The following is a 48,284-nucleotide window of genomic DNA, read 5'->3' as shown; positions in this document are numbered from 1 at the left end:
CCCCCCCCCCCCCCCCCCCCCCCCCCCGGAAAGGGGCGGGAGCCCCTTTCATCCCGATACATATAGTATTGCGCGATGTCTGCGTTGGGGGGGGGGCCGGCCTGTCTGGTTTCGAACGGGATAAACCAGAAAGCAGACATTTACCTCCATGGCGGCTTAAGCGGCTCGCGATCCTTCCGCAAGATTCATGAACAACGGAGCATCCCGCCAAGCGCCGACAAGAACGGGTGGAAAGCGGTTATTCGCTGCAGCCCTGAGAGCGAGCCTAATTGCTTAAACAAAGAGACCTTCAATCCCGGGGCGGACTGACCACGAAGATCTATGCCATCTGCGATACTATCGGGAAACCGGTGGAGATCGATATCCTACCGGAACAGGATACGGATATCCGTCAGGCGGAACCGATGCTCGAGAACATCGATCCAGACGTTTTCCTCCCCAACAGGGCGTATGACGCAGACAGGCTGATTGATCGGCTGAAAGAGCGCGGGATTGCTGTGATCATCCCCCCAAATGCAACAGAACAACCCAGTGGGAAACAGACTTCGCTCTTTACGGGGGAACGGAACCTTGGCGAGCGGTTCTTTGATAGATCCAGACGTTTCCGCGCCATCGCAACCCGCTACGACAAGCTAAAATCAACCGTCCTCGCAGCCGCGCAGCTCGCTCCAGTCATTATCCTGCCTAACTGACGACCCGCCGCAGGTCAAAATCTTTGAATTAAAGCCCAACCTCCCTCTTCAGTTCATACGAAAACGGCTACTCAAAAATCGATCATAGCCTTCTGATCCATAGAGAAAATTTTGTTACCGTGCCGGTCGACTTCGCCCAGATCCGAAATTCCCCAAAAGCCAGACGGGCCACCACGTTCGGATTTGGAGTTCCATTTGTCTTGTAGCAACTTGATCCACCGCTCACGTGGTGAGCTTCCCGTGTCACTGCCTTCTTTACCACGCGATCTAGAGTTCAGATGGCTAAAAACACTATTGGTCGGAACCCAGAAATTGTCTGGCAGATGAAAAGTGATTTTCTCTGCATTCAGCTGCCTTTTTATAATACCCAGAATATTCGATGAAAAGAAATTTGCATTTTCCAAAAATTGATCGGCGGCATTGCAGCACGACTGAAACGTATTTAAATGCAGAAATTCATTCTCTGCAAATCCAAACAACATTTCATTCCTAATCGTTTCTGCTCTCAATTGATACAGGCCTTCTGCTTTGGCAGATGATGAAAGAACGAGTTCACGCCCGACCTGCCGAGCGTGGTTCTGCCGATAAGTATCAGCCATATTGGGGAACGAACGCGCCAAATATGACGCTTGACGAGAGCTCTTTTCGATCGGCAATTTGAGATACTCAGCCGATATATGCCGAACGCCCGAGGAGCCAGCTGAGCGGATCATACTAATGACATGTTCGTTTTCATCGTAGACAATTGGCTGAAACCTAAAGGAGACTGGAACGCCCTTCGACGATAGTTTCTCGGCCGCCTTAAGGCGGGCTTCCCAAAGTGGAACCCCCTTTTCAAGTTTTACTCTCGTGTCGGAAGAGCCCGCTGTGGCTGATATCCTAACCAAGAAATTTCCATCCTGTAATATCTCCAAGTAAGGTTCTTCAGCCAGCATAGTATTTTTAGTGCTGATCAAAGTCGGGTAATGAAAATCTCTCAGGACCTTGAGTGTTTCTAGCGTTCTCCTTTTTTCCCGCTCCCACGGACTAAAGGGGTCATTCATCCCTCCTAGTTGGACCGGAATTCTCCTTGAGAGAAATTCGTCTACCGCTCCGGAAATTCGACCACGTGACACTCGATGCAGACGCTTCTCGAGTTGACTTGGGGAAATCTCTTGATTTGACTTCGCAAGTGAGGATCCGCCCCTAGCCTTTGAGAAGCAGTATGAACACGAGAACTGGCAACTGCTGTAAGTGTCGATACGGAGTGGAACACTACAGAACGGCAACTGGCTCGTAAGGGCCAGATAGTATTTATATTCCATTATCCAACATATACTATAGAACAAAATATATATTTTCAACGACCACAAATAGGACCAGAACTGCAGAGATCGTCAGAAGAAGCCACACGAAGTATCGAATCAGAAACCAACTCGCTCCATATCTCCCTAAAATTTCCCAAAAAAGATCTCTCTGCCTATTACTGTCAAATCCCTCATTTATTCTTAGCACATACATCTTATTTTTGCGCTCGAATGCCCACTCCGTACCACTCTGCGACACTGAGGGCTCGGCAAAAGGTGACAGATCAGTGTGCTCCGCCACCGCATATTGTTTATCGACCAGTCGATCAAAGAGCTTTTGACGGGCACGTTCAGAAATTGCCTTCCACGCGCGAAAAACTTCCCAAACCAACCATCTTGGAGAGTGGCCACGATCAGTATACGAATTGTAACTTTGGTATCTTTTAATGAATCCAGGGCAAAAAATCAGGTGTAAGACAAATGCAATGGCATAGCTTAGGGAAGCCAACCAAAGTATCTCCCATCGAAACGGTAGCTCTAATGAAATTTTATAAGTTATGTTTCCCACGGTGACCATAAGAGGATTGGGTAGGTTCTGGAAAGCTTTCACAACTGCAGGAGCTAACGCAAACCACGTAATGAAGAGCCTCGTTACTGCAGGTTTAAAGAAAACGTTAAGAAACTGCCAATGGCTGGTCTGATTTCGGAAACCTTAAAATGGGAATTTGGATTTCTGGCGCAAACTAATTCCCCATTCTAATTCGAATTATTACAGTGTTGTTGATCATAGCCATAATCTGGTTTGCATTCAATCCAATAAGACTTCAGGTGGGCCACGCCCCTCGACTGGATCGAGCTGTCAATCAGGAAAATTGATAGGAAACAAAAATTGAGATGATGCTGAAAGTCATGCCCACACCAATCTTTGGCATTAAAGTTCTCTTTTGGGGAAGTTGCACACCCGGGCGGACAAAGTCAAAGAGGTCCATTATTAGGTCGGCAGCACTAGGCAGCCAAGATACCTAGAACCCCAGCCAAGTCCGCTTCCTACGTTAGTCGACCGATAGGCTTTAAAGCAGCTAAATCCGTTATCGGGATGTGAAGCGGGCACCCCATCTGTCTGACATGCAAGCGAAAGCCGCTACTCGGGGACCAAACTTTGAGACGGGTTTCCAAAGGGCGACGGCCCTTTGCCGGGTTTCAGGGCATCGCCCTGAGCCCCCACATTGCACCCCCTTCCGAGATTGTTATACTGTTCCAAACTCGAAAGGACTTTGCATGTCGCGCAAGACTCTTGTTGCGGCGTTGCTGGCTTCGGCCTGCTTCGCCCTGCCCCTTCTCCCCGCCGCTCATGCGGCTGAGCCCGCAAAGAGCGAGGCGCCGAAGGAGGGATTGGCGGCGCTGCTGCCTGCGGACTCCATCACCAAACATCATCTGACCGCAGGCGGGCAGAGCATTGCCTATACCGCCCATGCGGGCACGGTCACGCTGCGTGACAAGGAGGGCAAGCCCTCCGCAAAGGTCTTCTACGTGGCCTATACGAAGGACGGGGCGAATGCCCAGACGCGCCCGGTGTCGTTCTTCTTCAATGGCGGCCCCGGTGCGGGCACGGCCTATCTGAATCTCGGTGCGGCTGGCCCGCGCGTGCTGCAATTCCCGGCGGATCATCCGGAAGATGGCGCGCGCGCCCATCTGGCCGACAACCCGGATAGCTGGCTGCCCGCCACCGACATGGTGTTCATCGATGCTGTGGGTACGGGTTATTCCCAGCCGACCGACCCGAAAAAGGCCGCCGAGCAGTTCTATAGCGTGACCAAGGATGGCGAGGCTTTCGCCAAGGCCATTGCGCTTTGGGTTGGTGAAAACGGGCGTCAGGGCTCGCCGCATTATCTGGTGGGCGAGAGCTATGGCGGCATTCGTTCGGCACAGGTGGCTGATGCGTTGCAGCAGCAGCAGAACCTCATCGTCAATGGCATCGTGATGATCTCACCCGCCATCCAGATGCAGTTTCTGGACAACACAAACAACCCGATGGCCTCGGCCATGGCGCTGCCCACCTTCATCGCCTCGCATCTATCACAAACCGGCAAGCTGACGCCGCAGGCGGTGGATGAGGCCTATCACTATGCGCTCGGGCCGTATCTGACCACCATCGCCAATGCCCCGCCCAAGGGCGATGACGCGAAGAAATTCTATACCGATCTCGCCGCCCGCACGGGCCTGCCGGTCGATGTCATCACCAAGGAAATGGGCGAGCCCAACCCGTTTGCGCATGACGTGCGCAGCCGCGATGGCCGCCTGTACGGCATTTACGATTTCACCCAGTCGATCCCAGACCCCTATGCCGATGGCATCGAGAACGGCCAGAGCCCGGAAATGACGCTGTCCGGTTTCGGTCGTGCCTATGGCAATGCCTATAGCGGTTATCTGGCCAATGAGCTCGGCTACAAGACCGACCTCACCTATGATCTGCTGAGCATGGAAGTGAACGGCGCCTGGAAATTCACTAGCTCCGGCTCACAGCTGACCGATCAGGTTGGTATCCTGCGCAAGATGCTGGCACTCGACCCCAGTCTGCATATCTTCATTGCCAATGGTTATTTCGACATGGCCTGCCCGTTCGGCACCACGCGCTGGACCAAGGACCATATCCCGGTCGGCGCCGATCGCATCGCGCTGCATCTCTATGAAGGCGGCCATATGCTCTATACCCGCCCTGCCAGCCGCGCCGCGCTCACGCGTGACGTTTCGGCATTTTATAACGACACGTCGAAGTAAGACGGTCGGGCGCGGGGTTTATATGCCCCGTGCCCTGGCAGGGCATTGCTCCGCCCCCCGGAAAAGGGCGGAAGCCCTTCCCTCCCGTTTCAGAAGAAACCGAGTTTCGTTTCGCTGTAGCTGACAAGCAGGTTTTTTGTCTGCTGGTAGTGGTCGAGCAGCATCTTGTGCGTCTCGCGCCCAATGCCTGATTTCTTGTAGCCGCCGAAGGCCGCATGGGCGGGATAGGCGTGATAGCAGTTGATCCAGACACGACCGGCCTGCAGGCCGCGCCCCATACGATAACAGATATTCGCATCCCGGCTCCACACGCCCGCACCGAGCCCGAACTCGGTGTCATTGGCAATAGCGAGCGCTTCTTCTTCCGTCTTGAACGTGGTCACAGCCAGAACGGGGCCGAAGATTTCCTCCTGGAAAATCCTCATGCTGTTATGGCCCCTGAAGACCGTCGGCTCGATGTAAAAGCCCTTCTCAAGACCATTACCCAGTTTCGCCGCATTGCCACCCGTCAGCACCTCGGCACCTTCTTCCTTGCCGATCTGGATGTAAGACAGGATCTTATCCTGCTGCATCTGCGAATTCTGCGCACCCATCATGGTTGAGGGGTCAAGCGGGTCACCCTGTTTGATGGCCCGGACGCGGGGCAGAACTTTTTCCATGAAGCGGTCAAAAATGGATTCATGCACCAGTGCGCGGCTCGGGCAGGAGCAGATCTGCCCCTGATTGAGCGCAAACATGGCAAAACCTTCTATCGCCTTGTCGAGATAGGAATCATCTCGATCCATGATATCGGCGAAGAAGATATTCGGCGATTTGCCCCCGAGTTCGAGCGTCGCCGGAATAAGGCTCTCTGCCGCCGCATGGGCGATGGTCTTGCCCACACCCGTCGAACCCGTAAACGCCACCTTGGCAATGCGCGGACTCCTGGCGAGATAATCGCCCACCTCACGTCCGGTGCCATTGACGATATTCAGCACACCGGGCGGGAAAAGATCGCCAATAATATCCATCACCACCAGAATACTGGCTGGCGTGGTCTGGGCGGGCTTCATGACCACGCAATTACCTGCCGCCAGCGCCGGGGCGAGCTTCCACGCGGCCATCAGGATGGGAAAATTCCACGGAATAATCTGTGCGACAACACCGAGCGGCTCATGAAAATGATAGGCAACCGTCGTGTCGTTGATCTCACCCAGACTGCCTTCCTGAGCGCGGATACAACCAGCGAAATAACGGAAATGATCGATGGCGAGCGGAATATCGGCGTTGAGCGTCTCACGTATCGGCTTGCCGTTATCCCAGGTTTCAGCGCGGGCAATCAGGTCGAGACTGGCCTCCATCCGATCAGCGGCCTTCAGCAGAAGCAGAGCGCGATCAGCGACTGAAGTCCTGCCCCAGGCCGCGCGCGCCTGCTCGGCGGCATCCAGCGCCTGGTCGATATCCGCCGGGGTCGATTGCGGCACCTGACAAAGCACACGGCCATCAACAGGAGAGTGATTATCGATATACTGGCCGGCAACAGGCTCGCGCCACTGCCCTCCAATGAAATTGCCATAGCGTTCGCGGAAAGGGGGGGCAGCCTTCAAGCCGGACATGACCATAATCCTCTTGCTGATGGCGATACCGCTTCAGGGGGATTGTACCGCATGAGCGCCAGGAAAGGCCCCGCAAGCACCGCCTCGAAACAAACTGACGTTACAGTTAACATCGGCTGTGAGAGAACCACGAATACCGGAACAAGGTTACTCACCCTCGCGCGAGGTCACTGCTTCGTGAAAAACAGGTCGCGCCTGAGGAGGGGGACGTTAGCGCGCAAAGCGCCAATGCCGAAAAACAAGTGGGGCGGAAGTTATCTAAGCTACCTGCATGAAGCAGAGCAGGGATTGAACCTGCGCCTCCCGTCAGACGGGGCTCTACCTGTAATTCCACGAGCATTTTCTCGACACTGGCGCTTTAACGGGAGGACAAGAATAACGCCGGAAGCCATTGAAACTGTATTCCGGCACGCATTCCTCCAGACAACCCACGCAACGTCACCCTCAGGCGACGCGTCAATCCCAGCAAGAGCGCCTCACCGCGGCCATGACACATCAGAAAGATGACAAACAGTCGGGTACACCCCTTCTGTCACAGCCATTCACTGCATCTGATACGCATGACCGCAGATCGGCACCGGGAGACAAGGTATTTTGACGGAAACTCAGTTAACAGCTGTATTCCGCCAGGCATTCTCCCGGCATGACTTCAAACCCTGACGACCAGATCGTAACGAAATAGAATAACCTTCGCGACAAAGTGCAATCCACTCGACCTGACCCTCTCTGTCATAAGCCAGGGTTATTCAAAGAACCTCTCGTTCAATCTCCTTCACCCAATAGGCAGCCCCAGCTTCACCCGAACCAAAAGCCGCCATCTGGTCGAATACGGAGTCTGAAAACCCTCCGATATTCAGAATATCCTCTCGCTCACTTGCCTGGCTCGTGCCGTAAGGCTGTATGTCGATGCAGACCAGACGGGCGCGCGGGCAACGCTGCTTCATATTTTCCCATTCGCGCATCAGAGCCGTGCCACGAGCATTGCGATCGACGCTCATCCAGGATTCGTTGTCCGAGATGAAAATAACCAGATCGGCGCGCTCCTTCCTCTCGTTCAACCAGGCCAGCGGTGCGGCACAATTCGTTCCGCCACCACCAATGGCTGCAAGGCGTGTGGCGTTGGTCATGATCGTATCGCGTGGCTCGAGCGCCACATCGCAGACACCCCGCTCGAATGGCAGGACAAGCGCATCACGATTGATCCGCTTGATGGCAGCCGCCACCAGTGCCGCCACATCGATACAGCGTATTGTCGTCGTGGCCCCCGGCCGATAACCGGTGACGGGCGAGGACATCGAGCCCGAAACATCAGGACAGATCACAACACGCCCTGCGATGCGCGGTACATTCGACACCGACAGTTCCATGGCATCGTGCAGCGCATCAGCCAGAGCCGGATCGACATCCGGTGACAGCGCACGCAGCGTGGCCATCAACTGATACGGCATGGCCTTTGCCGCCCCTATCCGCTCGGGATCGCGCAACGTGGCGGCCGCACAGGCAACTGCCTCGGCATTGCCGAAAGCACCATTGCGGGTGAACATATTCAGCCCCTGCCGCAGCGTCTGCCAGGTTGCCCTACGCGCCACCATCTCCCAATGGGCGCCGGTCAGATCCAGACTACCCAGAAGCTGAAACGGTACGTCTGGCAAGACGTCACTCTGGCCGCTACGAAAAGCAAGCAGAGCCTGCACATTCTCTGGCAGCAATGCGGTGTCAACAGGCCGACCGATCAGCCAGGCATAGAACGCCTCACGACCCGGGTCCCGCGGATGCGGATGCACCATGCGAATCACGTTGGCCAGAGAAGGAGACTGCCCGACCGAACCCGACAGAAGCTGCGCGTCCGTTGCCCGGTTCAACCAGTCCTGCACAAGCGCTTTGGGCCGAGACCCCAGGGATTTGCGACCAACCTGACCTGAGCGCATGATCTGAACAAAGTTGCGCAGCATCTTGCCACTGGTCACAATCCGGAGGAACGCCTTTGTAAAAAGAGCTGGATCACGCAGCGACAGCACAGCAAGAAGCACACATGGCGTGTCCTTCATATGACCCCGTTCGCGCACATGGACCGCAGCCCGGGCCAGAAAACCAGGGCTGACCTTCTGGGCCAAGGCAATCAGTTCGCGCATCTGCGATGCCGCATCCCTGTAATACCCGCCCCCAAAAGCCCCGGTCATGGCAAGCTGTGCCAGCTTATGCGGCGCAGCCAGATCGTAAGCCGGAGCGCCTGAGTGGTTGACACCAGTGCTCTGCGCCACAAGCCGCCCGTTCGAAGATGCAAACAACGATCTGTTTGCCATGACCCTGTTTCCTTTCCTGTTCACCCCCTTGTTTTAAGGGGGCGACACCGAACCGGAAAGAAATATTCAAATTTCTCTTAATTATCTGTTTTAAAAGATAATTTTTCTGAATCCACCTATTTGCGATCAATATTACTGATATGTTAGTATCGCTCTTTATCCAGGAGGATCGTTTTGGACAATGTGGTGATTGGTTTTCTGGGCACGTCTCTCGATCAGACACGCCGAAGCTGGCGCCCGAGTCTTCAGCTCTGTTCGCAGCCTGATTTTCCACTTGCTCGCTTTGAACTGCTCTACGACCCGCAATACAGGAAACTCGCCATGAGCCTCGCACAGGATATCGAGGCAGAGTCACCGGATACCGAAATGCGTCTCATCGAATTTCCTCTGGATAACCCGTGGGATTTTCAGGAGGTCTATGGAAAGCTCTATGACTTGGCCGAGAAATACGGCTTCGACGAAAATCGTGAGCGCTATCATGTCCATCTGACAACTGGCACACATGTGGCACAGATCTGCTGGTTTCTACTCACGGAAAGCCGCCATATCCCGGCGGCACTTCTGCAGAGCATCCCGCCTTACAAGACCGATACCGCCCGTGGCGGGATCGATATCATTGATCTCGACCTCTCGCGCTACGATGCCCTCCAGCATCGCTTCGAGGCGACGGCAAGGGCTTATTCCAGTCGACTGCGCGGTCATATTGATACTAAAAACCGCCCTTTCCTCAAGCTCATCGAGAGGCTGGAGCAGGTTGCCTCGCTGTCAAACGATCCGATCATGCTCGTCGGCGAGACGGGCACCGGCAAGACCACACTCGCAGTGCGTCTCCACGAGCTGAAATTACAGCGCCGACGTCTCCGGGGACGACTTGTCACCGTCAACTGCGCTGGCCTGCAAGGCCCTCAGGCCATGGCGACCCTGTTCGGACAGAGGCGCAATGTGACAGGCCTCGCAGGAACCGAGCGCGCTGGCTTCATCAGCGAGGCAAATGGCGGCATGCTCTTTCTGGATAATATCGACTGCCTGCCTCATGCCGAGCAGGGCCTGCTTCTTGACGTCATCGAAAGCGGTACTTTCCATCCGCTCGGCGCCGATACCCCGCTCACCAGCCGCTTTCACCTCGTCGTGGCGACGAGGCACTCCCTCGCCGAACTGGCACATAACAAGCTGATCCGCCCCGATCTTCTGGCGCGCCTCATGCTCTGGGTCTTCCCACTACCAGCACTGCGTGCCCGTCCGGACGATATGGAAGCCGAAATTGCCCATGAGCTCGAAAAAGCCGAAAAGCGCCTCTCCCTCAAGATCGGATTGAACAAGGAAGCCCATGCCCGCTATCTGCGGTTTGCCCGCGATGCAGGCACCCTCTGGCCCGGCAATTATCGCGATCTAGGGGCCTCGATAACCCGGCTCTGCACCTTGGCCGAACGCGGACGCATCACGCTGCCGATGGTGGATGCCGAAATCGCTCTACTACGAGAACAGTGGCGCGCCTTGGCTCTCGATCCCGATCAGGCATTGCTTGATAGCTGCTGCGACGCACCTGATGCCGTCGATCCGTTTGACCGGGCACAACTCGCTGCGGTAGTCAGGGCGTGCCGCGCATCCGCTTCTCTTTCTGCCGCAGGACGGCAGTTATTCGCCGTATCGCGACAGGGGAAGACCAGCCAGAACGACTCAGACAGGTTGCGAAAATATCTTGCCCGTTTCGGTCTGGACTGGGAGCAGGTCACGAAGAGCGGCTGAACGCCCCGCTATCATATCTCGCCAGGGGATGGGCTCAGCACAGGGGCAGCGAAACGCCGGTTTTGCAGAACTGGCAAAGCCTGACGCGCCTTATGCAAGCTGGCAGGGTCAAGCGTCTCGAACACCAGACCCGGCGTGGCGCCGCGCGCCGCGATGACCACTCCCAGTGGGTCGATGATCATGCTGTTGCCGATATTCTGCGGGCCACATTCCCCTGCCCCCAGCACGAAACACGTATTTTCAAGCGCCCGCGCCGCAAGCATGAGCTCCCAATGGCGCTCCTTGGATGGCCCGCGCAACCAGGCTGCCGGAACCACGATAATGTCAGCCCCCGCCAGCGCCAGATAGCGCGCCATTTCGGGGAAGCGCACATCGTAACAGGTCATGAACCCGATCTTCATGCCATCTAGCGTCAGGACAGGAGGCAACTCATGACCCGGTGCGATCAGCCGCGATTCCTGCATGGCAAAGGCGTCATAGAGATGCAGCTTCTGATAAAGCGCAACGCAGAGGCCATCTTGCATCACGACCAGCGTATTATGAAACCGCCCTGACCCATCGGGCACGTTGACGCAAAAGACGAGCATGATGCCTTCGCTCGCAGGGAGGAGCCCCGAAACAAAAGGGCCATCCAATGGCTGCGCGGTGCGCAGCACGTGGTCAGGGTCTGACGGATCGCGCGCCAGTATTCCTTCCGGCAGCACGACGAGCCGCGCCCCACCGGCTTTCGCCTCGGCAATCTGCGCAAGACAGAGCGCCAGATTGTCTTCCCATGAAGGCAATACCGCAAATTGCCCGAGCGCCACGCGCATGAGTGTCCTCCCCTCTTCATCCTGCTGCCCGCAAGACTAACCCCTGCCTCATCACGGTCAAATCATTTTCTATTCGCAACAAGTATCTGCCAGACCTGCTGGCAAAGCCGAAACAACCATCCAGAACTTACGCGCCATCCCGTTCTTCGAGACAGAAGAGACAAAACTAACCGTGATCACGGCAACCTTACCTTACAGCGGGTCGATAGAAATATCTGGTTGACCACCAGTTCTCTTCTTCACCTTTTCCACGTCACGCGAGGGGATCTGGTTTGACAGGATGAGAGAGATTTTATCTCTCCGTGCCTGAGGAGAAAAAGATCATGTCCTCCCGTCTGAAAACTGGCCTGCTCGCAACAGCGCTCTGTGCGCTTCCGCTTCTGAGTTCTGCCGAAGCCAGATCTGCGCTCGATGAGCGTGTTGATGCCACACTCGCCAAACTAGACCGCGCACAGCTCGAAGCGCTGATCGTCACCCATATTCCCGAAATGATGCAAAACCCTGCCGCTGCCGGTGATGCGCAACATGCAGCCGCGTGGTCACCCGCCATGCCCGAGCACGGCATTGCCGCCATTACCGAGACAGACGGCACGATTGGCGTAGGGGCCCGCATTCAGGATTCACGCTATGAGAGCACGGCCTATCCGGCGGCCCTCGCCAGCGCCGCCTCATGGAACCCCGCCCTGCTCGAGGCCCTTGGCCGTTCGGTCGGGCGTGATGCGCGTGATCGCGGTTTCAATATCCTGCTCTCGGGAGGAACCAATCTCACACGCGACCCGCGTGGCGGGCGCAATTTCGAATATCTGGGTGAAGATCCGCTTCTGGTTGGACGTCTTGCCGGGTTTTATGCCAGAGGCGCTCAGTCAAACCATATCCTTGCCACCATCAAGCACTTCGCCCTGAACGATTACGAGACAGGCCGCACGCAATATGACGTGTCGATCCCGCGTGAGGCGGCGATGGAATCCGATCTGCTTGCCTTCAACATCGCCTTGCGCATCGGCAAGCCCGGCGCCGTCATGTGCGCCTATAACATGGTCTGGGGTGACTATAGCTGCGAGAGCAAACCGCTCCTGACCGACATCCTGCGTCGTCAGTGGCATTATCCCGGCTATGTCATGTCCGATTGGGGCGCCGTTCACAGCACGAAGAAGTCGGCAGAAGCCGGTCTCAACCAGGAATCCGGCGCTGAGATCGACACGGCAATCGGGCTTGGCGGCACGGGAATGCTGCAGGACACGCCCCTCTCGGCAGAGACTACCAGCCGCATCGCCGCCGCCATAAAGAATGGCACCTTGTTCGCTCAGGCGTTCTACGCCCCCGGGCAGCTCGCTTCGGTCGTATCTGACCAATCCCTGCGCGCCATGGCGCGTCCCATCCTCTACGGTCTCTTCGCCACTGGTGCCGAACAACCCCTTGAGAAAAAGCCAGTCGATCGGGCTGAGGGCTACAAGACGGCCCTTGAGGCCGCCCAGCAAGGGATCGTTCTGCTCAGGAACGAGAAATCTGCCCTTCCTCTGTCAAAATCGATCAGATCGATTGCCGTGATTGGTGGCCACGCTGACAAGGGGGTGATCTCAGGAGGCGGCTCTCCCACGGTTCTGCCCTTTGGCGGCAATGCGATCCCGCAAAAAGGCGAGCAAATCATGTCGCAGCAGGTCTGGGACCCCTCTGCGCCCCTCACCTATATGCGCCGCCTGGCACCGCAGGCTGCCATCTCCTTTACTGAGGAAACCGACCTGACGAAGGCCGAGCAGGCGGCGAAGAGCGCCGATGCCGTGGTGCTTTTCATCGCCCAATGGTCAACAGAAGGGCGTGACCGCGCCACGCTGTCGCTTACCGCCGCCCAGAACAAGCTGATCGCAGCCATTGCGCGTGCCAATCCGAATGTGACCGTCGTGCTTGAAACCGAAGGGCCGGTGCTGATGCCGTGGCTGGATCAGGTGCGCGCCGTTATTCAGGCCTGGTATCCCGGCAGTGCCGGGGGCGAGGCCATCGCGCAGATCCTGTTTGGTGACGTCAATCCGTCGGGCCATCTGCCGCTCAGTTTCCCGTTTTCGGAAAATGACCTGCCGCGTCCGGCTCTCCCGGTTGCACCGCCTCTCACGGAGGGGCGCCCGGCCAGTTTCAGGATCGCCTATAATGAAGGCGCGGATGTCGGTTATCGCTGGTTCGCCCGCACCGACAGGAAAGTGCTGTTTCCGTTCGGCCACGGGCTATCCTACACCCGCTTCACTTACGACCACCTCATCGTCAAGGCAGAACGCACGCCTTCCGCAGCGGTGACGATACGCAATGACGGAGACCGCGATGGCAGCGACGTTGTGCAGCTTTATGCCGAAGGTCAGGGCATCGGGCGCCGTCTCGTTGGCTGGCAGCGCATCTCCGTGCCTGCCCATCAAAGCCGGGACGTGACAATTCCGGTCGATCTCCAGACCATTGCCCGCGTCTCCCAGAGCGATAATCGCTGGCATGTCACACCGGGCAGCTATCAGCTGCGTGTTGCCCATTCCGCCGCAGAGGAAGGCCTGACCAGCGCGATCCTGCTCAAGGGCACCACGATTTCTGGCACCGAACCGCGTTCTGAATGATGTCTGCGGCCTATTCTTTGCCGGTGAATTTTACCGGCAAAGAGTGCCAACAAACTCTGCCCTTTCATGCCCGCCTCCATAAGGCGGCGGGCACCCAAAAACCGTCAGCACCTTTCAGGAAAGCCCCTCGGCCTCGAGCGAAACGGCAAGCTGCGCGATAAAACGCTCATCGGCTTGCCAGCCCGCAAGCGAGGCGGCAACCAGAACAGCGCCCCCGATAGGCGGCAGACCGGGAGCCAGAGGCGCGCCACATTCCTGCGTCAACGCCTCACGCAGGATCGCGCTCCGCATGGTGCCCCCCGCATAACTCCAGCGAAGGGTTTCACCACTCAGCCGGTGACGCAAACCGTGTACATGGCAGGCAAGCGACTCTGCTGCCTCGGCAAAAATCTCACGCGCGATCTCGCAGCCCTGTTCGGCAAATCTCCCGATCTCGACGGCGAGAGCCGCTACCGAGGGGCGTACCTCAACGAGATTGGCATACCATTCCTGAAGGGCGCTGCCACACAGCGCTGCATCCTCCGGCCATCCCTGCAGAGCGGCAAAGCGTGAGACAAAGCCGGATTCATCTGTCGCACGACCATCCAGACATTGCGAGAGACGCGCCAGCGCCAGACGACCAATCCAGTAGGCACTCCCTTCATCGCCGAAAAGACTGCCCCAGCCACCGACACGGGCGGTCTGCCCATCCTCACCCATGCCCCAGGCCATCGACCCGGTGCCAGACAGCAGCAAAATGCCTGGCCCGTTCAGAAAAGCGCCGCGACAGGCCATGTCGACATCGTTGTGGATACTGTGAGGCGCCGGGCAAAGGGTTGCGAGCGTCTCGGTCAGTTCACGGCTCAACCGGCCACTTTCGCCAAATCCAGCCATACCGAAAGCGGCTGCGGCAAGATTTTGCTGCTGCCCCATCATGAGACCCGTCAGGACTGCGCGCCATTCGGGCACGTCGAACGGGTTCGACCCACCTGCCTTGCGCCACGCCGCTATGGTCCCATCCTGACGCACGCGCAGGAGCAGGGTTTTCGTACCGCCGCCATCAATGGCGACTATCTCGGTTTTCTGCACGTTGGTTCCGTCTTTAAACCGTTGAAACGCGCCCGGAACTTCTCCGGGCGCGCGTATCGAGTCAAGCAGGGGATACCCGGACTCACACCAGTGTCAAAATCCCGTCGAGAGTGAGACCAGTGCCGCAAAATTGCCGCCTACGAGATAGATCGGCGATCCTGCCTTTGTTGTATTCCCGTAGATTCCCGTTCGCGACTGGGTGCTGGTGACAAAACTCGCCGGCGCAGAGCGATAGAGATTATTGCCGACATTCACGAGATTGAGCTGGATCTTCGGTCCATTCAGATGGGGCACATGCGGCAGTCTGTAGCCCAGAGTGATATCCGACAGCACATAACCAGGCATGCGCTGGTCATTCATGAAGCTTGAAAATTGCGAGCTGATATAACGCAGGCTGAAATTGCCGAAAAACCGCTTGTTATCGTCATAGGCGAGCCCGACCGACGCCGTCACATGAGGCGTGGCCACCATGGTTTTTCCTGCCGTAGGCAGATAATCGATAACCGACTGACCGGCCGCATTGGTAGCCGAGACCGGAAGGTTGTTATCGGTTGTCGCATGCAGATACTGCGCCGAGACATAAGGGCTCAAATGATGCCAGGGCTTGAGACCGAACTCGCCCTGAATGCCGCGTATGGTCTCGCCACCGACATTGATCGGCATGGAGACAAGCGTATTGGTGCCAGGAATATAAGAGGTCGAGCTGACCTGATGATTGGTCAGGTTCATATTGAAGGCCGAAACCTGAAAATGAATCAGTGTGCCGTTATGGCGATAGCCGATTTCCTCTCCAATGCCGTACTCTCCCTTCAAATTCCCCGGCTGGGACGTCGCACCCACCGAGTTGGGGTCAAAGATCTGGCTGTAGGCCTGCACCGAGGCAGGGGCGCGAAACGAGGTCGTGCCATTGATATAGATCTGATCTTTGGAGGTCAGTGAATAACTGATTGCCACCTGAGGCAGTGGCGCAAAATAATTGCGCACCGTCTTGTAAGGGTCTGCCCCCGGCACGTCATTCGTGCCCTGACGCGATACCATAACGGTGCGGAAACCCGCGCTGAGCGTCAGCCTGTCATTCAGCAGCTTGAGCGTATCGGCGATATAGAGCGCATTCGTCTGCTGCATGAAGTTCAGATTATAGCCACTCAGCAGCGCCCCTCCCGGCACCCTGATGCCATAGGCGCCATAGGAATTGGCTGCTTTCCCCGAGAAATCGACCGTCGCAAAGGTCGAATGCTCCTCATGCATGGCGTAGGAATACCAGTAGCCGCCCGACAACGTGTTATGCCCCGACGTCCAGTCGAGCGACGTATTGACCGCGCCCACTTTCTGGTTCCACGGGTCAACGGCCACCGTCGTGACCTTGCCATTGGTGACATAAGGCTGGTTCAGATCGCCATAGACCTGTGTGCCGAAGGTGCCGCCCGATGCAGGAATATTCTCACCGCCCACAGCCGGACCATATTGATGCACGAAATAGGGAGTGACACTGAGCTTGAGACCGCGCGCCAGCGTGAAATGCGTCGGCACCACCACGTCGAGCGAGTTCAGGTTGCTTAGCTGCAGCTTGTAATAATTGGCATCACCGGGCGTGTAGTGATCGCTATAGCTCAGCCCCTCACCCCATTGCTTCCATTGTGCAGCGGTCGGCGAGCGGAAAGGTGTCTGCTCCTGACGGTTATAGCCGAACACGGCCGTGACCGAATTGCCATCACCCCATTCCTTCAGGAATTTCGCATCGACATGGTAACGCTTGAGCCCGCCGGGGCCACGCCAGTTATTATTGGATTGATGCGAAAACGACATGAAGCCGCGAATGCCCGTTTTGCCGATATCGCCCGTGTCGAGACGCAGAAATTCCTTGTTGGCGCTTTTATTACCGCCCATCAGATTGATGAAGCCCCCATATTTATGAGACGGGTTCATGGCTGTTGCCGAGATCTGCCCGCCGACAGCATTGAATGTCGGCGCGTTCAGATCGGGTGATCCCTGAGACACCGTGACCGAACCGAGATTTTCGGTATCGACCAGCATAGCCGTATAAGGTTCATAATTGATGGGGTCGGCCAAAGGCGCGCCCTCGAACAGATAGCCGATCTGGCTCTGGTTCATACCGCGCATGGTGATGTTATCGCCCGCCGTCGCAAGAGGGCTCTGATTGGCATAAACGACGCCCGGCAGATTGGCGATCATTGAAGAGATGTTGCCCGTTGGCGCCTGCTTGGCGATGAAATCACGCGTCACACCGCTTTGCGAGCGCGGCGCGGTCTGTTTTGGCATAAGACCGCCACCCGGCGTGGTGTTGCTGGTGCCATCGACATGTCGGCCCGCAGCCTTGACGGAAATTTCCTCGGCCTGAGGGTTCGCCCCCAGGACCGACCCTTCAGTGGCACTGCCGGATTTGTGCCTGAATGAAACAGGCTTGTGCTCTTCGCCTGCCGCAGGTGCCGCAAATGCCGACAGATTTCCCATCGCATAATTTATTCCGATTACGGAACAAAAAAGAAGTAGATCGCGTCTCATATGCCGCATGGTCAACTCCCGCCGGTTGGGCTCTTGATTTTGAAGTGACGTGGAACTCGCAAAAGAATTCGTTTCTTTACCGCATTGTTCCACTGTATCGAAAAACGTTAGACGGCAAATTTCTACCCTGCAATTGTTTATTGTTGGAATTAAGTATTTTTCTCGAAAATCTAGAAAATTTCCTGATTTAAATCATGTTGAACAACGATTCTGCGTGATGAACACGCCCTATGGTTTAATTTTTCTCGATAAACTAAGTGGGCCTTTTTAAAGGGAGGGCAGAGCCCCATATTCCCTGACGGTTTCCTACCGCTCTTTTTGAAGGATCATGCTGTTTCATGCGCCTCCTCATCATGCCAGACCCGCATTCCGCCACACGATTCGCTGCGAATGAAATAGCCAGCCTGATGATAGAGCGCCCTAATCCCGTGCTCGGCCTTGCGACAGGGCGGACGATGGAAGGGGTTTATCGCGACCTATGCGGAATGCATCGCGAAGAAGGTCTCGATTTTTCGACCACGACCAGCTTCAATCTGGATGAGTATGTCGGACTGAGCGCAGCCGACCCGTGCTCCTATCATCATTACATGAATGCCCTGCTTTTCAGCCATGTAAACAGCAGGCCCGACGCCATCCATCTCCCCGCAGGAGACGCCCCCGATCTCGACGCCGAATGCATAGCCTATGAGGAGTCCATCAGGGCCAGTGGCGGCATCGATCTGCAACTGCTAGGTATTGGCGATACAGGGCATATCGGTTTCAACGAGCCCCCCTCGCCCTTTGACAGCCGCACACGCTGCGTCACACTCAACCAGAAGACACGCATCCAGAATGCAGCGATGTTCGGAGGCAATCCCGACGCTGTACCGACACGCGCCCTCACCATGGGTGTCGGCACCATTCTGGAAGCCCGCCAGTTACTGCTTCTGGCCCTCGGGCAATCGAAAGCCGCCATCATCGCCAAGGCGCTGGAAGGCCCGGTCGGGCCGCAGGTCAGCGCCTCGGCGATCCGCCTGCACACGCAATGCACGGTCATTCTCGATGAAGAGAGCGCTTCAGCACTCAGTGCCGAGACACGCAAACAGGCGCTTTTCCAAAAGAACTAACGCCGAAGACGGCCAAATTCTTATCTGACCTGCGGAGACAAGCCTCATCGGGGAGCAATTACTCCCCGATGAACGACCGTCATTTCGCTGCGGAGACCAGTGAACGGATGCCGGGCACAATCGCGATAAGCAGTCCGCTTGGTGGCTGGGGCTGAAGGCTCGATGCCTCATGATCGGCACTCGCCGCATAGGCCTTGTCCTGCTCTGCCAGAAGCGCATTGGCATGATCATGCCATGCACGGCTCTTTTCACCTGGCTGCAGGGCCTCGAGACCCAGCTTCGACAGAGCCGCGATCTGGCTCGACACGGGCTTGGCTTCATTCACGCAATCGGGGCCCGGCAGTGCCTGGAACGCGATATCATTGGCTTCATAACGCGCCAGTTTTTCCTGCAGTGACGCGACGACACTGCGATCACCCCCTGCATAGCGCGCCGCCAGCGCATTGAACGCATTGCCTTCGAAACTATCGGCAGACGCGATGGCGGCTGGCGAAAGGAGTATGGCCTCGCCCTTACGATCCGCCAGTCGATTGATGGCATAATTGCGCACAGGCACGGTCAGGGCGACAAGCTGGGTCAGAGGCACAATGTTCTGCGGCGTCAGACGCGCGATCATGCGCGCCTGATGGTCAGATGCCTCAAGACCGAAATGCTCGAGCGTGTTCAGCACCTCGGGCAGGCGTCGGTTGAGTGCATCCTTGTCAGTATCTGACTGAGGCGACCAGAACCGCTCTGCAATGGCAGCCGAACGCGGCCAGAGCCGCTCATCGACCATTTCATCCGAGACGATTTCGGTCCAGAGCGGCGCCTCGCCACCCAGCACGAGTTTTTTCTGCGCCTCGTCGAGAGGCGGCGCATTCGGATCGCGCATGAACGCTTCATGCAGCGGCTTTTCATTCTTCGCTGGCGCCCTGAACGCCAGACCATCAGCGCGCGTGTCATAAGGATCGACGGCATAATGCGTCGATGAAGGCGTCAACAGATCGAGATAATAGCCCGAGGACACCACAACCGGATGACCGAGCCTGGTTGCCGTTCCGACCCATTTCGAGCCACGCCAGGCCTCGACCACGACATTTTTCGGGATGGGCGCCTCACTGACCTCGTCCCATCCCATCATGATCTTGCCATCGGCACTCAGGATCTTCTCGATCTCCGCCGTGAAGGCCGCCTGAAGCGCGGGGGCATCGGCGAAACCATGGGCTTTCATATAGGCGGCAATCTGCGGATTATCGTTCCACTGCCCTGCCACAACTTCATCGCCGCCGGTGTGGAAATAGCGATCAGGGAAAAGCGCGGCCATTTCACCGAACAGCGTTCGGGCAAAACCCAGCACCTTGTCGCTGGTGGGGTCCATGGCCGCCATGTTGAGATCGGGATGTTTCGTGCAATGGGTCGTCACCTCGTCATTGCTCGAGGCGACCCTGCAATCCTGCTGCCAGTCCTGAACCGTTGGCACAGGATGCTGTGCCGCCAGATCGGGATAGGCCGTGAGAATAGCCAGGGTATGACCGGGCACATCAAATTCGGGCACGATGCGTATGCCGCGATCGGCTGCATAGGCAATGAGCTCTTTTACCTGTTCCTGCGTGTAATATCTGCTGTGCCCGCCAAGTTGCTGCAGAAGCGGCAAGCGCTTGCTCTCCACGCGAAAACCCGTGCCGTCGCTCAGATGCCAGTGCATCACATTGAGCTTGGTCAGTTCCATCGCATCGAGCTGGCGCTTGAGCGTATCGAGCGACTGGAAATGGCGCGAAACATCCATCATCAGCCCACGCCACTTGAAGCGCGGCGCATCGACAATATGCCCCTGCGACAGAACCGGCACAGCGCCATGTGTGTCGATCATCTGCAAGATCGTGGCGAAGCCATGTATTACCCCGGCAGGACCATCTGCGTTGAGTACGATCTCTTTCGACGACACATCGAGCGTATATCCCTCGCGAGCATCGAGTGAGAGATACGCAGGGTCTTTTCCCACCGTAATTTTGAGCAGAACGCCGGATTTGGCGCCCCCTTTCCCCGACGCGATGCCTAGCTGGCTCAACCTTGACTCGAAACGGGCCATCGCGCGTTTGAGCAGGGGCGAAGGCGCGTGCGTCCACACCACCTCTGGCAGCGCAGACAGGGCAATAGCCTGCCCGTTCAACGAAGCCTGCGCCGGTTCTGGCATGAAAACAGGCGTCAGGGGGGCGGCGTGCGCCCTGTCGGTCGCAGCGCAGGAGAGCAATAACGCACTCAATGCCAAACCGGAACAAACTGACAGGCGGGAAAGGACCATGGCGTTCGACCTTCTTTTCCTGAAACGGTTAGCCGTGCTGTGCCGCGCAGGCTGCCTGGTACAGCCGCACGATCTCCACCGGGCACGTCACGGCATGATCCGCCGCGAATCCGAATTGAAGCAGACGTTCATCCTGCACTGCTGTTTTCTGACGACAAGAGGCGTGGAAGGATTTCACCCCGGATATTTTAGAAAGTGTAGTAACTTTATCAGCACGAACAAAGCCACCCGCCATGATATCGATGCGACCGGCCGCTCGTTCGCGCAATTGCCGCAACATGTCAGCGCCATCGGGCGCCCTTGGCGTCAGGCCAGAGGTCAGGATACGCTCAAAACCCAGCGCGATCGCCTGTTCGAGTGCTTCGAAAGGATCGGGCACGAGATCGAAAACACGATGCAACTGACGGCGCAGAGGACCGCATGCCTCAGACAAGCGTGCCAGCATCGCCATATCGAGCCGTGAATCAGACAAGGCCGCCCCCAGCACGACACCGGCAAGACCCGCCTCGCGTATGGCCGCGATATCGCCGAGCATCTGCGCTTCCTCATCGGAGGAAAAGACAAAATGCCCGGAGCGAGGCCTGACCATAGCAAAAACAGGAACTTGCGATTGTCGGGCCAGGGCGATCAGCCCCGGTGTCGGCGTCAGACCGCCCAGATCCAGAGCCCCGCATAATTCTATACGCGACACACAATCGAGTTGGGCCGCAAAGAGCCCCTGCGCGTCATCGACGCAGATTTCCAGACTGATGTCATCGCGCGTATCGGCAGCACTCATGACGCGCCTCGTTTCAGAGACTGGTATTGCCGAACAGAAAATGCTGCGCCGCCAGACTTGCCGCACCTGTCGCGAAATCGTTCGGATAGAGCGGCCCGAGAACAAGTTCGGTCTGATAGCTTTCACGACGCAGCACATGCGCCTCAACAGCCTGCTTCAACGCCCTCGCAAACACGCTCTCGACAAGATGCGGGTCAAGCCTCACGACAATGCGCAACGGGTCTATGAACTGGATGACCTGGGAAAGAGAGACACCCAGCGCTGTGCCAGCGCGGTGCAGAATAGCCAGCGCCTCGGGTTGCCCCTCGGTTGCAAGCTCGACAATCTGCCCGATATCGCCCGGCAGCCCTGAGCGGCGCGCAGCCCCCAATATGGCAGGCAGGGCAGCAACGGTTTCAAGACAGCCACGATTGCCGCATCGACACGGGAGGGCCTCAAGATCAATCGCGATCGGAGAATGGGAGATTTCGCCCGCTCCGCCGTGATGACCCCGATGCAAATGCCGGTTGATGATATGGGCGCCCCCAATACCCTCGCTGACGAAGACGAGGCTGAAATCGTCCAGTTCTCCGGAATTGCCGAAAAGCTGCTCACCAATGATCAGAGCATTGGCATCATTCTCGACGAAAACCGGCAAGCCTGTCATCTCGGCAAGACGCGGGCCGATATCGACATCTGTCCATCCCAGCGTGGCTGAGGCCAGGCATATCTGACTGTTCCCCGAAACGATTCCGGCAATCACCACGCCGATTCCGGCCAATGCCCCAATAGTGTCGGGATAGGCATCTCTAATATCCTGCACGGCACCCGCCATGGCCGCGAGACAGGCCTCGACATCGGTGACGAGAGGCATGGTGAACTGCCTGTGAACCTTGCCATGCGGATCGGTCAGAACGATATGCGCCGGATCAGCCTGCAACGAAATACCGATGAAACTGGCGGCATCCTGCCGAAGGCCCAGCATGACGGCTGGCCGCCCAAAACCGAACACACGCTCGCGCTCATCGAGAATATTCTGCTCGATCAACTCCCTCACCAACGCCGTGACACTGGCCTTGCTGAGGTTGAGAATACGAGCAAGATCGGTACGGCTCTGCGGACCGGATCGGCTGAGCACGCTCAGTATACGGTGATGACCTGTAGAGAACATAAATTATTTCATTTGCTAAATTAAATAAACCCACCTTACGGTCTCATCCCGTGCTCCTGAAGAGCAGCACCAACACCAGCCCACCATTGTTTGGCTCAGGAGTCAGATTTCATAGTAGCGACACGCGCATTAATCTGTCCATAAGCGACAGTGAAAAATTATAATGCTGTATCGCCCAATACATCTGGCGACCATAATATGATCAGGTAAGATTATGAAATGATTAAGTCACCCCTAAAAACCCAGCTAAACGACCTAAAATAAAAAATAAAAACATACTGAAGGCACTAAATGGCAAAGCTGATGAACACGCGCGCCCCAACGCTCCTTTGCGCCGATATCGGCGGCTCTCACATGCGTATTGCCCGGGTCACCCCAGACCTGAATCTCGTTGAGCGCCGCCAGATTGCCACGCCCGGGCATGATTTGACGCTTTTTGTCGACGCCTTCTCACAGATGGTCCACCAATCCCCGGTCGGTATCGAGGCAATCCACCTCTCCCTCGCCGGCCTGCAGGACCCTGAAACTGCCGAGTGCAACGCAGCCAATATTCCCTGCATCAGCGGCATCGCTCTTGCCCCTCTTCTGAGTCAGAAACTCGGCATGACGGTACGGATCGCCAATGACGCCGATTGCTTTGCGTTGGCTGAAGCCAGAGCAGGCGCAGGAATGGGCCATGACAACGTGTTCGGGATCATTCTCGGAACAGGCGTCGGGGGCGGTCTTGTGCAGAACGGCAGACTTATCGTTGGAAGGCAGGGGCTTACCGGCGAATGGGGGCATGGCCCCCTGCTGCGAAGGGGCGACAGGGATTATCCCTATCTCGCCTGCGGATGCGGCCAGTCAGGCTGTCTCGATACGATCGGCGGCGCACGAGGACTGGAAAAATTCCATTTCTGGCGTTGCGAAGAGGTCCGCAGCAGTCGCGAGATCATGACAGGCTGGCTTTCGGGCGAACCATCCTGCCAACGAACGATGGAAGGCTATATCGACCTTCTTTCCGATGCTCTGGCGATCATGATCAATGTCACAGGTGCAAGCTGCGTTCCCGCCGGTGGCGGATTGAGCACAGTCGATGATCTCATCGAGGCACTGGATCGGGCAGTACGCAAGAAATGTCTCTGCAAAACGGCCACTCCGATTATTGTGAAAGCGAAACTTGGAAATGATGCTGGCCTGATCGGGGCGTCTTACCTATAATCCACATAGTTTATTTATTAAAATAAATCTCCCGTTTGCCTGAGGACGTGTTCACCATGCTTAAGGTCCCGTGTACCCAGAACAAATTGGTCGGTCCTTACGGCTATTCCGCACTGGCCGTCTCTGCATTGATCTTCTTTGCCATGGGCTTTGTCACCTGGCTGAACGGCCCGCTTATTTCCTTCGTGCGCGTCGCTTTCTCACTCAGCGAATTCAGCGCTTTTTTCATTCCGCTTGCGTTTTATTTTTCGTTTTTCCTTTTTTCCATTCCGACCTCTCTGATCGCGCAACGGCTGGGGCTGAAAACGGGTCTCACCCTGTCTGTTCTGGTTTCGGCATTGGGTGTTGCTGTCTTCGGACAATTCGTCGCCTGGCGTATCTATCCCGGAGCCCTCACAGGATTGCTGATTCTTGGCGCCGGTATTTCTCTCATGCAGGTCGTCATCAACCCGCTCGTCAGCCTGCTTGGCCCGCCGGAACGTGCCGCCCAACGCATCTCGATCATGGGCATCTGCAACAAGGCCGCAGGCATTCTCGCACCGATCGTGCTGGGGCTTCTGGTCATGCGCAATATCGGTGCCGTTGCCGAAAAGGCGCAATCGGCAACCGACCCGGCCGTACGCGAAGCGCTGCTCAATAATTTTGTTCAGGCGCTTTATGCCCCCTATCTCGGCATGGCTGGCATACTGGTCCTGATCGCCATCGTGGTAGCCTTCGCGCCTCTGCCCAATCTCGAAGCACCCGTCATTTCTTCCGGCGAGGGGTCACAGCATCGCTTTTTCAAGCCGCATCTCGTTTTCGGCTTTATCGCCATGTTCCTGTATGTCGGCATAGAAGTAATGGCAGGCGATGCCATCGGCACCTATGGCCAAGGCTTCGGCCTGCCGCTGGACGAAACAAAATTCTTCACCGCGCTCACCCTGACCGGCATGCTACTGGGTTACATCATGGGGTTCATTATCGTACCGCGCTTCATGAAACAGGAAGTCTATATGCAGCTTTCCTGCGCGGTGGGCTGCGTTCTGACGGTTCTGGCCGTTCTGACCCAGGGGTATCACTCGGTGTTCTGCGTGGCTCTGCTGGGCGTTACCAATGCCATGATCATGCCGACCATTTTCCCCATTGCCATTCGCGGCGCTGGCCACATGACAGCCATGGCCTCTGCCGTCATGGTCATGTCCTATAGTGGCGGCGCGGTCGTGCCGCAGTTCTATGTGTGGCTCAAACCCGTCTTCGGGTTTCAGGGCATGTTCGCTATGATCGTCATTCCCGCCTATCTGGTCATCCTGGCCTATTCACGCCGTTATGGCCGCGTCGGACTGACCGAACAGGACTGATTTCATGACACAGACACTGACAGGCCAGATCGTTCTGGCTGACCGCCTTCTTGCTGGCACAGTGCGCTTCGACACGCATATTCGGGAGATCGAAGCGGGAGGCGCCACGCCGCACGATTACATTCTGCCGGGCTTTATCGATGGCCATGTGCATGGAGGTGACGGCGCAGATACGATGGATGGCGCTGCAGCGATAAGGCGTCTGGCGCATTATCATATGCGCCATGGGACGACGACCATTCTGCCGACCACCATCACCCGCCCGTGGGAAGATGTCATCGCCGCCCTGAAGGCCGTTGCGGAGGTCATGCAGAGCCCAGATCCCGACGGGCCGCGCATTCACGGCGCGCATCTCGAAGGGCCGTTCGTCAGTCCTCACAAGCTTGGTGCCCAGCCCCCTTTTGCGATCGCCCCCTCGCCTGAGAAAGTTTCGGAAGTTCTCTCTCTTGGCTGCGTAAGGGTCGTCACCCTCGCCCCGGAACTCGAGCACGCCAGAACAGCCATCGCGAGTCTGGCAGAAGCCGGGGTGCGTATCAGCATCGGCCACACCACCGCCGATTACGAGACAGCCATGGACACGATTGCCACCATCTGCACCTGTGGGGGTATCGCCGGTGGTACGCATCTCTTCAACGCCATGTCTCCGATAGAAGGTCGCAAACCTGGCCCTGTCACGGCTCTGATGTGTCATGACGCGAGCTATGCCGAAATGATTTTCGACACGCATCATGTCCACCCCGCCAGTTTCCGTCTTGCTTCGCGTGTCATGCGCAACCGTCTGCTTTTCGTGACCGATGCCATGCGTGGTGCGGGTCAACCTGACGGCCCGAGCACGCTGGGCGGACAGGATGTCACGATCGAGGGGGGAGTCGTCCGTCTGCCCAACGGCTCGCTCGCAGGGAGTGTGCTGAACCTCGATCAGGCTTTGCGCAATGCGGTGACTCATGGGGCCTCTCTCAACGAGGCAAGCCGATTGGTCAGCGGCAACGCGGCTTCCTATCTGGGGCTCACCGATCGTGGCCTCATCGAGACAGGCAAGCTGGCTGACATGGTCGTGCTCGACCGCGATCTCATCATCAAGGAAGCCTGGGTGGGAGGACGCAAAACCTTCGCGCGCACCTGATTTGCGTTACATTATGCTCAATCTAACCACCGCTTTATAACAATATAACACGAAATTTTGTAGTCACGATCCTTGTCCTCACATCATGACTTTCTGTTAATGCCATCGCCATTATCGACGTCGCTTTCAGCAAATCTACCGAAGAGGCGTCGACCCGGTGATTATTTGGCCCGATGGTTATTTGGATTGAGAAACGTGACAAGCAAACCCGACCTGATGCCCCTCCAAGACGACGCCTCTTCTCCGGCGAGCTCTACCAGAAGACGACCAAAGGCAGGACGAGGCCTGAGCATCGTTTTCACGATGGCGCTGCTGGCAGCGACGCAGATGCCCTCTATCGCCAGGGCACAGTCAGAAACGGCCAGAACGCTCGACACCGATCAATACACTGCCATCGGCTTCCCCATCGCAGGACAGGGCGCGGTGCCGATCGGCCCGCTGGTCCCTTCCCTGTATGGAAATCCGCATTTGTTCGGCGATTGGGGCGGTGCGCAAAGTTGGATGCAGAAACGCGGCATCTTTCTGAATATCGCACTGAACGAAGAATATATGGGCAATGTGACGGGCGGCCGCACGCGCGACAACGTGCTGGCGGGTCAGGTCGCTGCTGAACTCGACATCGACTGGCAGAAGCTCGCAGGCTTTCAGGGCTTCTGGACCCATCTTCTGGTCGTGAACGGTCATGGCCGTAATTTCAGTTCGACACTGGGCGATTACGTCTCCAATCCTGAGCAGATCTACGGCTCGCGCGGCAATGTCGTGGCGCATCTCGTCTCGATGTATGCCGACAAGACCTTTCTGAATGACCGCGTGATTCTCTCGGCCGGTGTCATCCCCACGGGCACGTTTTTCGATTTTGACGCGCTTGCCTGTAATTTCATGAATGTCAGTGTCTGCGGCAATTTCGCACCGGGCAAATATGCACCCGGCGGACGCGACTGGCCTTCTGCCAATATCGGCGCAGTGCTGCGCGTGCGGCCGACCGAGCGCACCTATATCATGGGCGGTCTTTTTGCCGTCAGCCCACATGCCTTCAATGGCGGTGTTTCAGGCTGGGCACTTGCTCAGGACGGACTGGGCAAACTCAGCTCGCAATTCGAGACCGGCTGGGACCCAGCCTTTGGCAAGGACAAGCTGCTCGGCCACTACAAGATCGGCTTCTATTACGACAATTCGCGCTATCCCAATCTCTATGAAGACCGGTATGGCGGGTCCTATCAGGCCAGCGGGCTGGCCGCCCGCAAGGAATCCGGCATGTGGTCGAGCTGGTTCATGTTCGACCAGATGTTGGTCAGAAGCGGCAAAGGCATTGCAGACGGTCTGATCGTGATCGGTGGCGTTGGCTATGCGCAAGGCAATGTCGTTGCCATGCGCGACCATGAATGGATCGGCCTGCTGCAAAGTGGCTCCCCCTGGCATCGCCCGCTCGATGAAGTCGGCATCATGTTCCAGCATATGAACATGAGCCGCTCGATCCGCCTTCAGCAACAGTCTTCCGTAGCGCTCGGCCTGCCCTTCGTTTCCAACCAGTGGGGCAATGTGTATGGCGTGCAGAACTGGGAGCAGGTCTATGAGGCCTTCTACAGCCTGCATGTCCTGCCCGCGACCTCGCTGCAATTCGACTTCCAGTATCTGCAGCACCCCGGTGCCACGACCACATTCAAGGACGCCGCCATTCTGGGTGGCCAGCTGACGACGAATTTCTGACCCTCATCCAGCCCCGGTCTGGCCGGGGCTGGATGAGGCGCCTAGGGGACCAGTGTCATGCTGTCGACATCAATCAGACCAAGATCAGTGATCTTGAGATGGGGGATGACGGGCAGAGGCAGAAAAGCCAGCTGCAGGAATGGCTCTTCCAGTGTGCCGCCCATGCCGCCTACCGCACGGCGCAGGGCTTCAAGATCGTCGCGCACCGTCTCGAAGGGCTGATCGCTCATCAGCCCTGCAATCGGCAGACTGAGTTCGGCAATCACCCGACCGCCATCGACCGCCACGAAACCGCCCCCGAGTTCAGTCAACCGTGACACGGCCAGGGCCATATCGGCATCACTCATGCCGACAACGCAGAGATTATGGCTGTCATGCCCGACTGAGGAGGCCAGTGCGCCTTCCTTCAACCCAAAACCCTGCACGAAACCGCGTCCGATATTGGCGTTCTTGCCATGGCGCGCAATGACACAGATCTTCGCAACGTCCTGCGTCACATCTGGCAAGACCCGATTATCGACGCTCGGCAGATCGAAACGTCTAAAAGCCGTGATGATCTGCCCCGGGATGATACCGATCACTGCGCGCTGCTCGCCCGAACCCTCCACCACGAAATCCTGCTCTGTGATGGGCGCCGCCAGTCTGACAGAACCGTATCCGGTGGGCGGGACCAGATCGCGACTGTCAAAAAGAGCGTCATCGACTAAGCGCCCTGCGGAAAGGACCTGTGCGACCTGACAGGTGTCGAGATCATCCAGCAGAACGATATCAGCGCGCATTCCCGGCGCGATCTGGCCACGGTCGCGCAGCCCGAAAGCCCGTGCTGCCGAGAGCGAGGCCGCGCGATAGGCCGCCAATGGCTTCACGCCAAGACCGATCGCCTTACGGATAAGAAAATCGATATGGCCTTCATGCGCAATTTCGAGCGGATTACGATCATCTGTGCAGAAAGCGAAAAACTGGGAGGTCTCAGGCGTCAAAAGAGGGGCAAGTGCCTCGAGATCCTTGCAGACAGATCCTTCACGAATAAGGATCGTCATGCCCTTGCGGATTTTTTCCAGCGCTTCTTCAGCGGCGGTCGCCTCATGATCGGTCGAGATACCGGCAGACAGATAGCCATTCAGTTTCTTGCCACGCAGCAACGGCGCATGACCGTCGATATGTTCCCCGGCGAAAGCTGCCAGCTTGTCGAGACAATCGGGCTGACCGGAGAGCACCCCCGGAAAATTCATGAACTCGGCGAGACCGATGACCTTGGGATGATCGCGATAGGCGATGAGCGACGCCGCATCGAGAATGGCACCCGATGTCTCGACCGGCGTCGCGGGCACGCAGCTCGACAGATTGACCCGCAGATCCATGATCGTGCGGCTGGCGCAGTCCAGAAAATAATCGAAGGCTTGCCCGCCAAACACATTGGCCATCTCATGCGGGTCGCAAATGGCGGTGGTCACGCCATGCGGCAAAACGCAGCGATCGAACTCGAACGGGGTGATCAGAGAGGATTCGACATGCAGATGCGTGTCAATAAAGCCGGGCACGGCAATCTTGCCCGTGCCGTCTATCTCACGCCTGCCTTCGTAACGATCCAGAGTGCCAACAATACGATCACCGCAGATAGCGATATCGCCCGGCAGGATTTCCCCCGTAACCAGATCGAACAGCCCGACATTGCGTATGACAAGATCCGCAGGCTCCTTGCCACCACCTTGCTGAATTCGCTGTTCGATAAGCTGGCGCATCATGATCTCCCCGCCGGTTTGAACCCACTATATAGGCGGGGCGATCATGGCTTTCAAACGGACACGGAATTCAGCTCTGCCTCCATGCTTGCAGCGCGAGCCATGGACTCTTCAGTCATGAGACGTTTTCTCATTTCATAGAAATTCCGGTCGAACGTCTTTGTCTCCATGATAGACTCAGCCAGTTCCAACAGAATTTTCATATGATAATCGAGCACGACTGAAATATTTTCATCACTTTTGTCTTCGACGATAATAGCACCATTCGCATATTCCTGAATCGAGCCCGCAAGATTGATGAAATCCGCAAGTTCATAATCTTTCGAGACTGATCCGGGCTGCTTCAGATATTCCAGAACCTCGTGATGAAGATCATAGAACGCGGTAATCTTACCGTGAATTGACTCAATATAGGCTATATCCTCGAATTTCCCGTTCATGAAAAGCACACACATGAACAGAAAATAGAAAGTCGTGTCCCAGTTCGTCTTGACGAACATGTAATTCCAATCGCCGAAACCGTCATAGGAGTTGCGATGCGTATCGGCAAAGCCCGCATAGGCCTCGTCAAGCAGACCATTCATCTGATTGATAAAAAGCGGCCCGGTAGGCTTGGTAATGGCGTTTGTGATCATTGTATTGGCCAGACCGATCACATCCGTTCCATTCGAATACATCGGATCGACAAAGCCGGCAGCTTCTCCCGTGAGCGCCCAGCCATCAGCCGAAATATACTGTTCCGAAAGATAGGAGTAATTCCGCAGCATGACGAAATCGATCACATCGAAATTTTTCGCCTCCAGATAGGACTGAAGACGCGGCTCATGCTGCTGCAACCAGGACATGGCAAGCGGGTGCGAACTCATGGAAGAGAGTTTATGCACCGCATTGTCGAAAACGATCCCTATGCTGGTTGTTTCCTCGTTTATCGGGATGATCCACACCCAGTAACCACGCCCCACGAGATGGGTGGTGCTGTGCCATCTCTCGCTTGAGTCGAGAAACGAGTTGGCAGGGTCACGCGACGCCAGAAATTCGTTGATGTTGACGTTGCCACCGACACGAAACCAGACAGAAGAATGATTGATGCCTGAATCCTTCTGCAGTCCGAACTTCTTCATCAGAACGCGACCACGGCCGGAAGCATCGACTACCCAGCGGGCATTCCGCTTTTTGACACAGCCGTCATGGTCTCTGACAGCCACAGAGTTGACCCCGTCCTTGCGCTCGAAATCGAGAACCCGGTTGTTTTCAAGCAGCGTGATCGACGGCCTGACCAGTCCGAGCAGGTAATTTTCCAGCTTGCCCCGATCGATCTGATAAGTGGCGTGCCGGGGATAGAAGCTCAGACCCAGTTCGCGATAGGGATCGTCTTCGGCAACGCCTTCAGTCTGAATGATCCGAAGCCCCATCTTGCGTATGTGATGGTCCTGCAAATGCTGCGCACAGCCAATCGTCTCGGCAAGATAAAACGCGCCGATCTCGACCGTTGACTCACCAACCTTGTGAATACGCTCGGGATTGGGAAATCTGCGGTTATGCACGATGCAGATATCGAGGCCCGGATCTGCCATCAGCAATTGCCGCGCCAAGGTGAGACCAGCTAGGCCAGCTCCTATGATCAGCACATCATGGGATGTATTCGATACGTTATCAGACAAGACACCGCCCTCTATTGAGGTCATTATTTTGCAGGAAATTCAGCCGGATGGTTAACAGACGGGGGTCGATTACCTATTCCCGCACCTCAATATAGGCAAAATCACAACCGCGTTATAGATCGATTACAAAAAATAATTTTCGTTAATTTAAACAAAATGAAGCGATTTAGAAAAATTACGTCACATCATGGGATAAAGTTATGGACTGCCCCTCAACCAAATTGAGTGTTCATGTCAGGCAGATAAGGGATACAGCGTTGAGAATGATCCCTCGACAAGATCAGCAAGATTAACGCCTCTGAAGAGCAATCGTATTTTGTTAAGCGAGAGGAGCTCCGCTGCCATGCCTTTTCCCGAAAGCGAACGCCAACTCCTTCTTGCTGGCAAGGGAGTCGGCCCCACCGTCTTGCAGCGGATCGAAGAGAACGGCATCCATTGCCTCGCTGATCTAGCAAACCAAACAGCACAGGCATTATGCTACCGGATCGCAGCGAAGCTCGGCGCCACCTGCTGGTCGAACAGCCCTCAGGCACGGTCGGCCATCGCCGCTGCCATCGAGATCGCTCAGAGCGATGTGCACAACGCCGGTCCGCACAAAAGCCTATGACATGAAACGAGCTTGGCGAGGTTTCATACCCGTCCCTCTTCCCTAAGAATTCGTGAAGGCCTATCTTGGCAAGTGAGAAGCGTTCTCATGGAACGCCATGATCTTGCTCAGGTGGGCCTACCCATGACACTCGACACCTTGCCTAAAGGGGCTCACGCGATCATCAGCCAGGTCGTCGCGCGCATGAAAGACGATCCGATTGCGACGCGTCTTGGCGAGCTTGGTTTCATTCCTGGTGCGCCGGTCGAAATCGTGGCGACAGGTCCGGTCGGCCATGATCCGATAGCTGTCCGTCTAGGGTCCACCTGCTTTGCCCTGCGCCGTGGTGAAGCCTCGCGTATCACGCTCGAACACGATCTCTGACGCCTGATGAATGCGATCACCCCGCCGGAAACGGCCACAAAGCCTTTAAGGGCTGCGCTTGTCGGTAATCCGAACTGCGGCAAGACCTCGCTTTTCAACCAACTGACCGGCAGCAGGCAGAAAGTCGCCAACTATGCCGGCGTGACGGTCGAGCGCAAGGAAGGGCGATTCACCACCCCGCAAGGCCGAGCGGTTCGGCTGCTCGATCTGCCGGGTGCCTATAGCCTGAGCGCCACCAGCCCCGATGAAGATGTCACGCGCGATGTCTGCATGGGACGCCATGCGGTCGAGAAACAGCCCGATCTGATCATCTGCGTCGTCTCGGCCAGCAATCTGCGCCTGCATCTGCGCTTCCTGCTAGAACTGGTGCAGCTCGGCCGCCCCATGCTGGTCGTGCTCAACATGATGGACGAGGCCGCCCGTATTGGCCTCAAGATCGACGTACCCGGCCTTGCCGCCGCTATTGGTGTGCCGATCATACCGACCATCAGCCTGCGCAAGAGCGGCGTGACTCATCTGCTCGAAGCGCTCGAAAAGCCCGAATTCCCACTTCCCCCGGCCTTGCCGGAGGGCGGGGATCTGCATGATCTGGTCGGGTCGCTGATCGCACGCTTTACCAATGAATCGTCGCTCAAGAGCGACAGAATGGCCGACAAGCTCGATCGGTGGTTTCTGCACCCGGTATGGGGGCCGATCATTCTTCTGGTCGTGCTGTTCTTCATGTTCCAGACGGTTTTCGCCTGGGCACAGCCGATCATGGACGCGCTTGAAGCCGGGATCACCTCTCTCGGCCAGATGCTCGTCTCGCCCTTACCTGAGGGGCTGCTGCGCAGCCTGCTGGCAGATGGGGTGATTGCGGGCGCAGGCACGGTGATCGTCTTCCTGCCTCAAATCCTGATCCTGTTCCTCTGGATCCTGACCCTTGAGGAAACCGGCTATCTGCCACGCGCAGCCTTTCTGCTCGACAGGATCATGGCGTTGGCCGGGTTGAGCGGGCGCTCCTTCATCCCGCTACTATCGAGCTTTGCCTGTGCCATTCCCGGCATCATGGCGGCGCGCACCATCCAGAACCCGCGCGACCGTCTGGTCACGATCCTGATCGCGCCGCTCATGACCTGCTCGGCGCGGTTGCCTGTCTATACGCTTCTGATCGCGGCCTTTGTGCCGCATCGCACTGTGCTGGGCTTTCTGGGGCTGCAGGGACTGGTGCTATTCGGTCTCTATTTCGTGGCCATCGTGAGCGGCATCATTGCGGCGCGCCTCATGACGCGCGGTGTTGAGTCAGAAGAGCATCCCCTGATGCTGGAACTCCCTCCCTATCGCACGCCCAATCTCAAGAGCGTAGCGCTCGGACTGTGGCAGCGCGCAGTGATGTTCCTGTCGCGTGTCGGTACCATCATCGTCTCGCTGAATGTGCTGCTCTGGGCGCTCTCGAGCTTCCCCTCGCCACCGGCCAATGCTACAGGGGCCGCCATCGATTACAGCCTTGCGGGCATGATCGGCCACTGGATGCTGCCGGTCTTCGCCCCTATCGGCTTCAACTGGCAGATCTGCGTTTCACTGATTCCTGGCCTCGCCGCACGCGAAGTCGCGGTCAGTGCGCTCGCCACCGTTTACGCGCTAGGCGCCAATGACGACACCGCAGCCAGCCAGCTCATGCCTCTGCTCAGCGCCCACTGGAGCATGGCCACCGCGTTTTCCCTGCTGGCCTGGTATGTCTATGCGCCGCAATGCATCTCGACCCTGGCGGTCATGCGCCGCGAAACGCGCTCGCTCAAGGTCGTTCTGGGCGCCGCCGCCTATCTGTTCGGCCTTGCTTACATGGCCGCGCTGCTTACCTATCATGTGACACGCGCCCTCACAGGAGCCCCCTCATGATCCAGAGCCTTATTGTCATTGCCCTCGTCGTGGTTGCCCTGCTTTTCTGGCTGAACAGGCTTTTCCCTGTTCACGCGGCGCGCCTCAAGGCCCAACTCGGCATTGCCCGGCAGACCGCGCCCGGCGGAGCCCCCAAGAAGGGCTGTGCTGGCTGTGACGGCTGCAAGGGCGGCGGCTGCCACTAGGCCTTCCGAAAGCCACGGATCACGCCGGGCGTTCCAAAAGGCAGTCGATTATCCAGCGGGCTGCTGACAAGACGACACGAAATGACAGGTCGGTGTGGAGCGCTCTTGCTGCCCCTGTTTCCAAGGGCAACCGCGCAAAACCAGCCCTCCGGCAAGTCAGGCTGCGCTATCGGCGCACTCAATGAAGTCGCGGACTTCATGCAGATTGTCCATGATCGCATGCGCCTTGGAAATGATTTCCTCATTCGGTGCCATGAGATCAGGCACGACGATCACCCTGATACCGGCAGCATGCGCGGCACGGGCGCCGTTATGGGAATCTTCGATCGCCAGACAATAGGCAGGCTCTATACCGATCGCGGCAGCAGCGCGCAGATAGGGTTCGGGGTCGGGCTTGCCACGTGTCACGTCGTCCCGTGTGATGATCGCATCAAAGCGCTCATAGATGCCGACATGGCGCAGATGGGTCTCCGTGCGCAGCCGGCTGGATGAGGTGGCGATGGCGCGCGGCAATTTGCGCGCATCGAGATAGTCGAGAAGCGGCTCAACGCCCTGCTTCAGGATCAGCCCGCCCGCCTCAACGAGATCATGCAGGCGTTTGTCCTGTGCACGAAAGAGTGCCTCAAGATCGACCTCAGGCCCGTAGGTTTCGACCACGAGACGCGCGCAGGCATCGCCGGGCAGGCCAATCATCTGGCGGGCAAACGCGAGAGGCATGTCATGGCCCAGATCACGCGCCGCCATGACAAACGCCTCGAGCGAGAGCGACTCACTATCGAGCAGCACACCATCCATATCGAACAGGATACCGCGTATCGGCCCGGGTCCGGTCATTCAATTCCTCCTTGCGCCGCCGGAGTGCTGCCGCAGAAATGCGACTGCCCTCTGACCGCCCCTCACCTTGCCCTAATCGGACCGAGAGACCAACCGTGCAGCGAGTTCTGCTGCGACGAAAGCGGCAATGATCTGGGGGCGCTTGTCACGCAGCCCCTGCGCCCCGATGGGGCAAACCAGCGTATCGATCTGCGCCTGGCTGAGCCCGACATCCCGAAAACCCGCCTCAAAGCGCCGCCGTTTGCTTCGGGAACCGATCAACCCGACATAGGCCAGATCCCCCCGCTCGAGGGCTGCGGCCACGATCAACGCATCAAGCGTATGGCTGGGGGTCATGACCAGCGCCCCGTCCCCGGGCTTCAGACCGGCGATTTCGCGCTCCCAATCATCGGTAACGCAGACCCTCACCCCTTCGGGCACCGCGCCGAACTCATCTGCCCGAGGGTCGATCCAGCGCAGGGATAGTGGAAGGAGCGATGCCGCCTGAATGAGCGCACGCCCGACATGGCCGGCGCCGAACACCGCCAGAACCGGCCAGGACAGGCGATGCGCCCTGATCGCACGCAGCTCGGCATCGAGATCGAAAACCGGCTCGTAGCGGATAACCACCACACCGCCACAGCATTGATTGGCCTGCGGCCCCAGAACGAAACGGCTCTCCTCCCGCCCGGCTTCGCCACGCAGGATCTGGCGCGCCCGCGCCAGCGAATCCCATTCGAGCTGACCTCCGCCAATCGTACCGGTCTGGGCTGTCTCGGTGACGAGCATGAAGGCGCCCTGCTCGCGCGGGGTCGAGCCTTTTGCATCGGCCACCACCACGCGAAGCACAGCCACAGCCTGGCGCTGCCAACTGCGAATAAGATCGAAATCGATCAGACGGAGGCTCCATCACTACGCCGCGCGCGCTCCTGCACACGCATGATCGTTCGAAGCAATGTCTCAGGCGTCGCCGGGGCATCGAGCGACGGGCAGGAACGATAGGCGTCAAGGCTCGCAATGGCATCAGACAGCGCATGAAGCACGGCCACGCCATGACAGAGCGGGGGCTCACCTACGGCTTTCGAGCGATAGATCGTTGCCTCGCGATTGGGGGCATCTTCAAGCAATGTAACGTTGAAAATGCGCGGCCGATCCGAGCATGCGGGAATTTTATACGTGCTTGGGGCGTGGGTACGCAGACGACCCTGACCGTCCCAGACCAGCTCTTCTGTCGTCAGCCAGCCAGCGCCCTGAACGAAGGCACCCTCGATCTGCCCGATATCGATTGCCGGATTGAGCGACTCTCCCGCATCGTGAAGAATATCGACGCGATCGATCGTATTCTCACCGGTCAGCAGATCGAGCGTCACCTCAGCGCAGGCTGCGCCATAGGCGAAATAATAGAAGGGCCGCCCCCTACCTGTTGCCGCATCCCACGAAATCTTCGGTGTCTTGTAGAACCCGCTGGCCGAGAGCGAGATACGGGCAAAATAGACCTGCCAGACGAGATCGCGGAAGGAGACGATCTCATCACCAATGCGTACGCCTTCCTGCGTGAAAGCGATCTGCTCCGGCGGGACCTGCCATTTCTCTGCAGCAAAGGCGACCATACGCCCCTTGATCTGGCTGACAGCATCGAGCACCGCCATGCCGTTCAGATCGGCCCCCGAAGAGGCAGCCGTGGCAGAGGTATTGGGCACCTTGCCCGTTGTAGTTGCGGTAATGCGGACACTCTCGGCAGGCAGGGCAAATTCGTGCCGCACGATCTGTACCATCTTGGTGTGCAGCCCCTGCCCCATTTCCGTGCCGCCATGATTCACCTGCACGGAACCATCGGTATAGACATGCACCAGCGCCCCGGCCTGATTGTAATGGGTGGCCGTAAAGGAAATGCCGAATTTGACGGGCACAAGAGCAATGCCCTTGCGCAGGGTCCGGCTCGTGCTGTTGAAATCCCGTAGAGCCTGACGGCGCCTGCGATAATCGCAGCGCTCGGCAAGCTGTGTCATGACCAGATCGGTGATCGAATCCTCGACCACCATGTGATAGGGCGTCACATCGCGTTCGCCCGTGCCATAGACATTGCGCAGACGCACATCCAGCGGGTCCATACCCGTGGCATGGGCAATTTCCTCGATGAGGCGCTCGGCGGCAATGATACCCTGAGGCCCACCAAACCCGCGAAACGCCGTGTTGGACTGCGTATTGGTCTTCAGGGCCAAGGAGCGAAACCGCACATCGGGATAGAAATAGGCGTTATCGGCATGAAAAAGCGCGCGATCGGTCACAGGCCCGGAGAGATCGGCCGACCAGCCGCATCGAGCCGCTAGTTCCATGTCAACAGCCAGAATATCGCCCTGATCGGTAAAGCCGACATCATAGGCCACCTTGAAGTCGTGGCGCTTGCCGGTGATGACCATGTCGTCATCGCGATCAAGGCGCATCTTGGCGGCCTGCCCTGTCAGTGAGGCCGCGAGCGCTGCAAGACAGGCACATCCATTGGCCTGTGACTCCTTGCCGCCAAATCCACCCCCCATACGCCTGATTTCGGTTGTCACAAGGTGATGGGGCAGGCCCAGCACACTGGCCACGAGGTGCTGCGTTTCGGAAGGATGCTGCGTGGAAGACCACAGACGCATCTCGCCTGCTTCGCCGGGCTGAGCCAGCGCTACCTGTCCCTCGAGATAGAAATGCTCCTGACCGCCGATGGTGAGCGTGCCCTGGAGCCGCCTTGGCGCCTTCGCAAGCGCGGGCTCCACATCGCCACGCGCCATGGTGAGCGGGCGCCAGACCACGGCACTGCCATTGGCCTTCGCGCTGTCGATATCGAGAATGGCAGGCAGTTCCTCATAAACGATACGCGCCAGCTTCACCGCCCGTCTGGCGATAGCGCGCTCTGTTGCGACCACCGCAAAGATCGGCTGGCCGACATGCTGCACCAGATCCTGTGCCAGAAGCGGCTCGTCATTGGCATGAACAGGGCTGGTCTGGTTCTCGCCGGGAATATCCTGTGCGGTCAGCACGCGCACCACACCCGGCAGGGCACGTACAGCCGCAAGATCGATCGAGACGATGCGCGCATGCGCCTTTTCGCTCAGCCCCGGCACCACATGCAAAAGCCCCTTGGGCTCTGGCAGATCGTCAATGTAGAGCGCCCGTCCGGTGACATGCAGTACGGCACTTTCATGCTTCATGTTGCGGGTCGGCTCTGCCGAAGCGGAGGGCGACAGACCATCCGGCGCAACGGGCGATGCAATGGTATCAGACATGAGCGAGCCCTCCGGCCTTGGCGAGGCGCATGGTCTCACCCTGGCTTTCCTCGAAAAAGCGCGTCAGCAAATTGGCCGCGACGGTCTGACGATACCAGGCACTCGCGCGCATATCGTTCAGCGGGGTGAAATCTTCGGCCAGCGCCAGACGTGCGGCCTCGAGCGTGGCCTCATGCCACTTCGCACCGATCAGGACCCCCTCGGCACGCACGGCCCGACACGGCGTTGCCGCCATGCCACCAAACGCCAGACGTGCCTCCTGCACGATCCCCTCGTCGTCGACACGCAGTGCAAAGGCAGCGAGCACGGCCGAGATATCCTGATCGAAGCGTTTCGAGATCTTGTAGCTGCGATAGAATATCCCCTCGGCGAGCGGTGGAATGGTAACAGCTTCCACGAACTCGCCTGCCTGCCGGTCCTGCTTGCCATAGGCCAGAAAATACCGCTCAAGGGGAATTACACGTTTTTCCGCCCCACGGCGCAGGTGAAGCATCGCCCCTGCGGCTATCAGTGCCGGAGGTCCGTCACCGATGGGCGAGCCGTTGGCGATGTTGCCACAGAGCGTCGCGCTGTTGCGTATGGGTGTCGAGCCGATGCGCCCGACCAGCGCGCCAAAATCAGGCAGCAGCGCAGCCAATGCTTCACGTGCAGCATCGTAGGTGACCGCTGCCCCGATATGGAGCCCCTCATCATCGCGCTCGAGCCGCATCAGATTGGGACATTGCCCGATGAAGGCCACGCGCGGCAGGGCGCGCATGGCTTTGGTAACCCAGAGCCCCACATCGGTGGCCCCTGCCACAATCAGTGTATCGGGATGCTCCTGCAGATAGCGTGCCAGCGAGGCCGCGCTGGCAGGCAGGAAGATCGCGCCATGCGAGGTCTCAATCGCGACATCCTCGCCGTCCTGCAACGCTTCAAGCTTTGCGCCCAGCGCTGAAAGCGCCGTTTCAAAGGGGCTGTCCGGAGCGGCAAGGGCCTGCTTCATGGCGCGCACGATGGGCGCATAGCCGGTGCAACGGCAGAGATTACCCGAAAGGGCCGAATCAATCGCCGCGTCATCGTCCGAGCGCTCATCCGCATTGCGATAGGCGACCATCGACATCACAAAACCCGGCGTGCAGAAGCCGCATTGCGCGCCGTTGAGAGTGACCATCGCCTCCTGAACGGGGTGAAGCGCCCCGGCGCTGCCGACATCCTCAATGGTGAACAAGGCAGCGCCATCGAGCATCGGCAGAAGCTGGATGCAGGCATTTACAGCCTTCAAGACCACGCGATCTCCGCGCAGCCGCGCGACTACGACCGTGCAGGCGCCACAATCACCTTCGTTGCATCCTTCTTTCGTGCCTGTGCGGCCTTCGTGACGCAGCCAGTCAAGCAGGGTCTGGTCAGGGGCAACATTGTCCAGACTGACAAGGCGCTCCCCCAGATAGAACCGTATCGACTGACGCATGAAGCCCCCTTCAAAAAGTGGAAAGCAGATGAATGAGAGGGGGCGGCCCCTTCGCCATTTCCCGAAACTCTTGTATGATTGGGAGATTCGACAGCAGAGAACAATCAGGAATATTGCATTTCCTGCCTTGTTCTCGCTTCGAACTGCGCCTAAGGCTCCACGGCCATTCCAAACGCAAGAGGATCACAATGAAATCCACTGATCTGATCGACCGCATCGCCGCCGCAACCGGTGGCACCAAGGCCGACGCCAAGACCGCCCTCGACACGGTCTGGGCCAGCATCATCGACGCCGCCACCAAGGGCGACGAAGTTTCCATTCCGGGCTTCGGCAAGTTCCAGGTCCGTTCGACCGCAGCACGTCAGGGCCGCAACCCGAAGACGGGTGAGACGATCGAGATCGCTGCTTCCAAGAAGCTCAGCTACTCCCCGGCCAAGAACGTCAAGGACGCTCTGACCGGCAAGTAAGCCGATCGAGGCGTTGTCGGCAGCAGCGATCATCGTCGCGCCGCAACGCCTCAGGATCAGGCAGCGCCCTGACTTCTTACGGGAGGCTGGGCCTGCCTTTTCGACCCGCCACGGCATGGTTCGTCAACCCGTTGCGGCGCAAACAGGAAATACCTGTAAAAAGCATCCATATCCCCGCAGGGATGCTTGCAAAAGCGACCGGGTTTCGTCACGTTCCGCGACATGGTGCCCCGCTTTTTACCCGCTCTTCTCGTCGCTTTCCCGATCCTGTCTGCCCAGGCCGAAACGCCCGAGGCTCAGGCGACCGCGCGCGTTTTCGATCATATCCGCAGCGATCCGACACGCCTGACCCTGTTCATGCGCAGCTTCCCGAAAGGGGGCGATCTGCATAACCATCTTGCAGGCGCCATACCGGCAGAGAGCTTTCTGGACTGGGCCAGCGAAGATGGTCTGTGCGCGTCATTGTCGCAGGGGCGCATCCTTCCGACCAAATGCCGCCTAGCCACACCGGGCGATATTCCGGCAGCCCAACTCAAGGCGCATGACGAGGCTCGCGCCGTCATGATCGATTCCCTGTCGATGCATGACTTCGTGCCTTCCGCCACAGATCGCTCCGGACACGATCACTTTTTCTCGACTTTCGGACGCTTCGCACCGGTTCTCGCAACCCATCAGGGGGCCATGCTGGCGCAGGCGCGCGACCAGGCCGCCGCCGATCATGTTGTCTATCTCGAGCTCATGATCTCCCCAGGACTGGGCGCCATGGTGAAGGCTGGAGACCAGCATCCGCTGCGTGATCTCGACCTCGCGGCGGCTCACGAAGCGCTTGCAGAAGAACGCCCCCGTCTTGTCGCAGAAGCCCGCCACGACACGGACGAGATGGAGCATGACGCGCGCGACATCATGCAATGCGACACCCCCGCCGCCCATCCGGGCTGCGCCGTGACCGTGCGCTATCTGTTTCAGGCCATACGCACCATGACGCCTGCGCAGGTCTTTACCCAGCTCGATGCGGGCTATCAGCTCGCCCATGACGACAAGCGTTTCGTCGGGCTGAATTTCGTGGCCCCCGAAGACAATGCTGTCGCCATGGCGGATTACAGCCTGCATATGCAGATGTTCGCCAAGCTTGGCGCGCTCTATCCCGATGTGCGGTTGAGCCTGCATGCGGGCGAGCTCACCCCCGCCCTTGTCCCGGCGAGCGGGCTGCAAAGCCATATACGCGACGCGGTCGAGATTGCGGGGGCAGAGCGTATTGGCCACGGCGTCGATATCCTTTGGGAGAAAGACCCCATCCGCCTGCTCAATGAAATGGCCGAGCGACGCGTCGCGGTGGAAATCAACCTGACGAGCAATGCTGAAATTCTGGATGTGAGCGGCAGCGCGCATCCCCTCAACCTCTACCGCCGCGCCCATGTGCCTGTCGTGCTCTCGACCGATGATGAGGGCGTATCACGCAGCAATCTGACACTCGACTATCTCAGGGCCCTCTCGACGACGAGTCTGAGCTATGCCGATCTCAAGACCCTGTCTCGCAACAGCCTGACCTATGCCTTCATTCCCGGCACCAGCCTGTGGGACGGTGATCATATCACCACGCTCTGCAAGGCCCCCCAGAGCTTTGCCTGCGCCGATTTCCTCAGGAAAAGCGAAAAGGCCCGTCTGCAGCTTCAGCTCGAGCAGAATTTCGCGACTTTCGAAAACACGATCAGCCACGCCCCCCTCTTCCAGTGAAGTCTCCCATGATGAAACGCCTTCTCGCCCTCACCGCGCTCTCTTTCACCGGCGCGGCCGTTTCTGCTCCAGCCCTCGTTCTGGCAGCCGAAACCGCCCCGGCCACAGCGAAGATTCCGGTGCGTGTGGTGGTCGTGACGACCTTCGAAATAGGCAAGGATACAGGCGACACACCGGGCGAATATCAGAACTGGATCGAGAAATTTCCGCTCGCCCAGACCCTGCCTGCACCCGGCACCGATCATGGCGTCATGCATTACAACCCCGATCTGCAGGTTCTGGCTATCGCCAGCGGTGAAGGGCCTGAGCATATGGCCTCTGCCATGACTGCGCTCATTCTCGACCCGCGTTTCGATCTGCGTCACAGCTATTTCGTGCTTGCGGGTATTGCCGGCATCGATCCCAATTTCGGCACGATCGGCGCGGCCGTCTGGGCACCGCGCGTCATCAATGGTGGCCTCGCCCATCTGGTCGACCCGCGTGAAATCCCCAGGGACTGGCCCGACGGCTTCACCCCCGTTCAGGGCAGCCGCCCGGACGAGACGCCCCGCCCACCGCTTCACTCGCTCTCGGGCGACATGACGTACACCCTCAACCCCGGCCTGACCCAATGGGCCTTCGACCTCACGAAGGCAATCTCCCTGCCCGACAGCGACGGCATGAAGCAGAGCCGGGCCCGCTATCACGGCTATGCTCCTGCCCAGAAGCCACCCTCGGTCATGATGGGTGACACCATCTCGGGGGAAACCTTCTGGGTCGGCAAACTCATGAATCGCTGGGCCGAACGCTGGGTGCGCTACTGGACCGATAATCAGGGCGTCATGGCCACGACTGCCGAAGAAGATGTTGCCTTCTGTCAGGCGCTCGCCCTTCAGGCCAAAGCCGGTCGCGTCGATCCCGAGCGCGCCCTCGTGCTTCGCACGTCGAGCAATTTCGACATGCCGCCACCGGGCCAGACCGCAGCCCAGCTTCTTGCCGATGAAGCCAATGAAAAGGGCTATTCGGCCTTCATTCCATCAGTCAACGCGGCCTATCAGGTTGGCAGCGTAGTGGTGCGCGAACTCGCCTCGCATTGGGATCGGTATGAGAACACGATCCCCACTACCGGCAAATAAGGCGCTTGAGGGGGACTGCCTCGCAGAAAGCCTGTCGCCCCTCGTTAACCCGTGACGGAGCAAGTTCTAGCCTGACTGGCTGCGAAAACGGGCCGGAGAGCAGCCGAGCAATCGCGCGAAAGCCTTGGCAAACGCGCTCTGGGACGCATAGCCGCTCTCGGCAGCTACCCGCGTCACGCTTTCTCCCTGGGCCAGTGACGTAGCAGCGTGAAAAAGCCGGGCCTGGGTGATCCATTGCTGCCAGTTCATACCGGTCTCCTTGTCGAAATACCGTCGAAAGCTCCGCTCAGACATCCCCGCTTCACGCATCACCATGGCCAGGCTGGCGGCACCGGGGTCCAGCAGGGCGGCGTCCATACCGCGCTGAAGCGAAGGATGCCGTGCTTTTGGCAACACGAAGTCCTGCTGTCCGGCTGCCTGGATCGCCTCCTGCAGCAGCAGGACGAGTGTCTGCAAAAAGCTCTTTGTCAATGGTTCGCGATCACCGACACCCTCTGACCAGCGGAGGGCGTAAAACAGCATTTCCTGAATCAGCGGCGATACCGGAAAAGCTCGAATGGACCGGCAACCTGTCTCCACCTCCTCGGGGGCAAGAAAGAGCGAAACACCATCCAGATTACGGATCATCGTGCGGTGACGCATCTGCGCGGGAATCCACAAGGCGTGTCCCGCCGGAAGAAGATGGCGGCCCGCCTCCCCCTCAACCTGCGTCGTCCCTTTTCTGGCAAACAGGATCTGATGTGTGGGGTGCGCGTGCCAGGCATAGAACAGGGCCTCGCTCGCTTCCTTTCGCGCCAGCCCGACAGCTCGCACCTGATCGAGATGGTTCTCTTTCAGGACAGCCTGTGTTTCCTCGACAGTCAGGATCTTCATCTGGCCGATATCCGCCTTTTTTTGACCGCACCGCGTCAGACGGCCAGCCTCTCCCCTCCTATCCTGCCTGAAACAGGAAAGGAATGAGGATGTCGACCTCGCATGACACCAGAATCGTCGAGCAATTCACGCGCTGGGCGGCCAACTTCGCTGCCCTGCCTCTCCATGCCGAGGCCACGAGCATGGCACAGACCCTCGCTGCCTGCGATGTCAGTCCCGGGATGCGCGTGCTTGATGTCGCCTGCGGTCCGGGCATCGTCTCATGCGCTCTGGCGGCACAAGGCGCAGATGTGACGGGTCTCGACCTGACCCCAGCCATGATCGATCAGGCGCGCCAGCTGGCCGCGCAGCGCGGGCTCTCCGTGACTTTCGACTGCGGCAATGCTTTTGATCTGCCCTTTGAAGAAGGGGCGTTCGACAGGGTCGTCACACGCTACAGTTTTCATCACATGCAGAATCCGCAGGCTTGTCTGATCGAGATGGCGCGCGTTTGCCGCCCCGATGGGCGCCTCATTGTCATTGACGCCACCCCCGACCCGGCATGTCAGCAGGGCTATGATCAGGCTGAGAAACTGCGAGACCCGTCCCACACCTCTGCCCTGACACAGGCGCAGCTTCTGGACCTCGGCGCAAAGGCGGGGCTTGTCCCGATCCTGACCCACGCCTATCGCCTGGAATCGCGACTCAACGATCAGGTTGCCCCTGAAGATTGCGCCAGCCTTGAGGCCCTTTTCGCCGATGACATCGCCAGCGGCACAGATCGCCTCGGCATGGGGGCCTTTCACACCGATGACGGCATAGGATTCTTCTTTCCTATCTCGATCATCGTCTGGCGCAAAAACAGGGCCTGATGGTCCCCCTCTTTATGTGAGGGTACGGCAGCCTTGCGCAGGCGCAATAATAGCGCGCGGCTCTATCCCGCGTGTGAGAAAGCGACCGGCCATTGCAGATCGGTCTGCCTCGACAGGGCAGGCCCGACCCAGCGTGAGCTTACCGATCAATCCGGGCTCTCGGCTGGTCCTGAGCAAGCAGGATGTAACAGAACGGGAGTGGTATAATACCGCTCCCACCTGGAGATCTGGCGCCGCCGGACGCCAGCTCCCTGCTTAAGCGTGCAGCTTCAGGCGTTGAGGAGAAGACCCACCAGCTTTGTCAGCATGGCTTCTTCCTCAGGGCCAAAACGGGCGGGGTCGGGGCTGTCGATATCGAGCACGCCGAGGAGTTCACCGTCACGGATCAGGGGAAGGACGATTTCGGAGGCAGAGGCCGCATCGCAGGCGATATGGCCCGGAAAGCTGTGCACATCGTCTATACGCTGGGTGCGACGCTCAGCAGCTGCGGTGCCACATACGCCACGCCCTATCGCAATACGGGTGCACGCGACGCGCCCCTGAAAGGGACCAAGCACCAGTTCGCCTTCCTTGTGCAGATAGAAACCGGCCCAGTTGATGCGCGGCAACGCCTCGAACAGCACTGCAGAGATATTGGCCATATTCGCGATGAGATCGCGTTCGGCGGCAACAAGGCCTTCAACGGCAGAAAGGATATCGTCCTGGGTCAGTTTCTGGTCAGGGGCGCTCATGGGGTTTCACTTTCAGAAGTTCCGAAAGACGATATACCCCGCCACGACGAAAATGAGACCCGCAAAAACCAGTTTCAACGTGGCCCCTGAGCCTTTGCCCAGTCTGCGCGCCAGAGACGTGCCAGCCAGCGAGCCGATGATCCCCCCTGCGATGAACCATCCGGCGAGCGGCCAGTCGACAAGGCCCGACAGCGCATAGCTGATGGCTGTCGTGACGCCAAAAGCGGCAACCGCGACCAGAGAAGTCCCGACCGCATTGAGCACCGGCATATGCGTGGCCGCCATGAGGGCGGGTACGATCAGAAATCCGCCACCAATGCCGAAAAAACCGGATAATCCGCCTGTGCCAAGGCCGAACAGCCCTACCTTCCAGACATTATCGCGATTGCAGGCCGCCCCTGGAATGCCCTCGTCGTGACGTCCCCTGATCATGGCCACGCCAACCAGAACCATGAGGACAGCAAAGAGCAACAGCAGACGCTGCCCATCGACGGCCTTGCCAAGCTGTGCCCCGAGCGCGGCACCCAGCATACCGGCTGGGGCGAAGAACCCCGCGCAGCGCCATTTGACGGTATGTTCCTTCGCGTGGCTCACCAGACCGGCCAGCGCATTCACCGCCACAGCGAAGGCACTCGTGCCAATGGCGATATGCGGGTTGCGCACCCCTACCGCGTAAATCAGGAGCGGTACGGCGAGGATGGAGCCACCCCCGCCAATCAGGCCCAGAACCAGCCCGACAAGGCTGCCTGACGCAAGGGCAGGCAGAAAAGGGGTCGCAACCATGAGTGTGGATCAGCCTTCGTGCTTCTTGGCAGGACGCACAAACAGCTCACGACCGCGCAGCATGAAATCCCAGTAAAGGCGCGGCATGATCTTTTCTTTGAGGAACCAGGCCAGGCGCGTGGGCTTCTTGCCGTCCAGTATCCAGCCCGGCAGGGTAGGCAGCAGCTTGCCGCCATAGCCGAACTCGGCGAGCACGATCTTGCCGCGCTCGACCGTCAGCGGGCAGCCACCATAGCCGTCATAGGCATAATCGAGCTTGCGGCCCGAAAGCTGTGCAATAAGGTTTTCGACCACGACTGGCGCCTGCTTGCGAGCGGCGGCTGCCGTCTTGGCATTGCTCGTGCCCGCCACATCGCCCACCGCGAAAACATTCGGGAAGACAGTGTGCTGCATCGTATCGGGATGGACGGAGACAAAACCATCCTGACCGGCCAGAGGAGAAGATTTGATGACATCGGGCGCGGTCTGGGGCGGGACCACATGCAGCATATCGAATTTGCGCTCGACGCGCTCTGTGCCCTTGTCGGTCGTGCGCTCGAAAGTCGCGATCTTTTTCTCGCCATCGACCGCGACGAGACGCGATTTGAGCGTCAGGTCGATGCTGTAGCCCTTGATGTAATTCATAAGAGCAGGCACGAAATCAGCCACGCCAAACAGGCTGGGCGTTGCCGTGTCGAAGGCGACCTGAACGCGACCCAGCACGCCTTTGCGACGCCACGCATCGCAGGCCAGATACATCGCCTTCTGAGGTGCGCCAGCGCATTTGATGGGCATGGGTGGCTGGGTAAAGAGCGCCGTACCTTCTTCGAGCTTGCTCACCAACTCCCAGGTGTAAGGAGCCAGATCGTAGCGGTAGTTCGACGTGACGCCATTCTTGCCCAGCGTCTCGGTCAGGCCGGGAATGGCCGCCCAGTCAAGCTTGATGCCGGTTGCGACGATCATCGCGTCATAAAGGATCTCGCTGCCATCGCCGAGTTCGACGCGGTTCTGCTCGGGCTTGAAGCCTGTCACGGCCTGACGGATCCAGTTTGCCCGTGCCGGAATCAGCCCCACTTCAGAGCGCTGCGTGTCTCTTGCCGTGAACACGCCGCCACCGACCAGCGTCCAGCCAGGCTGATAATAATGCTCGGTCGAAGGTTCGATGACGGCCACCAGCAGTTCGGGCCGCCTGCGCAGCAGGCTTGCCGCGCAGGCGAGACCACCCGCGCCGCCGCCTACCACCACGACATCGAAACGCTGGCTCTTCGGTGCGGGCTCTTCCGTCTGCGCCGAAGCCAGTTCGAACAGATCGGATGCGCGACGGCCCGAACGGCAATAGGCCAGAACCTTGCCCGTATTATCCGGCCCGATCATCTCGGCCAGGGTGCGACGCATGACCGTCACGCTGTGCGCATCGGGCGTGGCGCCCATGCGGACAGGAATATAGGCAAAGGCCAGGCCGCATTTCTCGGCGGCGACACCGAGATCGGCAACGCTCGGCTGGTCTTTCTCTTCGCCATCAGGACGGGTCGAGATAATGGCGGTAAAGCCCTGCTCCTTGAGGGCGGGCAGATCCTCGACGCGGATCTGGGGCGATACGGCGAAATGCGCTGTAAGAAAACGAAGGGACATGAGCGTGCCTTTCTCTTGTCAGACTGTCTTGTTTGCCAGGGTCTTGAGCGTTCAGAGCGTGTCGAGCGGTATCTT

Annotated in this window: 37 protein-coding genes (1 of these 37 cut by a window edge); 17 read left to right on the top strand and 20 right to left on the bottom strand. The window is 58.3% G+C overall.

The window, feature by feature from the left end:
- Positions 1 to 269: 269 nt before the first annotated feature.
- A complete protein-coding gene (locus tag IEV53_RS01105; RefSeq protein WP_264784292.1) occupies positions 270 to 692 on the top strand; it encodes a transposase in 423 nt (140 codons plus the stop codon).
- Positions 693 to 763: 71 nt separating this feature from the next.
- Here IEV53_RS01105 and IEV53_RS01100 read toward each other — a convergent pair whose 3' ends face one another.
- Positions 764 to 1,996 carry an SPL family radical SAM protein gene (locus IEV53_RS01100; protein WP_188424763.1) on the bottom strand — a complete coding sequence of 411 codons (1,233 nt, stop codon included), beginning with the start codon at positions 1,994 to 1,996 and terminating at the stop codon, positions 764 to 766.
- Positions 1,997 to 3,256: 1,260 nt separating this feature from the next.
- Here IEV53_RS01100 and IEV53_RS01095 point away from each other — a divergent pair.
- Positions 3,257 to 4,756 (top strand): S10 family peptidase, encoded by a 1,500-nt coding sequence (locus IEV53_RS01095; protein ID WP_188424761.1) that lies wholly within the window; start codon positions 3,257 to 3,259, stop codon positions 4,754 to 4,756.
- Positions 4,757 to 4,845: 89 nt separating this feature from the next.
- Here IEV53_RS01095 and exaC read toward each other — a convergent pair whose 3' ends face one another.
- The gene (gene exaC, locus IEV53_RS01090) at positions 4,846 to 6,351 is read right to left on the bottom strand and encodes an acetaldehyde dehydrogenase ExaC (protein ID WP_371869805.1); all 1,506 of its coding nucleotides are present in this window, start codon (positions 6,349 to 6,351) and stop codon (positions 4,846 to 4,848) included.
- 746 nt (positions 6,352 to 7,097) lie between these two features.
- A complete protein-coding gene (locus IEV53_RS01085) occupies positions 7,098 to 8,654 on the bottom strand; it encodes a vWA domain-containing protein (RefSeq protein ID WP_188424757.1) in 1,557 nt (518 codons plus the stop codon).
- Between the two features lie 183 nt (positions 8,655 to 8,837).
- On the opposite strand from IEV53_RS01085, the gene IEV53_RS01080 reads away from it, so the two are divergent.
- Positions 8,838 to 10,400 (top strand): RNA repair transcriptional activator RtcR family protein, encoded by a 1,563-nt coding sequence (locus IEV53_RS01080; RefSeq protein WP_229719525.1) that lies wholly within the window; start codon positions 8,838 to 8,840, stop codon positions 10,398 to 10,400.
- An 11-nt stretch (positions 10,401 to 10,411) separates the two neighbouring features.
- Here the strand turns inward: IEV53_RS01080 and IEV53_RS01075 are convergent, their stop codons facing one another.
- A complete protein-coding gene (locus IEV53_RS01075) occupies positions 10,412 to 11,212 on the bottom strand; it encodes a deaminated glutathione amidase (RefSeq protein WP_188424753.1) in 801 nt (266 codons plus the stop codon).
- Between the two features lie 323 nt (positions 11,213 to 11,535).
- Between IEV53_RS01075 and IEV53_RS01070 the strand changes: the two genes are divergently transcribed.
- Entirely contained in the window at positions 11,536 to 13,803 is a 2,268-nt protein-coding gene (locus tag IEV53_RS01070) for a glycoside hydrolase family 3 C-terminal domain-containing protein (protein WP_188424751.1), read from the top strand.
- Positions 13,804 to 13,917: 114 nt separating this feature from the next.
- On the opposite strand, the gene IEV53_RS01065 is transcribed toward IEV53_RS01070, so the two are convergent.
- Positions 13,918 to 14,871: an N-acetylglucosamine kinase gene (locus tag IEV53_RS01065; RefSeq protein ID WP_188424749.1), complete on the bottom strand. Its 954-nt coding sequence runs from the start codon at positions 14,869 to 14,871 to the stop codon at positions 13,918 to 13,920.
- Positions 14,872 to 14,964: 93 nt separating this feature from the next.
- On the bottom strand, positions 14,965 to 17,343 hold the full coding sequence (locus tag IEV53_RS01060) for a TonB-dependent receptor (RefSeq protein ID WP_229719468.1): 2,379 nt from the start codon (positions 17,341 to 17,343) through the stop codon (positions 14,965 to 14,967).
- A gap of 389 nt (positions 17,344 to 17,732) precedes the next feature.
- Between IEV53_RS01060 and nagB the strand changes: the two genes are divergently transcribed.
- Positions 17,733 to 18,500 carry a glucosamine-6-phosphate deaminase gene (gene nagB, locus IEV53_RS01055; protein ID WP_188424745.1) on the top strand — a complete coding sequence of 256 codons (768 nt, stop codon included), beginning with the start codon at positions 17,733 to 17,735 and terminating at the stop codon, positions 18,498 to 18,500.
- A 79-nt stretch (positions 18,501 to 18,579) separates the two neighbouring features.
- Here the strand turns inward: nagB and IEV53_RS01050 are convergent, their stop codons facing one another.
- The 3 genes from IEV53_RS01050 to IEV53_RS01040 all read right to left on the bottom strand — a co-directional run bounded on the left by IEV53_RS01050 (position 18,580) and on the right by IEV53_RS01040 (position 22,709).
- Entirely contained in the window at positions 18,580 to 20,673 is a 2,094-nt protein-coding gene (locus IEV53_RS01050) for a beta-N-acetylhexosaminidase (protein ID WP_188424743.1), read from the bottom strand.
- A 136-nt stretch (positions 20,674 to 20,809) separates the two neighbouring features.
- Positions 20,810 to 21,559: a copper homeostasis protein CutC gene (locus IEV53_RS01045; RefSeq protein ID WP_188424740.1), complete on the bottom strand. Its 750-nt coding sequence runs from the start codon at positions 21,557 to 21,559 to the stop codon at positions 20,810 to 20,812.
- Between the two features lie 13 nt (positions 21,560 to 21,572).
- A complete protein-coding gene (locus IEV53_RS01040) occupies positions 21,573 to 22,709 on the bottom strand; it encodes an ROK family transcriptional regulator (RefSeq protein WP_188424737.1) in 1,137 nt (378 codons plus the stop codon).
- A gap of 291 nt (positions 22,710 to 23,000) precedes the next feature.
- Between IEV53_RS01040 and IEV53_RS01035 the strand changes: the two genes are divergently transcribed.
- The 4 genes from IEV53_RS01035 to IEV53_RS01020 all read left to right on the top strand — a co-directional run bounded on the left by IEV53_RS01035 (position 23,001) and on the right by IEV53_RS01020 (position 28,076).
- A complete protein-coding gene (locus IEV53_RS01035; protein WP_188424735.1) occupies positions 23,001 to 23,909 on the top strand; it encodes an ROK family protein in 909 nt (302 codons plus the stop codon).
- Between the two features lie 56 nt (positions 23,910 to 23,965).
- Entirely contained in the window at positions 23,966 to 25,246 is a 1,281-nt protein-coding gene (gluP, locus tag IEV53_RS01030) for a glucose/galactose MFS transporter (protein ID WP_188424732.1), read from the top strand.
- Positions 25,247 to 25,250: 4 nt separating this feature from the next.
- Entirely contained in the window at positions 25,251 to 26,369 is a 1,119-nt protein-coding gene (gene nagA, locus IEV53_RS01025) for an N-acetylglucosamine-6-phosphate deacetylase (protein WP_188424730.1), read from the top strand.
- Between the two features lie 303 nt (positions 26,370 to 26,672).
- Entirely contained in the window at positions 26,673 to 28,076 is a 1,404-nt protein-coding gene (locus IEV53_RS01020; RefSeq protein ID WP_188425371.1) for a carbohydrate porin, read from the top strand.
- 41 nt (positions 28,077 to 28,117) lie between these two features.
- On the opposite strand, the gene ade is transcribed toward IEV53_RS01020, so the two are convergent.
- Complete coding sequence (gene ade, locus IEV53_RS01015) at positions 28,118 to 29,818, bottom strand: adenine deaminase (RefSeq protein ID WP_188425370.1); 1,701 nt, start codon at positions 29,816 to 29,818, stop codon at positions 28,118 to 28,120.
- 53 nt (positions 29,819 to 29,871) lie between these two features.
- On the bottom strand, positions 29,872 to 31,479 hold the full coding sequence (locus tag IEV53_RS01010) for an NAD(P)/FAD-dependent oxidoreductase (protein WP_188424727.1): 1,608 nt from the start codon (positions 31,477 to 31,479) through the stop codon (positions 29,872 to 29,874).
- A 343-nt stretch (positions 31,480 to 31,822) separates the two neighbouring features.
- On the opposite strand from IEV53_RS01010, the gene IEV53_RS01005 reads away from it, so the two are divergent.
- The 4 genes from IEV53_RS01005 (at position 31,823) to IEV53_RS00990 (ending at position 34,512) form a co-directional block, all read left to right on the top strand.
- Positions 31,823 to 32,086 carry a helix-hairpin-helix domain-containing protein gene (locus tag IEV53_RS01005; protein WP_188424725.1) on the top strand — a complete coding sequence of 88 codons (264 nt, stop codon included), beginning with the start codon at positions 31,823 to 31,825 and terminating at the stop codon, positions 32,084 to 32,086.
- An 87-nt stretch (positions 32,087 to 32,173) separates the two neighbouring features.
- Positions 32,174 to 32,449 (top strand): FeoA family protein, encoded by a 276-nt coding sequence (locus IEV53_RS01000; protein WP_229719467.1) that lies wholly within the window; start codon positions 32,174 to 32,176, stop codon positions 32,447 to 32,449.
- 6 nt (positions 32,450 to 32,455) lie between these two features.
- Positions 32,456 to 34,327: a ferrous iron transporter B gene (feoB, locus tag IEV53_RS00995; protein ID WP_188424723.1), complete on the top strand. Its 1,872-nt coding sequence runs from the start codon at positions 32,456 to 32,458 to the stop codon at positions 34,325 to 34,327.
- Complete coding sequence (locus IEV53_RS00990; protein WP_188424721.1) at positions 34,324 to 34,512, top strand: hypothetical protein; 189 nt, start codon at positions 34,324 to 34,326, stop codon at positions 34,510 to 34,512. The genes feoB and IEV53_RS00990 overlap by 4 nt, the downstream gene beginning before the upstream one ends.
- 156 nt (positions 34,513 to 34,668) lie before the next feature.
- Here IEV53_RS00990 and IEV53_RS00985 read toward each other — a convergent pair whose 3' ends face one another.
- The 4 genes from IEV53_RS00985 to xdhA all read right to left on the bottom strand — a co-directional run bounded on the left by IEV53_RS00985 (position 34,669) and on the right by xdhA (position 40,044).
- A complete protein-coding gene (locus IEV53_RS00985) occupies positions 34,669 to 35,346 on the bottom strand; it encodes an HAD family hydrolase (protein WP_229719466.1) in 678 nt (225 codons plus the stop codon).
- 72 nt (positions 35,347 to 35,418) lie between these two features.
- On the bottom strand, positions 35,419 to 36,222 hold the full coding sequence (gene xdhC / locus IEV53_RS00980) for a xanthine dehydrogenase accessory protein XdhC (protein WP_188425367.1): 804 nt from the start codon (positions 36,220 to 36,222) through the stop codon (positions 35,419 to 35,421).
- Entirely contained in the window at positions 36,219 to 38,519 is a 2,301-nt protein-coding gene (xdhB, locus tag IEV53_RS00975; protein WP_229719524.1) for a xanthine dehydrogenase molybdopterin binding subunit, read from the bottom strand. Before xdhB ends, xdhC begins: the two co-directional genes overlap by 4 nt.
- 67 nt (positions 38,520 to 38,586) lie before the next feature.
- The gene (gene xdhA, locus IEV53_RS00970) at positions 38,587 to 40,044 is read right to left on the bottom strand and encodes a xanthine dehydrogenase small subunit (RefSeq protein WP_188424717.1); all 1,458 of its coding nucleotides are present in this window, start codon (positions 40,042 to 40,044) and stop codon (positions 38,587 to 38,589) included.
- 188 nt (positions 40,045 to 40,232) lie between these two features.
- Between xdhA and IEV53_RS00965 the strand changes: the two genes are divergently transcribed.
- The 3 genes from IEV53_RS00965 (at position 40,233) to IEV53_RS00955 (ending at position 43,360) form a co-directional block, all read left to right on the top strand.
- Entirely contained in the window at positions 40,233 to 40,511 is a 279-nt protein-coding gene (locus tag IEV53_RS00965; RefSeq protein ID WP_025840521.1) for an HU family DNA-binding protein, read from the top strand.
- A gap of 186 nt (positions 40,512 to 40,697) precedes the next feature.
- Positions 40,698 to 42,245, top strand: a complete 1,548-nt coding sequence (locus IEV53_RS00960) for an adenosine deaminase family protein (protein WP_229719464.1) — start codon at positions 40,698 to 40,700, stop codon at positions 42,243 to 42,245.
- 8 nt (positions 42,246 to 42,253) lie between these two features.
- Positions 42,254 to 43,360 carry a purine nucleoside permease gene (locus IEV53_RS00955; RefSeq protein WP_371869804.1) on the top strand — a complete coding sequence of 369 codons (1,107 nt, stop codon included), beginning with the start codon at positions 42,254 to 42,256 and terminating at the stop codon, positions 43,358 to 43,360.
- Between the two features lie 66 nt (positions 43,361 to 43,426).
- Here the strand turns inward: IEV53_RS00955 and IEV53_RS00950 are convergent, their stop codons facing one another.
- Positions 43,427 to 44,233, bottom strand: a complete 807-nt coding sequence (locus IEV53_RS00950; protein ID WP_188424714.1) for a helix-turn-helix transcriptional regulator — start codon at positions 44,231 to 44,233, stop codon at positions 43,427 to 43,429.
- 89 nt (positions 44,234 to 44,322) lie between these two features.
- Between IEV53_RS00950 and IEV53_RS00945 the strand changes: the two genes are divergently transcribed.
- Positions 44,323 to 45,084 carry a class I SAM-dependent methyltransferase gene (locus IEV53_RS00945; protein WP_229719463.1) on the top strand — a complete coding sequence of 254 codons (762 nt, stop codon included), beginning with the start codon at positions 44,323 to 44,325 and terminating at the stop codon, positions 45,082 to 45,084.
- 269 nt (positions 45,085 to 45,353) lie between these two features.
- Here IEV53_RS00945 and IEV53_RS00940 read toward each other — a convergent pair whose 3' ends face one another.
- The 4 genes in view from IEV53_RS00940 to IEV53_RS00925 are tightly spaced (at most 51 nt apart) and all read right to left on the bottom strand, a layout consistent with a single transcriptional unit that may run on beyond the window.
- The gene (locus IEV53_RS00940; RefSeq protein ID WP_188424710.1) at positions 45,354 to 45,815 is read right to left on the bottom strand and encodes a GAF domain-containing protein; all 462 of its coding nucleotides are present in this window, start codon (positions 45,813 to 45,815) and stop codon (positions 45,354 to 45,356) included.
- A gap of 12 nt (positions 45,816 to 45,827) precedes the next feature.
- Positions 45,828 to 46,598, bottom strand: coding sequence for a sulfite exporter TauE/SafE family protein (locus IEV53_RS00935; RefSeq protein ID WP_188424708.1), 771 nt, complete (start codon positions 46,596 to 46,598; stop codon positions 45,828 to 45,830).
- Between the two features lie 9 nt (positions 46,599 to 46,607).
- A complete protein-coding gene (locus tag IEV53_RS00930) occupies positions 46,608 to 48,209 on the bottom strand; it encodes a bifunctional protein tyrosine phosphatase family protein/NAD(P)/FAD-dependent oxidoreductase (protein WP_188424706.1) in 1,602 nt (533 codons plus the stop codon).
- A gap of 51 nt (positions 48,210 to 48,260) precedes the next feature.
- Positions 48,261 to 48,284, bottom strand: the final stretch of a protein-coding gene (locus IEV53_RS00925; protein ID WP_188424704.1) for an MBL fold metallo-hydrolase. 903 nt of this gene lie beyond the right edge of the window; 24 of the gene's 927 nt are visible here — the last part of the coding sequence; the start codon falls outside the window, past its right edge — the gene reads right to left on this strand; it ends in the stop codon at positions 48,261 to 48,263.

The sequence above is a fragment of the Asaia siamensis genome (genome assembly GCF_014635085.1).
Classification (GTDB): Bacteria; Pseudomonadota; Alphaproteobacteria; order Acetobacterales; family Acetobacteraceae; genus Asaia; species Asaia siamensis.
Note: the sequence above shows the minus strand (reverse complement) of the source record. Positions and strands in the feature narration are given on the sequence as shown.

Excerpts from the sequence above, each read along its gene's own strand:
- IEV53_RS00945 (WP_229719463.1), top strand. The coding sequence starts at position 44,323 with ATGTCGACCTCGCATGACACCAGAATCGTCGAGCAATTCACGCGCTGG.
- xdhB (WP_229719524.1), bottom strand. The coding sequence starts at position 38,519 with ATGAAGCATGAAAGTGCCGTACTGCATGTCACCGGACGGGCGCTCTAC.
- IEV53_RS00955 (WP_371869804.1), top strand. The coding sequence starts at position 42,254 with ATGATGAAACGCCTTCTCGCCCTCACCGCGCTCTCTTTCACCGGCGCG.
- IEV53_RS00950 (WP_188424714.1), bottom strand. The coding sequence starts at position 44,233 with ATGAAGATCCTGACTGTCGAGGAAACACAGGCTGTCCTGAAAGAGAAC.
- IEV53_RS00965 (WP_025840521.1), top strand. The coding sequence starts at position 40,233 with ATGAAATCCACTGATCTGATCGACCGCATCGCCGCCGCAACCGGTGGC.
- IEV53_RS01085 (WP_188424757.1), bottom strand. The coding sequence starts at position 8,654 with ATGGCAAACAGATCGTTGTTTGCATCTTCGAACGGGCGGCTTGTGGCG.
- IEV53_RS01060 (WP_229719468.1), bottom strand. The coding sequence starts at position 17,343 with ATGGGAAATCTGTCGGCATTTGCGGCACCTGCGGCAGGCGAAGAGCAC.
- IEV53_RS00990 (WP_188424721.1), top strand. The coding sequence starts at position 34,324 with ATGATCCAGAGCCTTATTGTCATTGCCCTCGTCGTGGTTGCCCTGCTT.
- ade (WP_188425370.1), bottom strand. The coding sequence starts at position 29,818 with ATGCGCCAGCTTATCGAACAGCGAATTCAGCAAGGTGGTGGCAAGGAG.
- IEV53_RS01035 (WP_188424735.1), top strand. The coding sequence starts at position 23,001 with ATGGCAAAGCTGATGAACACGCGCGCCCCAACGCTCCTTTGCGCCGAT.
- xdhA (WP_188424717.1), bottom strand. The coding sequence starts at position 40,044 with ATGCGTCAGTCGATACGGTTCTATCTGGGGGAGCGCCTTGTCAGTCTG.
- IEV53_RS01050 (WP_188424743.1), bottom strand. The coding sequence starts at position 20,673 with ATGCCAGAACCGGCGCAGGCTTCGTTGAACGGGCAGGCTATTGCCCTG.
- IEV53_RS01070 (WP_188424751.1), top strand. The coding sequence starts at position 11,536 with ATGTCCTCCCGTCTGAAAACTGGCCTGCTCGCAACAGCGCTCTGTGCG.
- IEV53_RS00930 (WP_188424706.1), bottom strand. The coding sequence starts at position 48,209 with ATGTCCCTTCGTTTTCTTACAGCGCATTTCGCCGTATCGCCCCAGATC.
- IEV53_RS01100 (WP_188424763.1), bottom strand. The coding sequence starts at position 1,996 with ATGGAATATAAATACTATCTGGCCCTTACGAGCCAGTTGCCGTTCTGT.
- gluP (WP_188424732.1), top strand. The coding sequence starts at position 23,966 with ATGCTTAAGGTCCCGTGTACCCAGAACAAATTGGTCGGTCCTTACGGC.
- IEV53_RS01000 (WP_229719467.1), top strand. The coding sequence starts at position 32,174 with ATGGAACGCCATGATCTTGCTCAGGTGGGCCTACCCATGACACTCGAC.
- IEV53_RS01075 (WP_188424753.1), bottom strand. The coding sequence starts at position 11,212 with ATGCGCGTGGCGCTCGGGCAATTTGCGGTATTGCCTTCATGGGAAGAC.
- IEV53_RS01045 (WP_188424740.1), bottom strand. The coding sequence starts at position 21,559 with ATGAGTGCTGCCGATACGCGCGATGACATCAGTCTGGAAATCTGCGTC.
- IEV53_RS00985 (WP_229719466.1), bottom strand. The coding sequence starts at position 35,346 with ATGACCGGACCCGGGCCGATACGCGGTATCCTGTTCGATATGGATGGT.
- nagA (WP_188424730.1), top strand. The coding sequence starts at position 25,251 with ATGACACAGACACTGACAGGCCAGATCGTTCTGGCTGACCGCCTTCTT.
- IEV53_RS01020 (WP_188425371.1), top strand. The coding sequence starts at position 26,673 with ATGGCGCTGCTGGCAGCGACGCAGATGCCCTCTATCGCCAGGGCACAG.
- IEV53_RS00940 (WP_188424710.1), bottom strand. The coding sequence starts at position 45,815 with ATGAGCGCCCCTGACCAGAAACTGACCCAGGACGATATCCTTTCTGCC.
- IEV53_RS01040 (WP_188424737.1), bottom strand. The coding sequence starts at position 22,709 with ATGTTCTCTACAGGTCATCACCGTATACTGAGCGTGCTCAGCCGATCC.
- nagB (WP_188424745.1), top strand. The coding sequence starts at position 17,733 with ATGCGCCTCCTCATCATGCCAGACCCGCATTCCGCCACACGATTCGCT.
- IEV53_RS01005 (WP_188424725.1), top strand. The coding sequence starts at position 31,823 with ATGCCTTTTCCCGAAAGCGAACGCCAACTCCTTCTTGCTGGCAAGGGA.
- IEV53_RS00935 (WP_188424708.1), bottom strand. The coding sequence starts at position 46,598 with ATGGTTGCGACCCCTTTTCTGCCTGCCCTTGCGTCAGGCAGCCTTGTC.
- exaC (WP_371869805.1), bottom strand. The coding sequence starts at position 6,351 with ATGTCCGGCTTGAAGGCTGCCCCCCCTTTCCGCGAACGCTATGGCAAT.
- feoB (WP_188424723.1), top strand. The coding sequence starts at position 32,456 with ATGAATGCGATCACCCCGCCGGAAACGGCCACAAAGCCTTTAAGGGCT.
- IEV53_RS01095 (WP_188424761.1), top strand. The coding sequence starts at position 3,257 with ATGTCGCGCAAGACTCTTGTTGCGGCGTTGCTGGCTTCGGCCTGCTTC.